Source organism: Terrabacter sp. Ter38 (assembly GCF_024519435.1).
Taxonomy (GTDB): Bacteria; Actinomycetota; Actinomycetes; order Actinomycetales; family Dermatophilaceae; genus Terrabacter.
On the sequence record NZ_JALJRZ010000009.1, the window covers coordinates 170,086 to 219,922 of the forward strand.

Below are 49,837 nucleotides of genomic sequence, written 5' to 3' on the forward strand. Positions count from 1 at the left end.
TGCGTCACCGATGCGGTCGAGCGTGGAGTCGAGGTAGGCGCCCCACTTGCTCGAGCGGCCGGACTCGCGGGCCATGATGCCGTCGACGTTGTCGGAGAAGACGAAGGCGGTGATGACGAGCACGCCGACCCAGATCTCACCGCGGGGGAAGAACGCCAGTGCCCCGGCGCAGACCCCGAGGGTGCCGACGACCGTCACGACGTCGGGACTGATGCCGAGGCGGAGGAACAGGTGGGCGATCGGACCGAGGATCTTGGTCAGCGACGCGCGCAGGAGTCTGTTGAGCATGGTGGTGACAGCGTACTGACCGGTCGGGTGTGCTCGGGCCCGGCGCACGCACCGTGGCGCGTCCGTGACCTGCAGGCCCTGCGCCGGGTGGTCCTCAGTCGGCCGGCCACGCGTCGACGAGGCGCTCACGGGTGTCCTCGAGCAGGACGGGCAGCGCCTTGGTCTGGCCGACGATGGGCAGGAAGTTGGAGTCGCCGCTCCACCGCGGCACGACGTGCTGGTGCAGGTGGGCCGCGACGCCGGCGCCGGCCACGGCTCCCTGGTTCATGCCGAGGTTGTAGCCGTGCGGCTCCGAGGCCGCCTCGAGGGCGCGCACGGCCCGCTTCGTCAGCGCCGTGAACTCGGCCGTCTCGTCGTCGGTGAGGTCGACGTAGAGGGAGACGTGACGGTAGGGGCAGACGAGGACGTGGCCCGGGTTGTACGGGAAGAGGTTCATCACGACGTAGCAGTGCTCGCCGCGGTGGACGATGAGGCCCTCGGCGTCGGTCTTGCCCGGAGCGGCGCAGAACGGGCAGCCGTGCCCGGCCTCCTCGGTGGGCCTGTCACCGAGGATGTAGGCCATCCGGTGCGGGGTCCAGAGCCGCTCGAAGCCGTCCTCGACGCGGGCGAAGTCGGTGGCCGGCTCGAGGGTGGCCTCGACGGTGGGCTCGGAGATGGGCTCGGAGATGGGCTCGGAGATGGAACTTCCACCCGTGGGCGTCGGGCCAGTCCCCTGCGTCGTCATGGTGACTGATCCTAGGACGACGCCCGCGACGGGAGACGACCTGCCGGCCGCGTGTCGATTTCCGCATCGTCCCGACCTTCGGTTCAATGGAGTCGGCCCTGCGGTGTGTGAGACCGCAGGGCCTTCGTCGTCCCGGCCTCGACGGGACCCGCACAGGGAACAGCCCTGCGGGTGTGAGAGCCGCAGGGCCGGCATCCTCTGACGCGCAGGCCTCGACGGACTCATCGGTCGAGGCTGCGCGAAGGAAGGTGAAGGCCCGGGAAGTATGAGTTCCCGGGCCTTCGGTTCCTCCTCGCCGAAGCGATTCGGAAACCGATCCGCCGAAGCGGCTCGGTTCATCATTTGTAACCCCCGCGACGCCGGCGCGCAAGCCCTGGTCGGCACTTTGTTCACCGCGCCCCGGAGGGGGCGGCGTGTCGCCCGGACACGCCGCCCCCTGACCCGTGGGGGCCGTCAGGGGCCTGTCAGCGGAGCGTCAGGGCGTACACCTCGAAGCGGTCGTCGGCGGACAGGGTGACGGACTGGAGCTGCCCGGGCAGCAAGGCGGCGTCGTAGCACGGGAGCGAGGTGCGCATGGAGGTTCCTGCACGGGCGACGACGATGTCCTGCCCGAGGCGTGACGCCCGGCGCGACGGTCAACCCGTGACCGGTGACCTGTCCGATGGACGTGGGACATCGGACCGAAGCAGACGTATGCCGCCGGGCCGGGTCCCGGTGAGGGGCACCCGGCCCGACGGCATACGTCCGCGGCTCCGGTCGAGGACGGCGCTCAGACCTGGGCGCGGCTCTCGATCGCGGCGAGGATCTCGCTGATGGCGTCGTCGACAGGCACGCCGTTCTTCTGCGAGCCGTCGCGGTAGCGGAACGAGACGGCGCCGGCGGCGCGGTCCTCCTCGCCCGCGATGAGCGTGAAGGGCACCTTCGACTTGCTCGCGTTGCGGATCTTCTTCGGGAAGCGGTCGTCGCTCGCGTCGAGCTCGACGCGGACTCCCTTGCGCCTCAGTCGGTCCAGCACCTCACCGAGGTAGTCGGCGTAGTCCTCGGCCACCGGCACGCCGAGCGCCTGGACCGGGGCGAGCCACACCGGGAAGGCACCGGCGTAGTGCTCGACGAGAACACCGAGGAAGCGCTCGATCGAGCCGAACTTGGCCGAGTGGATCATGACCGGCTGCTGGCGAGTGCCATCGGCGGCCTGGTACTCGAGGCCGAAGCGTTCGGGCTGGTTGAAGTCGTACTGGATCGTCGACATCTGCCAGGTGCGGCCGATGGCGTCTCGTGCCTGGACCGAGATCTTGGGGCCGTAGAACGCGGCGCCACCCGGGTCGGGCACGAGCTCGAGACCGGACGCGGTGGCGACCTCCTCGAGGACCTTCGTCGCCGCCTCCCACTGCTCGTCGGAGCCGATGAACTTCGAGGACTTCTCGCCCTCGGTGTCGCGGGTGGACAGCTCGAGGTAGAAGTCGTCGAGACCGAAGTCCTTGAGCAGGCCGAGCACGAAGTCGAGCAGGTGCTTGATCTCGGCGGGGGCCTGCTCGGCGGTGACGTAGCTGTGCGAGTCGTCCTGCGTCATGCCGCGCACGCGCGTCAGGCCGTGGACGACGCCGGACTTCTCGTAGCGGTAGACGCCGCCGAACTCGAAGAGGCGCAGGGGCAGCTCGCGGTAGGAGCGCCCGCGCGACTGGTAGATGAGGTTGTGCATGGGGCAGCTCATCGCCTTGAGCTGGTACTTCGCGCCCTCGAGCTCCATCGGCGGGAACATCGTGTCCGCGTAGTACGGCAGGTGGCCGGAGGTGTGGAAGAGCGCCTCCTTGCTGATGTGGGGAGTCCCGACGTACGAGAAGCCCTCCTCGATGTGACGACGTCGGACGTAGTCCTCCATCTCCCGCTTGATGACACCGCCCTTGGGGTGGAAGACCACGAGGCCCGAGCCCAGCTCGTCCGGGAAGCTGAAGAGGTCCATCTCGGCGCCGATGCGCCGGTGGTCGCGCCGCTCGGCCTCGGCGAGGCGGTCGAGGTAGGCCTTGAGCTCGTCCTTCGTCGGCCATGCGGTGCCGTAGACGCGTTGGAGCTGCGGGTTCTTCTCGGACCCGCGCCAGTAGGCGGCGGCCGAGCGCATCAGCTTGAAGGCATTGCCGATGAGCTTGGTGCTCGGGATGTGCGGGCCTCGGCACAGGTCGCCCCACGCGCGCGTGCCGTCACGGCGGATGTTGTCGTAGATCGTCAGCTCGCCGGCGCCGACCTCCACCCCGGCGCCCTCGGCCGCCTCGTCGGCGTTGCCGCCCTTGAGGCCGACGAGCTCGCACTTGTACGGCTCGTCCTTGAGCTCCTCGAGCGCGTCGGCGTCGGAGACGACCCGCCGCGCGAAGGTCTGCCCCTCGTTGATGATCTTCTGCATGGCCTTCTCGAGGGCCTTGAGGTCATCGGGGTGGAACGGGGTCTCGACGTCGAAGTCGTAGTAGAAGCCGTCACGGATGGGCGGGCCGATGCCGAGCTTGGCGTCGGCGTGGAGCGACTGGACCGCCTGGGCGAGCACGTGGGCCGTCGAGTGGCGCAGCACGGCGAGGCCGTCCTCGCTGTCGACCGTGACGGGCTGGACGACGTCGCCGGCGCCGAGGACGTGGAAGAGGTCGCGCAGCTGACCGTTGACGCGCGCGACGACGACGGCGCGGTCACCCTCGAAGAGCTCACCCGCCGTCGTCTGCTCCGCAACCGATCGCTCGCTTCCGGCGACAGTGACGGTGATCTGTGCAGACACGGTTGGTGCTCCTCGTTCGAACGGGACCCGCCGGCGGGCGGCGGGTCGTGGGGGTGCCGCAGCAGGCGGCTCGCTCAAGGGTATCGAGGGGTCGACGGGCCCGGCGACACGGTTTGGTCGTGGGACCACTCGGCTGGCCCGAACTGGCCTCGCGGAACGGCTCCCGAGCGGATACTGGTGAGCCGGGCGGCCGTCTCGGAGCGCGCCCCGGCACAGGAGGGGACGCCCGTGGAGCAGACGACCGACAGCCCGTCACCACCGGCCGAGCCGGCCGAGCCACCCGCGCCGCCGGTGCCCGGGTGGGAGTCGCTCGGGCTCGACCGGGCGACGGCGCTCGCCCTCGCCGAGACGGCCGAGGCGGAGTTCATGATCGCGCTGCACGACGGCGCACCCACCGAGGCGAAGGCCGCGCTGGGCATGCGGTCGGAACGTCTCGCCGGTGGCGTGGCCGTCGTCATGGCCGGCGACCCCACGGGCGGCTACTGGAACAAGGCCCTCGGCTTCGGCGTCACCGAGCCGGTCACGGACTCCCTCGTGGCGCACCTCGTGGACCTCTACGCGTCCGCCGGCGCCCCGGCCCTCTGCCTCCAGGTCGCTCCTGCCGCCATCCCGGCCGACTGGGACGACATCTGCGTGCGCCACGGCATCATGGGTGGGTCCGTCTGGGCCAAGCTGCTCCGCCCGGCGGCCACGCCGACGACCCCGTCGACGACCGACCTCCGGGTGGACACGATCGGCCCCGAGGACGCCGAGGTGTACGCCCGCGTCTTCGCCGGGGGCTTCGGGATGCCGCCCGAGCCGCACCTGCTCTCGATGTTCGCCGCCGCCGGGGGCGGCGGACCGGGGTTCAGCGCCTACGGCGCCTGGGACGGGGATGTGCTCGTGGCCGCCGCGAACCTGCACGTCGCGGGACCCGCGGCTGCCTTCTGCGGGGCGGCGACCCTTCCCGAGGCGCGCGGCCGTGGTGCCCAGTCGGCCTTCATGCAGCTGCGGGTCGAGGCGGCTCGCGCGGCCGGCTGCACGTGGATGAGCGCGGAGACGTGGCAGGAGCTCGAGGGAACCCACAACCCATCGCTCCACAACATGCTGCGCTCGGGCTTCGTCGAGGTCTACGACCGCCGCAACTGGGTCTGGCGGCCGGGGGCCTAGATGACCACGTCCATCACCGTGACGCTGGCGTCGCCGGCTGCCCACCAGGACGTCATCGAGCTCGTCGGCGCTCGGCTGCAGCACCTGACGAGGGCCGAGGTGGCCTGGCCGTTCGAGTCGCCCGAGGTGTTCACCCATCTCGTCGTGGCCGTCGCGAGGGACGACGACGAACACCTGCTCGGCGTGGGCCTGTCGCTCCGGCCCACGTTCGCACCGCCGGACAGGTCGATGCTCCGGGTCGTCGTCGCCCGTGACCACGAGGGCCACGGTGTGGGAAGCGCCCTGCGCCGGTTCCTGCTTCCCCACGTCCCGGACACGACCCGACGGCTCGGCGGAGGGGTCTACGACGACGAGCCGAGGTCGCTCGAGATCGTCCGCCACTGGGGTTTCGGCGTCGAGGAGCACGCCATCGACTCGGCCCTCGACCTCGTCGAGCACCCGCCCGAGGCCCCCATTGTGCCGGCAGGGGTCGACCTCGAGGAGGTCCCTGACCTCGAGTTCGACGACGAGGGCGCGGTCGAGGCCATGCTCCGGGCGAGCCAGACCAACCCCGAGGCGGCGGTCGGCTTCGTCATGACGCTCGAGAAGTTCCGCACGATGACGACGACCGGCGAGATCCCCATCTGCGTCGTCGCGCGCGTCGACGGCGCCCCTGCCGGGATCTCCTACGGGACGGTCAGCGCAGGCGAGCTCTTCATCGCCTACAGCGGCATCGACCCCACGTTCCGGGGCCGAGGCCTCATGCGTCTCGTCAAGCAGCAGGCGCACGTGGCCGCGACCGGGGCAGGGGCCACGAAGGCCCGGACCAACAACGAGGAGCACAACTCCGGCATCCGCCGGATCAACGCCGAGCTGGGCTACGTCGTGCAGAGCGGGGTGTACCGGCTCGTCCAGGACCTGGCCGCCGAAGACTCACGGTGAGCGGCGCCGTGAGCGGCGCCGTCGCCGGTCACCAGGTGTTCTCGACGACGGCGTGCTCGATCTCGCCCTTCGCGTGCTCGAGGACCGAGAGCGTGCGCGACGCCCCGAACGCCGTGCGCAGTCGCACCGACGACGGCAGCCGCACCGGCTTGCGGAACCAGACGCGGCTCGTGAGCCCGGCCTCCGGCAGTCGCGGTCCGAGTGCTGCGAGCACCCTGGCGTAGGAGTACATCCCGTGGGCGATGGCGCTCGGGAATCCGAGCGGCCTGGCGGTCAGCGCGTGCACGTGGATGGGGTTCCAGTCACCCGACACGGCGGCATACGCCCGTCCGGTGCCCTCGCCGAGGCGCCACAGCGGGCCCGTCCTGACGGCAGCGAGGGGATCGGTCGACGGTGGCTCGGACGGCTCGACATCGGGGTGCTCGGCGCCGCGTGAGAGGTAGGTGCTCACCCCGCGCCACACGACCTCGCCCCGCACCCCGACCTCCGACACGAGGTCGACCTGCCGGCCGCGACGGTGAGGTCGGAGGTCCTGCGCCCAGACCGAGACGTCGAGCGGCTCGTCGAGCTGGACGGGTCGCAGCGCCTCGATGCGGTTCTCGACGTGGACGGCACCGAGCAGCGGGAGGGGGAACCGGTCGCCGCTCATGACCTCCATCTGGAGCGGGAAGGCGACGAGGTGCGGGTAGGTGGGCGGCAACGTGCCGGACACCGGGAACCGGCAGACGCGGGCGTAGGCGACGAGCTCGTCGACGTCGACGCGTATGCCGGCCCGTGACCAGCGGACGTCGGGCAGGGTGTCGCTCGCGTTGCCCCGGCGGAGGGCGGCGGTGGCGTAGATCCGGCGCAGGTCGGGGGCCGCGTCGAGGGTGATCTCCTTGGTCATGGGACGCTCACGCCCCGAGCAGGCTCTGGCCGCAGACGCGGACCACCTGCCCCGTGACGGCCGCAGACCCGGGCTGGGCGAACCAGGCGATGGTCTCGGCGACGTCCTTCGGGTGTCCGCCCTGCTGGAGGGAGTTCATCCGGCGCCCGATCTCCCTCGTGGCGAAGGGGATCCGCGCGGTCATCTCCGTCTCGATGAAGCCGGGAGCCACGGCGTTGACCGTGATCCCGCGGCCAGCGACCTGGCGCGACAGCGCGGTGACGAGCCCGATGACGCCCGCCTTGCTCGCGCCGTAGTTCGTCTGGCCACGGTTCCCGGCGATGCCCGCGATCGAGGCGACGCAGACGATGCGGCCGCCGTCGGCGAGTCCGCCCTCGCCGAGGATCGCGTCGTTCATCCGCAGGACCGAGCGGAGGTTGACCTCCAAGACGCTGCGCCAGCGGTCGTCGTCCATGTTGACGAAGAGCTTGTCGCGGGTGATGCCGGCGTTGTGCACGACGACGTCGAGGCCGCCGTGCCGCGTCGTGGCGTGCTCGACGATGCGGGAGCCCGCGTCGTCCGCCGTGACGTCGAGCTGGAGCGCCGTGCCCCTGACCTCGTTGGCCACCGTGGCCAGTGCGTCACCGGCCGACGGGACGTCGACGGCGACGACCGTCGCGCCGTCGCGGGCCAGCACGCGGGCGATCTCGGCGCCGATGCCTCGTGCGGCGCCGGTCACGACGGCCACCTTGCCGTCGAGCGGGCGCAGCGCGTCGACGTCTCCGCTCGTGGACTCGTCGACCCGGACCACCTGGCCGTCGACGTAGGCCGAGCGCCCGGAGAGGAAGAACTCGACGGCGGATCTGACACCGTCGTGCGCATCTCCCTGCGCGAGCACGAGGTTCGCCGTCGCTCCCGCCCGCAGCTCCTTGCCGATGGAGCGCACGGCGCCCTCGAGGGCGCGCTGGGTCGTCACCGCGGCGACATCCGTCAGCGTCGCTGGGTCCGTGCCGATGACCACGACGCGACCGTTGCGTCTGAGCGCCTTGACCGCGGGGGCGCCGAGCAGGCGCAGCTGGTCGAGCTCGGCCGGGTCGGTGGCCGAGCTGAGGTCGAGGACCACCGCCCCGACCGTGTCGCCCGCATCGGTCAGCGTGGACACCGCGGCCACCCCCTCGCCCCCGAGCCAGGCGGCGATGCCGTCGGCGAAGCGGCCGGCGCCCGCGACGAGTACGGGCCCCTCGCACAGCGGCATACCGGGCTCGTATCGGCGCAGCCGGGTCGGTTGTGGCACGCCGACCTTCCGGGCCACGGGCGAGCTGACGATGGTCGTGAAGAGGTCGGGCATGCTCATGCCTCCAGGATCGCGACGACGCCCTGCCCACCGGCAGCGCAGATGGAGATGAGACCTCGGCCTCCACCGGCCTCCTTGAGCTGCTTGGCGAGCGAGGCCACGATGCGGCCGCCCGTCGCGGCGAAGGGGTGGCCCGCGGCAAGCGAGGAACCGTTGACGTTGAGCCTGCTGCGGTCGATGGAGCCGAGCGGCGCGTCGAGGCCGAGGCGCTCCCGGCAGAAGTCGGGGTCCTCCCAGGCCTTGAGCGTCGTGAGCACCGTCGCGGCGAACGCCTCGTGGATCTCGTAGAAGTCGAAGTCCTGCAGGGACAGCCCGTTGCGGGCGAGCAGGCGCGGGACGGCGTACGCGGGGGCCATGAGCAGGCCCTCGTCGCCGTGGACGTAGTCGACGGCCGCGGTCTCGGCGTCGACGAACCAGGCGAGCGGCGTCAGCCGGTGCTCGGTCGCCCACTCCTCGCTCGCGAGCAGCACTGCAGAGGCGCCGTCGGTCAGGGGTGTCGAGTTGCCGGCGGTCATGGTCGCGCCCTCACCCTTGCCGAAGACGGGCTTGAGCGTCGCCAGCTTCTCGACCGTGGAGTCGGCGCGGAGGTTCGTGTCGCGCGAGACGCCGAGGTAGGGCGTGACGAGGTCGTCGAAGAAGCCCCGGTCGTAGGCGGCGGCGAGGTGCTGGTGGCTGGCGGCGGCGAGCTCGTCCTGGGCTTCACGCGTGATGCCCCACTGCGCGGCGGTCAGGGCCATGTGCTCACCCATCGAGAGCCCGGTGCGAGGCTCGACGTTCTCGGGGATGGCCGGCACGAGGTGACCCGGGCGCAGGCCCGTGAGCGCCTTGGCGCGCTCTCCGGCGGACCGGGCGCGGTTGGCGGCGAGGATCGTCTGGCGCAGACCTTCGCTCACGGCGATCGGTGCGTCGCTGGCGCTGTCGACGCCCCCGGCGATGCCGGCGTCCACCTGCCCGAGGGCGATCTTGTTGGCGACGAGGACGGCCGCCTCGAGCCCGGTGCCGCACGCCTGCTGGATGTCGTAGGCCGGGGTCGCGGGGTCGAGGCGGGTTCCGAGCACGGTCTCACGGGTGAGGTTGAAGTCGCGGCTGTGCTTGAGGACCGCTCCGGCGACCACCTCGCCGAGCCGCTCCCCCGCGAGCCCGAAGCGGGCCACGAGTCCGTCGACGGTCGCCGTCAGCATGTCCTGGTTGGACGCCTTGGCGTAGGGGCCGTTGGACCGGGCGAAGGGGATGCGGTTGCCCCCGAGGACCGCGACTCGACGCGGCGCGCGGGGGGTGGACTGGGAAGCCATGGGTCTCTCCTGCTGTCGGATGTCTGACCTGTCGTTCTCGACCAAGATAACCGAAACCGGAAGTAGTCGATACAGCCAGTACCTGTTACTTTCGAGAAATGGACAACGACGTGGATCGTCCGGGACACGCTCCCCCCGCCCCTCGGGACGGGCGGGACTCACGCTGGGAGCGCCACCGCGAGGAGCGTCGCGCCGCCCTCGTCGACGCGACGATCCGCGCCATCCGCACGCACGGGGCGGGCGTCGGGATGGACGACATCGCGGCCGAGGCCGGCACGTCCAAGACCGTCATCTACCGCCACTTCGATGACAAGGCCGGTCTCTACCGCGCCGTGGCCGCCCGCATCGACGGGCGTGTCGTCGGCAACGTCGGGGCCGCCCTGGGCCGGTCGAGCACACCGCCGGCGGACACCCGCGAGCTCGTCGCGTCGACCGTCGAGGCCTATCTCGCCCTCGTCGAGTCCGACACCGAGGTCTACCGCTTCGTCGTCAACCGGCCGCTCGTCGACCTCCCGCTCGCCGACGACCCCGTCGGAGGCACGGTCGACCAGGTGACGGACCAGCTGACCGGTCTGCTCCTCGAGGCTCTCCGGTCGCCGGCGACCGACCCGTCGCGGGCCCGCACGTGGGCCATCGCGCTCGTCGGCTCCGTGCGTGCGGTCGCCGACGACTGGCTCGCCACCCCCGAGACCGACCGTGCTCCGCGCGCCGCCGTGGTCGACTCCCTGACCGACCTCGCCTGGCACGGGCTCGCCCCTGTCCTCACGGCCCACTCCGCCACGCACCCGACCACCTCCCCGACCACCGCGACCCCCTGAGGTCCAGACCGGAAGGCACCGAGATGTCCACGGCCACAGACTCCCCCATGGACTTCCCCGCCGACTCACGCCGCAGCTCCTCCGTCGGCTCACCTGCCCCCGATGGCTCCGCCGGGCAACAGCACCCCGACCCGGGCCACGGCCCCGCGCCCCGGGCCCGCCCCGCGCTGACCGCGGCGCTCCGCTCCCACCTCGACGGCCCGTTCGGCGAGGTGCGTGACCACTGCCGAGCGCTCGACGCCGCGACGTTCGGACCGCCGTCGGCCCCGCTGCCGATGGACGAGCACCGCTCCCGTGTCACGACCCAGCTCGCAGCCCTGGCGGCCGAGCCGTACGCCGCGCGCGGGTTCCCCGAGCACCAGGGCGGCACCGCCCGCTACGCGGAGGCCGTCGCCGCCTTCGAGATGCTCGGTCACACCGACCTCTCGCTCTTCGTCAAGGCCGGCGTCCAGTGGGGCCTCTTCGGCGGCGCCGTCTCCCTCCTCGGCACGACCCGCCACGACCACCTTCTGCCCCGCATCATCTCCGGCGAGCTGCAGGGCTGCTTCGCGATGACCGAGACGGGCCACGGCAGCGACGTGCAGAGCCTGCAGACGACCGCGACCTTCGACGCGGGGACCGACGAGATCGTCGTCCACTCACCCGTGCCCGCAGCACGCAAGGACTACATCGGCAACGCAGCTCGCGACGGGCAGACCGCCGCGGTCTTCGCGCAGCTCGTCGTCGGCGGCGAGTCCCGCGGCGTGCACTGCGTGCTCGTCCCCATCCGCGACGAGTCCGGCACTCCCGCAAGGGGTGTGACCATCGAGGACTGTGGTCCCAAGCTCGGTCTCGGCGGCGTCGACAACGGACGGCTGCTCTTCGACCACGTCCGGGTGCCGCGCACCAACTTGCTCGGCCGCTACGGCGACATCGGCGACGACGGCACCTACACGAGCCCCATCGACAACCCCGGCCGCCGCTTCTTCACCATGCTGGGCACGCTCGTCCGCGGGCGCATCTCGGTGGCCGGTGGGGCGGGCGCCGCGGCCCGTTCGGCTCTGGCCGTCACGACGGCGTATGCCGCCGGGCGCCGCCAGTTCGCCGCGCCCGGCGCCGAGGTGGAGACGACCGTGCTCGACTACCGGACCTACCAGCGGCGCCTGCTGCCGAGGATCGCGACGGCATACGCCCTCCAGCTCGCCCAGCACGAGCTCGTCTCCGCGATGGACGACGTGCTCGCCGGGCGCGCGAGGTCCGAGGAGGACCAGCGGCGCCTGGAGACCCGGGCCGCGGGGATCAAGGTGCTGACGACCCGGCACGCGACCGACACCATCCAGGAGTGCCGCGAGCTGTGCGGCGGCGCCGGCTACCTCTGGGCCAACCGCCTCGCCGCGCTCAAGGCCGACACCGACATCTTCACGACCTTCGAGGGCGACAACACCGTGCTGCTCCAGCTCGTCGCCAAGTCGCTCCTCGCCGAGTACCAGGCGACGTTCGGCGATCTCGACACGGCCGGCATCGTGCGTTTCGGCGCACGGCTGGTCGGCGGCACCGTCATCGAGCGTTCGTCGGCGCGGGGCATCATCCAGCGACTCGTCGACGCTGCGCCGGGCCGTGAGGAGGACGTCACGTTCGGCATCCGCGGCACCCAGCTGCGTCTGCTGCGCGAACGCGAGGAGCACCTGATCGAGGGCCTGGCCCGACGACTCCGCCGGGCGACCGCTCCCGGGGCCGACGCGTTCGCGATCTTCAACGCGACGCAGGACCACCTCGTCGACGCCGCCATGGCACACGTCGAGCGCACGGTGGCCGAGACGTTCGCCGCCTCGGTCGAGTCCTGCACCGACGACGGGGCCCGCGCCGTGCTCACCCGGGTCTGCGACCTCTACGCCCTGTCGACGATCGAGCGCCACAAGGCGTGGTACCTCGAGCACGACCGGCTGAGCCCCGCGCGCGCCAAGGCGCTCACCGCCCTCGTCAACGAGGTCTGTTCGGAGCTGCGCCCGCACGCCACGACGCTCGTCGACGCCTTCGGCATCCCCGAGGACCTGCTGACGACGGAGATGTCGGGACGGCCTGAGTCGGCGTGAGGTCGTGCGGCTCGTGTCGCCCGAGCGCACACGCCTGGCGATCTCATGCTCGACGTGCCGCAGGGGCGGGCGCGCGGACTGCAGCGTGGCCACCGACACGGAGGTCGTATGCCGTCCGGCGCCTTCAGTCGAGCCTCACTCGTTCGCGCGCTGGTAGCGACCGCGCCGGTGCACGAGCGGGGCGTCCTCGACCCCGACCTCGGCGTGCTCGATCGTCGCCTCGACGAGCACCGACCACCCGACGTCGCGGCGGCTCGCCGGATCGAGGCGCACGCCCATCCACGTCGTGGCATGGCGTGGCCGCGGACCCCAGTCGGTCTGCTCCCAGTCGATGAGCCGGAAGGCCCCGCCGGGCGCGGGCATGACGCCGGCGAAGACGTCGGCGAGGCGCTCGTCGCGCGCGCCCAGGAGCGTGACGACGGCGGTGCCGGTCTCCGCGAGCGCGTCCAGGACGTCGGCGTCGGGATGCAGGAGTCCGACGACCCGGCCGGGGTCCCCGGTGGCGACGAGGTAGGACGACACCGTGAGGCCGACCCGCTCGATGCCTTCGCCTGCCGTCCAGAGCGACACCGTGCCCCCGATGCGCCCGCGCAGTCGCCGGACCGGGTCGCGATCCTCGTCGGGAGTGTCGAACGGGTGCTCCGTGTGGATCGTCATCTCGTGTCCCCGCCCGGGAGCGGTGCAGTCCGGGAACCGGGACGAGTGCTCACTCGGCCTCGGCGACGAGCAGCGCGTCGTCGACCGACACCTCGCCCGGCTCGATGACCCGGGCGTAGACGCCGGCGCACTGCGAGGGCGTCCGGGTCACCTCGAGCCTGCACTCACCGATGCGGACGATGCGGCCCACGAGCTTCTCGAGCACGGACGACTCCATGTCGAGGACGATGTTGGCCTTGGGGTGGGTCGCGACGAAGTCGTCGGCCGAGACGAGGTGCACGGCGTGCTTCTTGGAGCGGTTGCCCTCGGGACCGGTCTCGGTCACCTGGACGGAGGCGAGCTCCTGCCCGGGAGCGTCGGAGTCGGGGTAGATGAACAGGCTCGAGACCGCAGCGATCATGGTCGCCACGCTAGTGCGTGCAGGCCTCCACCGCCGCCGTCACCGTGCCGTGGAAGTGGTCGGCGCCGACGGCCTCCACGAGCCCGACCGAGTCCAGGCGGTCCCTCAGCTCCTGCGCCGCCCGTGCCACGTGGAGCTCGATGTTGCGCTCGCGGAGCCCGTCGAGCACCTCGCGCAGCGCGACCTCAGCGCTGGCGTCGAGGTCGCTGATGAACGAGCCGTCGAGCACCACGTGCCGCACGGGCTTGGGCGCACCGTCCACCGCGGCCCACAGCCGGCGCTTGAAGTAGTGGGCGTTGGCGAAGAACAGCCGGTCCTGGATGCGGTAGACGACGACACCCGCGCTGACGCCCGCGTCGGGCTGGTCCGCGACGTCCACGTAGCGGTCGTCGCGGGCGGACCACCCCAGCACGGCGTCGGCGGGTCGTGCCGCCCGACGCACGATGTCGGCGACGGACAGCAGGACCGCCACGATGATCGCCTGGAGGACCCCGACCGCCACGACGCACACGACCGTGATGGCGGCGATGACGACCTCGACCCTGCTGCTGCGGGCCAGCTCGCGCCACTGCACCGGGTCGATCAGCTTGGCCGCCGCGTACACGATGACCGCACCGAGGACCGCCGAGGGGAGGTACTCGATCGGCGCGGTGAGGAACAGCAGGATGACGGCGATCGTCCCCGCGGCCGCCAGCCCGCTGACCTGGCTCGTGGCCCCCATGTCGTCGTTGACCGCGGTCCGCGACCCGCTCGTCCCGACCGGGATGCTCTGCGTGACGCCGGCCGAGATCTGGGCCACCCCGAACGCGAGGAGCTCCTGGTTGGCGTCGACGATCTCGTGGTGACGGGCGGCGAAGGACCGTGCCGTGAGGATGGAGTCCGAGAAGGCGACGAGGAACACCGCCAGGGCCGCGACCACGAGCGTGCCGAGGTCTGCGCGTGAGACGTCCGGCAGCTCGAGCGACGGAAGTCCCTGTGGCACGGGGCCGGTGACCGACACCCCGTGGGCCACGAGGTCGAGCGCCCAGGACGCGGCGATGCCCAGGACCACGACCGCGAGGGCGCCCGGCAGACGCTTGCTGATCCGGCCGGCGACGACCAGCAGCGCCAACGAGACGAGACCGACGAGGACCGTGGCGCCGTTGGCGGTGCCGAGGTGGCCGACGATGTCGATCGTCTCGGGGATGGCACCCTCTGCGTCACTCGAGATGCCCAGCAGCTTGCCGAGCTGGCCGAGGATCAGCACGACGGCGACGCCGGTGATGTAGCCGACGAGGACCGCCTGCGAGAAGTAGTCGGCGATCCAGCCGAGGCGGGCCAGTCGGGCCGCCAGGAAGACGACCCCCACCATGATCGCGAGCAACGAGGCCAGTGCGGCGTACTGGGCGCTGGCGCCGGCGGCCAGCGGCGCGACGACGGTCGCGATGAGCAGCGACACCGTGCCCTCCGGGCCGACCACGACCCGGGGCGCCGACCCGAGGACCGCGTAGGCCAGCACCGGAAGGAGCAGCGCGTAGAGACCGGCACTGACCGGGACGCCGGCCAGCTCGGCGTAGGCCATCGCCGACGGCAGGGCCAACGCCGCGACCGTGACACCGGCGACGAGGTCCGTGCGCAGCCGCGGCCGCGTGTACGACGCGACCGACCGCGCGAAGGGAAGGTACCGCGTCGTGATCGGCGGTCGAGTCGCGGACGCGAACGCACCGCGACCCTCGTAGGCCCTGTCGAACGGCTGCACGGCTCCAGCCAAGCGCTCTGCGCGACGACCCGCATCGCCCGCAGAGGACCACGTGCGTCGACCGGTCGGTGACCAACCATGAGCGCGAACGGTCACTCGGCGGTTCGCCCAGGTTTGAGGAAGGCTCGACCGCTGCGGCGGCGTCGGAGGTAACCTACGAGGGCGCCGTGGCGAGACCCTGGACCGGACGACGCCCAGACGCGACGACGCAGCGCCGGAGGCCAGCGATGAGCAAGAAGAAGGCCAGGGAGTCGAACCCCAGCGAGGTGTTGCGCGCCCGAGCCGCGGGTGACCGCGACGCGTCCCCGGCTGGGGCGAAACTGGGTCGGAAGGCCTACGAGGCGGAGCTGGCGTTGCTGCAGGCGGAGCTCGTGTCCATGCAGGAGTGGGTGAAGGCGTCCGGTGCCAAGGTGTGTGTCGTGTTCGAGGGGCGGGACACGGCCGGCAAGGGCGGCACGATCAAGCGCATCGTCGAGCGCGTGAGCCCGCGGGTCTTCCGCGTGGTCGCGTTGCCGTCGCCGACCGACCGGGAGAGGTCACAGATGTACATCCAGCGGTACATCACGCACTTCCCGGCGGCCGGTGAGGTCGTGATCTTCGACCGCAGCTGGTACAACCGAGCGGGGGTCGAGCGGGTGATGGGCTTCTGCACGCCCGCCCAGACCGACCGCTTTCTCGAGCAGGTCCCTGCCGTCGAGAAGGCCATCGTCGACTCGGGCATCATCCTGCTCAAGTACTGGCTCGAGGTCGGTTCCGACGAGCAGACCCGCCGGATCGAGAACAGGATCCATGACCCGCGCAAGGTGTGGAAGCTCTCCGACATGGATCTGGAGTCCTACAGCCGCTGGTACGACTACTCCCGGGCTCGCGATGCGATGTTCGCTGCTTCCGACACCCCGTGGGCCCCGTGGAACGTCGCCTACACGGACAGCAAGAGACGCGGCCGGCTGAACGTCATCAGTCATCTGCTGAGCCAGGTGCCCTACGAGCCGCTGAAGGCGAAGGACGTCGAGCTGCCGGAGCGTCAGGCACCGGGCGACTACCACGCCCCGGCCCTGCCGCCTCGCTTCATCCCCACTCCGTTCTGAGCGCCCCCCTTGTCCAGTCCGAAGCTGCTGTGGGATGCCCGGGTCCGCGGTCGGCCGACCGAGCCGACCTGCAGACGGAGCAGGTGGCAGAGTCCCGAGGTCCGGCATCACGATGAAGGGCGATTCGCGTGGGAAGCGTCGCTCGAGGACCTGGCCCGGCGACGAATGGTCCCGGAGCGCCGGGAGCTTCGGTCATCGGTGGCGCAGCCGGGAGGCCAAGGTCGAGGACGCGCGTCCGAGTCCGGCACCGACGGAAGCACCGACCAGGACGTCGCCGGGGTAGTGCACCCCGGTGTACACGCGCGAGAACGCCACGACTGCCGCAGACACTCGTAGGGGCCATCGCAGCTCCGGCACCACCGCGCTGGTAGCGACGCAGAATGCCGCCGCGGACGCGGAGTGCCCCGAAGGGAAGGAGGCCGATGACGGCATGCCCACCCATCGGGACTCAGGCACGCCCAGCTCGGTGCGCCGCGGGCGACGACGGGCTGCCAGCTTCATCGGCTGGTTGACCAGGAGGGAGGTCACTCCGATCGCGGCTACCCCGGTGAGGGCGGCACGGCGCCCCCTCGCCCCACCGAATGCGGCCATTCCCCCCGCCACGAGGAGCCAGGGTTTGGAGAAGTTGGCGAAGGCAGACGCCCGGCGTAGAGGCTCGTCGAGCCACGGTGTGTTCAGCTCTGCAACGGCGCGATAGGCGCCGCGGTCGGCCGTGTCCAATCTCCGCAGCAGCCGCACGACCCCGGTCAGGCGAGGCGAGCCGCGACCCGCGAGGCCCTTGGCGAGCAGCGCTTCGACAGGCTCGGGCGGGGTCGGACCGCTCATCCGGCCCCCGCTTCCCGCCCGGTCGCGACCTGCCAGAGCGCAGCGAGTGTCGACCTGGCAGTGATGCGTGCGGGGCGGGCAGCACGCGCCCGTCGAAGGGCCGCGCGCGGAAGTCGGACCGTGACCGCGCCGGGGCGGATGGTGAAGCGCAACGGGGGGTCGAGGACCAGGGCCTCCCCGTCGACGCCGACCTCCACGCGCCCCGCAGAGCGCACGTCGAACTCGGACGCCGTCCACTCATCCCACCCGGAGAAGCGCTGGACCTGACCGGTCATCTCCAGGGCGGCGAGCTTCTCTGCGTCCGCCGCCGAGCCGACTCGCAGCGAGACCACCCCGAGCGCGCCGCTGTCGAGCCGCTCTCGCGTGCCCCCGCCGCGGAGGTGAGCGAGATCGTAAGGGTTGTTCGACACCAGCAGCAGCTGACCCGGAACGGCCTCCTCACCGGAGGGCAGCGTGTAGTGCAGGTCGAGAGCGTTGGCCCCGGGTCCGAGCATGTCGGGCAGCAGGGCCGAGGCGGTCTGCACCTTCGCGTCCCGGTAGTCCGCCGACTGCACGACCTTGGCGTAGACGCCCATCGACGCGTTGTTGACGAAGACGCGCCCGTTGATCTCAGCGAGGTCGACCCTCGTGTCGACGCCGTCGTCGAAGGCATCCAGCGCCCCGGGCACGTCTTCGCGGTCGATGCCCAGGTCGAGCGCGAAGTGGTTGCGTGTCCCTGCGGGCACGACGACGAAGGGGAGACCGTGCCGACTCGCGATCGAGGCGACGAGCGCAAGTGAGCCGTCCCCTCCGGCCATCCCCAGCAGATCCGCGCCGCGGGCGACCGCGTCCTCGGCCACCGCTCGCAGGTCGTCGCCGGGGTTGAGGACATAGGGCTCGACACCCCGCTGCCTGCAGAGGTCGACGAGGCCGAACCGCTCGACCTTGCCCCCGCCGGAACGCGGGTTCATGATGAGGACCGCCTGCCTCGCCCTGGGCGCGGACTCGGCGTCGTCGGCCTGCGCTGTCGGGGCCAGTGCGTAGCCGGCTGCCGCTGTGGAGATCGCCGCGAGTGCGAGCCCGACTACCAGCACCCGACCGCTCTGGCTCGCGAGGATCACCACGACGAAGACGAGCAGGGCGATGACCCCGAGCGCAGCGGCAGCTGCCCGGACGGCGCCCCGGCGGGACACGACGTACCACGCGGCCACCACCGCCACCCCGAGCGAGACCACACTGGCCATCAGGACGTCCCAGCGCCGGATGGAGACGACCACGAGGAACAGCAAGGCGGCCGCGAACGCTGTCAGGGCGAGTGCTGCCGAGGCTCTGCGAACGGCGCTGCTGCTGGCGCCGGGGTCGGACGTCGTCATGCCGGCTCCTTCGGGGAGCGCCAGCTCGCACCGGTCTGGCGCCTGAACTCCGCGACGGCCTCGTCGACGGTGGGGAGGAAGTGCTCAGGGGCGATGGTGCGGGTCAGCTCGTACCGCTCGATCTTCGCACGCACCGGATCCTTCATCTCCGCGAAGACGAGGGACACCCCACGCTCGTTCAGCCACGTGTCCAGCTCCTCCAGCATGTCCGAGGCCGTGGTATCCACGTCCGTGATCGGCTCAGCGGCGACGACGATCCAGCGCAGCGCGGGGTCGTCGTCGGCCATCGCGCGCACGGTCTCGCCGAAGGTCCGGGCATTGGCGAAGATGAGCGGCGCGTCGAACCGGTAGACGACCAGCCCGGGCATCCGCTCGGCATCCGGGTAGCTGTCGGTGTCGTGCAGTCCATCAACCCCCTCGACGCGCCCGAGCTCGGCCTGGTGCGGCCACCAGGTGCGGCGGAAGACGTTGAGAATGGACAGACCTACCGCGATGAGGATGCCGGGCAGCACCCCGAGGAGGGCCACACCGAGCAGGGCGATGAGGGACAGGAGGAACTCCGTCCGGCGCTGCAGCCAGAGGCGACGAGTGCCCGCGACGTCGGTCAGCGACACGGCCGCCGCGATGACGATGGCCCCGAGCGTCGGTTGGGGCACGTACTGCATGAGGGCGTTGGCGAAGAGCAGGACGGCGGCGATCACCGCGGCGCCGACCACCCCGGTGACCTGGGACCGGGAGCCGGCCTGTTCCGCCACCGCGGTCCGCGACCCGCTGGTGCTGACCGGAAAGCCCTGGAAGGCTCCAGCGGCGACGTTGGCGGCCCCGATGCCGATCATCTCCTGGTTCCCCTGGACGCGTTCGCCCTTGCGGGCCGCGAAGGCCGAGGCCGTGGACATCGTGTCGGCGAGAGCGACGACGGCGATGGCCAGCGCCCCGAGGAGGAGGGGCGGGACGTCGCCCCAGCCCACCTGCGGGATGGTGAAGGTCGGGAGGCCTTGTGGGAGGACACCGACCGTGTCGACCCCGTGGGCCTGCAAGTCGAACACCTTGACCACGACAGCGGTCAGCACCACGATCACCAGCACGCTCGGGACCTTGGGGATGAACCTGTTCAGGAGCAGGATGCCGGCCAGGGCACTGACCCCGATGACGGCCGCCGTACGGTTGGCCGAGCCCGTGAACAGCCCGGACAGGAAGGCGTTGGCCTCGGCCACGAGACCGCTCGCGTCGGTGGAGAAGCCGAAGAGCTTTGGTAGCTGGCCGACGATGATCGTGAGCGCCAGCCCGTTCATGTAGCCGATCTGGGTCGGCTTCGACAGCAGGTCAGCGACGAAGCCGAACCGCGCCAGTCCCGCGACGACCATGACGACGCCGACGATGATCGCCAGCATCGAGGCGAGCGCGACGGCTCGGGCGGGGTCTCCCCCGGCGAGCAGGAGGGGAAGGATCGTCGCCGCGATCATGGGCCCCAGCGACGAGTCCGGTCCCAGCACGAGGACCCGCGAGGGCCCGAAGACCGCATAGCCGATCAGGCACAAGATGGAGGTGTACAACCCCGTGACGGGCGGCAGCCCGGCGAGCTGCGCATAGGCCATTCCCTGCGGCACCAACAACGCGGACAGGACCAGGCCGGCGACGACGTCCTTCGGCAGCCAGGACCGCTCGTAGGAGCGCACCAGTCGTAGACCGGGGACGTGTTCCTTCCACGTGCGCTCTCCGACATCAGGTCGGTCGGTGGGCACGGCCACGGTCAGCCGAGGTTCTGGGTGCGCACGCCGGTGCCGGGTCGGCCTGCGCCCGAGCGGTCTCGTTCCGCGTGAAGAGCGTTCACAGGTGGAGCCTACAGGCGGGACGAGTGCCCGTCCCCGTGCTTCATCCGGTTCGTCGGAGCCGTCGTTCCGTGAAGGGCTCGCCCGACCTTCGTCGGTCGGTGGACGTGAAGGGACTCGAACCCCTGACCTCTCGCGTGTGAAGCGAGCGCTCTAACCAGCTGAGCTACACGTCCGGGCACCCCTGTGCCGACATGAGGTCCGGCTGGCGTCGGGGTGACGGAGCCAAACAATAGCCGGTGCTGGCACGGTCGCGGTAATCGCCCCTCGCCGGGTCGCGTCTCAGTCGATGCCGGGCACCTGCGTCAGCAGCTGCTCGGCCCACTGGGGCACGAACGGCGGGATGCCCGCCCACGCGAGATAGCCCCAGATGACGCCCCAGACGATGAGCAGGGTGCCGAGGGCGACGAGACCGCGCACCCAGATCGCCTGGTCCATGATCCAGTCGTTCCAGCGGCTGACGTGGCGCCGGGCGAAGTCGAGCCAGCGCTGGGCGAACTCGAACTCGCTCGCGAGGATGAGCAGGCCGAAGAAGACGACGAGCCATCCGGGCCCAGGCGCCGGGACCATGATGAGGCCACCGATCGTCACGATGCCGCCGACGACGCCGACGGCCGTGCGCCAGACGAGGTGGGTGACGCGGTTGCGGCGCAGGCGCGCCCGCCAGGCCCAGCGGTCCTCTCCCGCGTCGAGGGTGACGTTCGCGTCGGAGTAGTCGACGGGAGGTCGGGTCTCGTCGCGGGTGCGATCCTCGCCGGTCACGGGTCGCCGTTCCGCTCGGCGTTGGTGCGAAAGACCCGCTGCAGCTCGGTCGTGACGGGGCCGTTGGCGGACAGCTCCCGGTCGTCGACGGCGTGGACGGGCAGGACGTCCTTCGTCGAGCTCGTGATGAAGACCTCGTCGGCGGTGTGGAGCACGTCGAGCGGTAGCGTCTCCTCGCGGATGTCGAGGCCGGCGGCGCGGCCCCACTCGATGGTGAGCTCGCGGGTGATGCCGAGGAGCGGGCCCGACTCGGCCGGTGGTGTCAGCACGACGCCGTCGACGACGACGAAGACATTGCTGCCGGTGCACTCGCACAGCTCGCCGCGGGTGTTGCCGAAGACCGCCTCGACGGCGCCGACCTGCTTGGCGCGTGCGAGCGCGACGACGTTCTCGGCGTAGGACGTCGTCTTGAGCCCGACGACGGCCGAGCGCTCGTTGCGCGTCCACGGGACGACGGTGAGCTTCCCGCTCGCGGGCGGGAGCGCCTGCGGAGCCGCGACCACGATGTAGGTCAGCGACGCGTCGCCGCGGTCGGACCCGAGGGGTCCGACGCCCCCGGTGACGCTGTAGCGCAGCCGGCCGAAGTCGATCGCGGGCCCGTCGAGCACCGCAGCCACACCCTTGTCGACGATGGCCAGGTCCAGAGGGGGCAGACCGAGCCCTGCTGCGGATCGCTCGAGTCGTCGGTGGTGGCGGGTCAGCGCGAAGGGCTGCCCGGCGGCGATCTTGGCGGTCTCGAAGACACCGTCGCCGACCGTGACCGAGTGGTCGAGGGCGGAGACGGACGGGCCGGTCGGGTCGACGAGATCGCCGTTGACCCAGACGCGCGTGGTCGTGCTCATGGTCCCTTCCTGGGGGCGCGGCGGCCGCCCGGAAGGCGCCCGACGGGAGCCATCATGGTGTCACAGTGCCCGCCGCCAACCCGATGAGCCGCGCGGCCTTGAGCTCCGTCTCGGCCCACTCCCCCTCCGGGTCGGAGTGCCAGGTGATGCCGGCGCCCGTGCCGAACCGCAACCAGCGCCGGCCCGCGGCGTCTCGCTCTGCCCAGAAGGTGCGGATGCCGACGGCGAGGTCGGCCGCCCGGGCGTCGGCGTCGACCCATCCGACGGCACCGCAGTACGGGCCGCGGGGCACCGTCTCCAGGTCCAGGATCGCCGTGAGCGCGCTCGACTTCGGGGCTCCGGAGACCGACCCCGGAGGGTAGGCCGCCGCGAAGACGTCGCTCCAGCCGACGCCGTCACGCAGGTGCCCGCTGACCGTGGAGACGAGGTGGACGAGGCCCGGGTGCGCCTCGATCGTGCAGAGCTCGTCGACGGAGACGGTCCCGGGCTCGCAGACACCGGACAGGTCGTTGCGCATGAGGTCGACGATCATGACGTTCTCGGCGTGGTCCTTGGGCAGCATCTGCTCGGCGGTCGTGGCGGTGCCCTTGATCGGGCGGGTCACGAGGTGCCGACCACGACGCCCGAGGAAGAGCTCCGGCGAGGCGCTGACGACGTCGAGGCCGGCGGCATCGCACCGGATGCGTGCCGCGTGCGGCGCCGGGTTGCCTTGTCGCAGAAGAGCATCGAGGCCGTCGAGGTCGGCTTCCGGGGGTAGCGCGTGGCTGAGCACGCGGCAGACGTTGACCTGGTAGACGGTCCCAGCCGCGATGCGCTCGCGCACCTCGCGCACGGCGCCCACGTATGCCGTCCGATCGAGCGAGGTGCGCCAGTGGCGGTCGAGCGGCTGCCACGCCACGGCGGGCACCCGGGCGGCCGCGGCGGCCTGCCCGGCGGCATACGCCCTCGGGGTGACCTCGGCGAAGCGCACGGCGGTCACGGCACCCTCGAAGGTGGCCACGACGGCCCAGAAGCCCTCGCGCGTCATCGCGTCGAGGGCTTCCTGGCCGTGGCGGACGTCGACGACTCCGTGTGCGTCCCGGTCGGCGAAGCGGGCGTGGTCCACCCGCAGATCGTAGGCCTAGGCGGAGAGGGCCTTCTCGATGTCACCGGCGAGGTCCGCGGGCTCGGTCGTCGGCGCGTAGCGGCCGATGACGGTGCCGTCGCGGGCGACGAGGAACTTCGTGAAGTTCCACTTGATCTTCTTGCCGAGCAGGCCGCCCTTCTCGGACTTGAGCCACGTGTAGACGGGGTGCTCGTCCGCGCCGTTGACGTCGACCTTGGAGAACATCGGGAAGCTGACGCCGTAGTTCTTCTGGCAGAAGGCGCCGATCTCCTCGTCGCTGCCCGGGTCCTGACCGCCGAACTGGTTGCACGGGAAGCCGAGGACGGTCAGGCCCTGGGCGCGGTAGGTCTCGTAGAGCTGCTCGAGGCCGCCGAGCTGCGGGGTGTAGCCGCACTCGCTGGCGGTGTTGACGACGAGGACGACGTCACCGGCGTACTCGCCCAGCGACACCTCCCCGCCGTCGATCGAGGTGGCCTTGAAGTCGTGCAGGACGGTCACGGTGTCTCCTCTGGTGGTCATGCGTCACCCCGATCCTCACCCGTGGAGCCCCCGGACCGCGAATCGGCGGTCGCGCGGGCGTGCGGACGTGCGGACGTGCGGACGTGCGGACGTGCGGCGGCAGGGTGCAGCGTCGTCGCGGTGCGTCGTGACGGTGGTTCGGCGTCGTGGACCACGCGGATGGGTCAGGCCCCCGCGTCGTCGGGCTCGGGGGGCACGTCGTTGCCGTCTCGCTCGTCGCGGTCGGCCCACTCGAGCAGCGTGCTGAAGTCGAAGACGGCGTCGTCGATGCCGGCATGCAGGTCACCGAGGCGGGCGAAGCGCTCGGGCATGGTCGCGATGGTGAAGTCCTGTGGTTCGGCGTCGGCGATCTCGTCCCACGCCAGTGGGGCCGAGACGGTGCCGCGCGGGTTGCCCCGGACGCTGTAGGCCGCGGCGATGGTGTGGTCGCGCGCGTTCTGGTTGTAGTCGACGAAGAGGTCCTTCGGCGAGCGGTCCTTGCGCCACCACGTCGTCGTCACGTCGTCGGGCAGCCGCCGCTCGACCTCGCGGGCGAAGGCCAGCGCGCCGCGGCGCACGTCCTTGAAGCCCCAGTCAGGAGCGATCCGGACGTAGACGTGCAGGCCGGAGCCGCCCGAGGTCTTGGGCCAGCCGACGGCGCCGAGCTCGTCGAGGATCTCGTGGGTCGTGGCCGCGGCCCGCCGCACCTTCTCGAAGCCGCACTCGGGCATCGGGTCGAGGTCGATGCGCCACTCGTCGGGGCTCTCGGTGTCGGCGCGACGGCTGTTCCAGGGGTGGAACTCGACCGTCGACATCTGCACCGCCCAGATGACGTCGGCGAGACGGGTCACGCAGAGCTCGTCGGCGTGCAGGCCGTAGCGCGGGAAGTGCAGACGCACGGTCTCGACCCACGGCGGGGCACCCGCGGGAAGCCGCTTCTGGTGGACCTTGGGCCCGTCGACGCCCTTGGGGAAGCGGTGCAGCATGCACGGCCGCTCACGCAGGGCGTTGACGATCCCGGGACCGACGGACAGGTAGTAGTCGACGAGGTGGCGCTTGGTCTCACCGCGCTCGGAGAAGTAGACGCGGTCCGGGCTCGAGAGGCGCACGATGTGGTCGCCGACCTCGATCTCGACCGCCGGTGCCTTGCTCGCCGCAGCCATGGCCGACAGCCTACGGACCGGACGGGCGCCGGCGCGTGAACCGGCCCGACGGACGCGCACCCGCACGTGCAGAAGGGCCCGCCGACGTGAGTCGACGGGCCCTTCCAGCGGAGCGGACGACCGGGCTCGAACCGGCGACCTCAACCTTGGCAAGGTTGCGCTCTACCAACTGAGCTACGTCCGCCTGCCAGGCCCTCGGAGCCGAGGCTCCGTGGGTGCGAGGTAGACCATAGCGGACGGTCGCCCGGTTGGCGAAATACGCCGAAATCCGCTGTCGGAGTGGCCGTTCGGTTACTCGCCGACCGCCATCTCGCCGAGCTCGGACCACTGGGTCCCGTCGACCGTCGCGTTGACGATCTTCGGGGTGGCCGAGAGGTAGCCCGGCAGGCTCGAGGTGGCCTCGCGGAAGTGCTCGCTCTGCACGTGGGCGCCTCCGGCTGCGTCGTCACGGAAGGCCTCGACGAGGACGTACTCGGTCGGGTCGTCCAGGCTGCGCGACCAGTCGAACCACAGGCAGCCGTCCTCGGCGCGGGTGGCTTCCGTGAAGGCCCGCGAGATCTCGGGCCACTCGTCGGCGTGCTCGGGCTTCACAGGGAACTTCGCGGTGATGAAGATCAAGGGTCTCTCCTGGGACTCGGTTGAGGTCGTGCACCGCCCCGGGCGGTCCACCGACCGATACGTACCCGCCCGATCGACACCCCACGACGCCGGCGGCACGTCCATCCTCCTCCGTCGGGGCCTTCCGCTTCATCCCCCGGGAGTGATGTCGGCCGTGGGGGCCGCGCGTTCCATGGAGGTATGTGCCGCTGGATGGTGTACTCGGGTGACCCGATCCTCGCCGAGGACCTCCTCTTCAAACCCGAGCACTCTCTCATCGAGCAGAGCCTGCACTCCCGGATGGGCGCCACGACGACGAACGGCGACGGGTTCGGGATCGGCTGGTACGGCGAGGGCCCCAGACCGGCGGTCTTCAAGAGCGTCGACCCCGCGTGGAACGACGAGAACCTCCGTGAGCTCACCGCCCAGGTGCGCACGCGCCTCATGTTCGCGCACGTCCGGGCCTCCACCGGGACCCCGGTGCAACGGAGCAACTGCCACCCGTTCCGCCACGACTCCTGGCTCTGGATGCACAACGGCGCCGTCTTCGGCTTCCACGAGCTCAAGCGTGACCTGATGTTCGCCATCGACCCCTCGCTCTACCTCGACGTGGAGGGATCGACGGACTCCGAGGCGCTCTTCTTCCTCGCCCTGACCTTCGGCCTGCAGGACGACCCGGTCGGCGCCGTCGCGCGAGCCGTCGGGCTCGTCGAGGACCTCGCCGAGCGCCGCGGCATGAGCAACCCCGTCCAGGCCACCCTGGCGACCAGCGACGGCGAACGTGTGTGGGCCTTCCGCTACTCGTCGCAGCACCAGAGCCGCACGCTGTTCCACTCGACCGACGTGACCCAGCTGAGGGAGCTCCACCCGGAGCTGGAGATGCTCCGGAACCTCGGTGACGAGACACGGCTCGTCGTGTCCGAGCCGCTCCGGGACCTGCCGGGCGCCTGGCGCGAGGTCCCGGAGTCGTCCTGCGGCATCATCCAGCCGGGCGACGACGAGATCCGCCCCTTCGAGCCGATCCGCCCCATCCACGTCGTCTGACGGCGTGGTCGTGCCCGTGCTCTCCCTTGGAGTGCACGGGCACGACCACGCGAAGGGTGGCTCGGTCAGAGGCCGAGGATCCGCGACTTCTGCGTCTGGAACTCCTGCTCGGTCAGCACACCGGAGGCGCGCAGCTCACCGAGCTGCTGCAGACGGGCCAGGTCGGCGTCGGGGTCAGGGGCATCGGGTGGAGGCGGCGCGTACTGCTGTTGCGGCGGCGCCGCATACTGCTGCGGCGGCGCCTGCTGCTGCACCTGCTGCTCCTCCTGGGCTGCCCACCTACCGGCCTGCCGGCGTGACACGCGGTTGGACACGGCTGTCGCGGTCCCGGCGACGACGGCCGTGCGGGCCACGCCACGTAGTAGTCCCATGTGTTCTCCTCCTTCTCGACTGCGGTTCGTCCTCGGTGCCCACCCGCCGGGTCGGCCGGCGGGGGCTCTGTTGCGTCCGACTAGTCGGCGTCCCCGGAGGCGGCCTCGAGCGCCTCGAGACGCGCGATGACCGCATCCGCGGGGAGCCGCACGCTGGCGACGACCTCGGCACCGGCACGTCGCATCGCGGACACGAACGGCCCGGCCCACGTGTTCTCGTACACGAGGACGGCCACGGCGTTCCCGGGCTGCACCAGGTCGGCGGCCGCCGCGAGGTCCTCCTCGTCGAGCAGGTCGGACTCGACTCCCTCGAAGATCGCGAGGTCGAGCGTGCCGTCCCCGTCGAGGTCGGTGATGGCGACCGCGGTCACCGTCCCGTCGGCATCGCGGACGAGCCCTCGCATGTCGAGAACGCGGATGACGCCGGCGTCGACCAGCCGGACCAGTTCGGCCATCCCCTCCCCCGTGAGCCTGGCGCCGGGAAATTCCAGCGCAAGGTAGTCGATCGGTCCGACATCGACGTTGACACTCATGTCTGCCTCCTTGGCGACTCTCGACTGACACGACGACACTCGTCCCGGCACTGTCCCCGTGCATCGCTCCACGAGGATGAGTTGCCCCACCCCTCGACGACGACGGTCAGTTCGCGGGGTCGTTGGGGGCGCCGGGGGCGCCGACCTGGTGCACCGCGGTCACGCCGATCCCGAGCGTCTCCAGCAGGGCCAGGACGCGCCGCAGGGCGTCGGGGTCGGCCTTGGGGAGGCTGAGGACCGTCGCGCCCGCGACGTCTCGACTCGGGATGGGGCCGAGCGCGTCGGCCAGGTCCGCCGACAGCTGTCCGTCGACGACGATCTCGTACACCTGCATGGTGAGCCTCACCTCCCGGACGCGGCGACATCTTTCGCCACGGTCGCTCAGATGACTACGCTGTCCCGTGTCAGGTCATCCCCACATCCCTCAACGGGGGTGACCTCTTGGAGACAGGGGCTCAGATGGTCGGACCACGGCACGCCCGCATGTCCCTGCCTCCCCCTACCCCAGGCGCCATCGACCGCCCGCGGCTGACGCTGCTGATCGAGCAGCGCCCGGTCACCGTGCTCGCGGGCATGGCGGGATTCGGCAAGTCGACGCTGCTCGCCACGACCGTCGGACGGCAGCGGGTCCGCGGCGCGGGTCTCTGGCTGACGGTGGACGACTCCGACCGGGACCCCGTGCGTCTGGTGTCGGACCTGCTGGCTGCGGCCAGCCTCGCCGGCGTGGCGCAGCTCACCGCCGCGCTGGCCCCGCTCCGGGCGTCGTCACTGCGCGCCGAGCCCCTCACCCTCGTCGACGCGCTGCTCGAGGCGCTCTACGACACCGCCGAGCCCCTCGTCGTGGCCCTCGACGACGCACAGCACCTCACGGGGTCGAAGGCATCGGCTGCGGTGGTCAACCACCTGCTCAGATGGGCCCCGGACAACATGCGCGTCCTCATCGGCGCGCGGGTGATGCCGCCGTTTCGACTGCAGCGACTGCGGCTCGACGACCACCTCACCTACCTCGCCCACAACGAGCTCGCCTTCAGCGCGGACGAGACGGCCGAGGCGGTCAAGGCCTCCGGTCTCGAGCTCGACGCCGAGACGGTCGCCACGATCCACGATGCCACCGGCGGGTGGCCCGCGGGCGTACGCATGGCCATCCTCGCGGCCAGCCACATCGACCGACCCGACCGGCCGCGCAACGTGCCGACCGAGCTACGCCGCGACCGAGCCCTGGCCGACTACCTGGCGACGGAAGTCCTCGCGGCCTTGAGCGGCGAGCTGCGGGACTTCGTCCTCGACAGCTGCCTCGACGAACGGGTGTGCCCGTCCCTCATCGACAGCATGCGCGGCACGACCACGGCCGAGATGCTCCTCGAACAGTGCCTCGCCGACGGGATCTTCCTCTCGCGCGGCGCAGCCGCCACGGACGAGCCCTGGTACGAGTGGCACCCGCTGTTCGCCAGCCACATCCGACGTCGGCTGTCGACAGACCAGCCCGAGCGCGCCGTCGAGCTGCACTCCGCGGCGGCGGCGTGGTGGGTCTCCGTCGACGCACCGACGGCGATCAGGCACGCGGTCGCTGCAGGTGACGGTGACACGGCGGCCCGGATCTTCTCGGAGCACTGGTTGGAGCTGTTCCTCGAAGGCCGGGTGGATGCCGTCATGGACGCGGTGCAGCACCTCCCGCACGCCGTCGCCGACGGCGGCGACGCACATCTGGCCCAGGCACTGGTGCTCGTGCGCCGCGGCCGGCTCGACGCCGCCCGGGGCGAGATCGACGCCGCCCGACGTGCCGTGGAACGGCTGCCCGAGCAGGACCAGGACGGGCTCAGGGAGCGCACCACGATCGTCGAGCTGTTCCTCACCGGCTACGACCAGGGTCTGGGCGCCGCTGTCGAGTCCGGCGAGGCGATGCTGGAACGGCTCTCGCGGGGCGGGCGTGTGCCGGACCCGGCGCTCCAGGCCTCCGTCCAGGTGTTCGTCGGGATGGGCGAGGCACGACTCCAGACCGATGAAGCTCTGCCGCTCGGGATGCTCCGGGCCTCCGCTGCGACCGCGCACGACACCGGTCTGCTCGCTCTCGAGCTGACCGCCCTGGCCGAGTCCTGCATCCCCGCGATCGCCGAGGGCCGGCTCACGGAGGTGCACGACCTCGCCGTCGACGTGCTGGCCCGAGCGGCCGAGCGCGGCTGGGTCGGGCTCGTGACGCTCGCTCCCGCTGTCGCCTACCTCGGTTGGCTGGACTACTGGCGAGGAAACCTGACGCAGGCGAGGGCCCAGCTCGAACGAAGTCTGTCGATGGTGTTTCCCTTCGACACGCAGATGCACGGGCTCATGCTGAACTTCCACGCCAAGACCTGTCTGGCGCTCGGTGACGTCAAGGCGGCTCGGGCCAGCATCGCCGCCATCGCGATGGAGTTCGGGTCCGGGACCGTCCCGCCCTGGGGTCCTTCGATGCTCGACGGCCTCGAAGGACTCGCCCTCATCGCCGAGGGCAGGCCGCGTGAGGCAGCCGCGCTGGCGTCGTCCGCCCCGGCGGAACCCGAGTACAGGCTCGCCGCCGCCCACCGGGCCCGGGTCCTGCTCATGGCGGGGGATCCCGCCGGTGCGCTCGCGGAGCTCGACCGAGTGCCCGTCGACAACGCCTTCGTGCACATCACGTGTCTCTCGCGCTGCATCGAGGCGGAGGCCCGGTCGATGCTGGGCCGAGCCGACGCACACCTCTCGCTCGAACGGGCGTTGGCCGCCGCCGAGCCCGACCAGCTCTACGGACCCTTCATCGCCGGCGGCAAGAGGATGGTCGACCTGCTCAAGGCCCATCTGCGCCACGGGACCAGCCACCCCGCCGCACTCACCCAGGTGCTCGCACGCCTGGCGAGAGAGCACGAGCACCACGTGCCCGGGTGGAGCGAGCGCCTCACCGACCGCGAGCGCGTCATCCTCCAGTACCTGGCGACGAACCTCACCAACGCCGAGATCGCCGAGGCCGAGTTCATCTCGCTGCACACGACGAAGACGCACATCGCGCACATCTACCAGAAGCTCGGCGTGGGCAGTCGGCGGGCCGCCATCCGTCGGGCCGCCGAGCTGGATCTCTACTAGGACGGACCGCGAGCGCGGACCGAGCGGTCGTCGCCGACCATCCTGCGCTCATCTCCCCCTCAGCGGATGACGCGCCCCAGTCGACGCGTGCGACATCCTGCGACAGAGACGAGCGAGATGCCCGTCGCGAGAGGGGTCGAGCATGCGAGCGATCGTGGTCGTGGCCGGTGACGTCGACGAGCGCGACGTGTGGCCGTATGCCGTCTGGGCCGACAGCGACGGCACGAGCACGACGTTGAACGTCCACGTGCACGACAGCCAGGAGCTCGTCGGTGTCCTCGCCGCGCTGACCGCTTTGGGCCTCGAGGTCACCTCGACCCGGGTCGTCGACGATCCGGGGGGAAGCGGACCCTCCTCAATGCTCCGGTGAGCTCCGATCTCGCTCTGGGAGAGCGATGCCGCGGTGCCCCCGGCGGATGAGTGTGGGGCTCGACAGTTGGTCAATCCACTCGAACGCTGCCGGACACGGTGGCACTGAAAGGTCGGTCCTCACCATGGACTTCTGGAGCTTCTTCTGGCTGCTCGTCTGGTCCTTCTTCTTCGTCGCCTACCTGATGATGCTCTTCCAGATCTTCGGGGATCTCTTCCGTGACGAGTCCCTGGGCGGCGTCGCCAAGGCCCTGTGGGTCGTCGTGCTCATCTTCTTCCCGCTCATCTCGGCCCTGGTCTACGTCATCGTCCGCGGCAGGGGCATGGCCGAGCGGACCATGAAGCGCAACTCGGAGCAGATGGCGGCGCAGGAGGACTACATCCGCACCGTCGCCGCGCCCAAGACGTCCTCCATCGAGGAGCTGACGCAGGCCAAGGCCCTGCTCGACGCCGGCGCCATCTCGCCCGAGGAGTTCGCGCAGATCAAGAGCCGGGCCCTGGCGTGACCTCCGTGGCCAGGGGCGGACCACGGCCGACGGATTCCGTCGACCGTGACCGCCTGCTGGCCACGTTCCTCGGGCTCGTCGCCGTGGACAGTCCGACAGGCCACGAGGAGTCGATCGGCACGATCCTCGAGGCCCGCTTCCGTGAGCTGGGCTGCTCGACCACGAAGGACGACATCGGCAACATCATCGCCGTCTACCCCGGCACACGGCCCGGGACGATCCTCGTGTCGACGCACATGGACACGGCCGGCACCGACCGGGGGATCGTCCCCATCATCGGCGACGACGGCGTCATCCGGACGGACGGGTCGACGATCCTCGGGGCGGATGACAAGTCTGGTATCGCTGGCTGCCTCGAGCTGCTGAGGCTGCTGCAGGCCAACCGCCACTGGTCCTTCCCGACGATCGAGTTCGTGTCGACCGTCGGCGAGGAGCGAGGTCTGGTCGGCTCACGTCACCTCGACGTGAGCCGACTCGAGGCCACGCACGGCTTCGTGCTCGACACCGCCGGGGTCATGGGGTCGATCACGTACTGGTCCCCCACCTCGGTCTACCTCACCATCACCGTCCACGGCCGCAAGGCCCACGCGGGCGTCGAGCCCGAGAAGGGCATCAGCGCGGTGCGGGTGGCCGCACAGGCCATCGCCGCGATGCCTCTCGGACGCATCGACGAGGAGACGGTCGCCAACATCGGCACGATCCGGGGCGGCGAGGCCCGCAACGTCATCCCCGGCACGGTCGAGCTGGAGGGGATGGCGCGCAGCCACGACCAGGACAAGCTCGACGAGCAGCTCGAGGCGATGCGGAGCGCGTTCGAGCGCGCGGCCCGCGAGGCCGGTGCGACGGTGGACTTCGCGGCGGAGGAGGTCTACAGGACGTACAAGATCGCCGAGGACGCCCTCCCCTACCGAGAGGCAGCCGCTGCGACCCGGTCCCTCGGGCTCGAGGTCACGCCACGGAAGTCAGGTGGCGGCACCGACGGAAACTACTTCAACGCCAAGGGGATCCCGTGCGTGGCGTTGCCGACCGGCATGGTCGACGAGCACGCCACCAGTGAGCACATCGCCCTCGACGACATGGTGCTGGCCTGCCAGAACCTCGTCGCGATCGTCACCCAACCAGCGCAGGAGTGAGCGCATGAGACGCCGGACACTGCGTCGAACGGCAGCAACCGTGGCCGTATCGGCGACCCTCGTCCTCGGAGGCTGTGCCACCGCTCCGGCGACGCAGGACCTGTGCAGCAACGCCAAGAATCTCACCACGGCGGTCGAGGAGATGCGCGCCCTCAAACCGGACGGTGCGAAGGTCGACGCGCTCACGGCCAAGGTCGATGCCGCCCTCGCCAAGCTCGACCAGTTCCAGGCCGTGACCGAGGGACGGTTCGACTCCGCCGTCTCCACGCTGCGCGCGAACCTCGACGCCTTCCGCCAGAGCCTGGCCGCCGCCAGCAACGAGGCGTTCACCGCCGCCGCACCGCAGCTCACGTCGTCGCTCAAGGACGTGAGCTCAGCGTACGCGGCCCTGAACGAGTCGCTCGCCACCCAGTGCCCCGCCGGTTGACCGACCGGGCATCTCGCGAGGAAGGAACGACATGAGCGTCAGCTTCGTGCTCGAGGCACTCGTGGTGCTCGGGGCGATCGTCATGGGAACCCGCGCCGGCGGCGTCGGCGTCGGCCTCTGGGGCGGCCTCGGCACCTTCGTGCTCGTCTTCGTCTTCCGCGAGCCGCCCGGCGAGCCACCCGCAGCAGCCCTCGCGATCATCCTCGCCGTCGTCACCTCCGCAGCGATGATGCAGGCAGCCGGCGGGATCGACTGGATGGTCTACGTCGCAGCAGGGGTCATCGAGAAGCGACCCAAGCAGATCACGCTCATCGCACCCCTCACGGCGTTCCTCTTCTCGATCGGCGCCGGGACGAGCAACATCATCTACCCCCTGCTCCCGGTCATCTACGACGTGTCGTACAAGAACCACATCCGCCCCGCGCGGCCGCTCACGGTGACTGTCGTCCAGTCGGGCATGGCCCTGGCCGCCTCACCTGTCTCTGCCGCCATGGCCGCGATGCTGACGCTCACCGAGGTCGCGCCCTACAACCTCGGGCTGACGCAGATCCTCGCCATCACCATCCCGTCGTGCGTCATCGGCATCGTCGTCACCTCGCTCGTCGTGAACCGGATGTGGAAGAACCTCGACGACGACCCCGAGGTGCAGGCCAGGATCGCCTCCGGCGAGCTCGCCGCGCCCCAGCAGGCCATCGAGGGTGAGTCGGCCTCCTCGAGGCTGACCTATACCAAGGAGGGGCGCAACTCCGCGCTCGCGTTCCTCGCCGGCGTCATCCTCATCGTCGTCTTCGGCCTCTTTCCCCAGCTGCGACCGGCGTTCGCTGCCGAGGGCGAGGCCGCCGTGCCCATCGACATGACGACGACAATCGTCATGGTGATGTTCGTCGTCGGCGTCGCGATCCTCTTCCTCGGGCGCCCCGAGGTGAAGACCGTTCCCGACCAGTCCGTCTTCAAGGCCGGCATGATCTCGGCGATCGCGCTCTTCGGGATCGCCTGGCTCACCGCCACCTTCATCTCGGCCCACGAGGACTACATCGTCAGCACCATCGGCGGATGGGTCACGAGCTGGCAGTTCATCTTCGCCCTGGCCGTCTTCCTCGTCGCCGCACTGACGACGAGCCAGTCGACGGCGACGCGGACCATCGTCCCCATCGGCCTCGCCGCGGGCCTCCCGGTCGGAGTCGTCACGGGCATGTGGGCCGGGGCCCTGAGCGGCGTCTACACCCTGCCCGCTAACGGCACGCAGATCGCCGCAGCCAACTTCGACCTCACGGGCACGACCAAGCTCGGCACGAAGCTGCTCGACCACAGCTTCTTCGTCCCGATGCTCGTCATGTCCGTGGTCACCATCGCCGTCGGCGCGCTGATCGGCGGGATCTTCTTCTGACCCGCCTGACCGTGCCACCTGACCGCGCCACCTGACCACCCCGAAGGAGAGACCATGCAGGCCGACGAGATTGCCGACAAGGCCCGGGCCCTGATGCCCGGGGTCATCGAGGACCTCGAGAAGCTGGTGGCGATCCCGTCGATCGCCTTCCCCGGGTATCCCTCGGAGCCCATGGAGCAGATGGGGGCCACGACCTTGCAGATGTTCCGTGACGTCGGCTTCACCAACGCCGAGCTCATGGAGGTGCCCTCGGGCTACCCGCCGATCTATGCCGAGATCGAGGGGCCTGAGGGCTCGCCGGTCGTGGTGCTCTACGCCCACTACGACGTCCAGCCGGCACCCCCACAGCAGGGGTGGACAAGTGACCCGTGGACGGCGACCCACAAGGACGACGGCCGCATCTACGGCCGCGGTGCCGCCGATGACATCAGCGGGCTCGTCAGCCACCTCGGCACGCTGCGGGTCTTCGACGGAAAGCCGCCCTGCACGGTCAAGCTGATCCTCGAGGGCATGGAGGAGACGGAGAGCAACCTCGAGGCCTTCGTCGAGGCCCATCCCGAGCTCTTCGCCTGCGACCTCTTCGTCATCTGCGACATGGGCAACCTCCGTGTCGGCGAGCCGGCGCTGACGACGGCGCTGCGTGGAGACGTCGCCTGTGTCGTCACCGTGCGCACCCTCGAACACCCGCTTCACTCGGGCGTCTTCGGCGGTCCGGCGCCCGACGCCATGATGGCCCTCGCTCGACTGCTCTCGACCCTGCACGACGACGAGGGCAACGTGTCGATCGCCGGTGCGTCCACCAGCGTGTGGGACGGGGCGGACCTCACCGAGGACGACCTCCGGTCGAGCGCCGACGTGCTCGACGGGGTCGAGCTGACCGGCACCGGTCGCATCGGTGACCTGCTGTGGGCCCGCCCGTCCGTCAACGCGATCGGCATCGACATGACGAACATCGCGACCTCCTCGAACGTGCTCATCCCCGAGGCCAGGGCCAAGATCTCGATGCGGATCGTCCCGGGGTCCGAGCCGGAGGCAGAGCTCGACGCCCTGGTGACACACCTCGAGACGCACGCTCCCTGGGGCGCCAAGGTCGAGGTGCAGCGCACCAAGGCGGCCCCTCCGTTCCTCTGCAAGACGGACGGGCTGGGGTACGCGGCTGCGCGCGACGCGTTGGCGGAGGCCTTCGGCCGCCCGGCCGGAGAAGCGGGGTGCGGCGGGTCGATCCCGCTGCTGCGCACGCTCGAGACGGCCGCTCCCGGCGCTGAGTTCGTGCTGTGGGGACCGGAGGACGTCGCGGCCGCGCGGATCCACGCGTCGGACGAGAGCGTCGACCCCAGCGAGATCGAGAAGATGATCGTGGCCCAGGCCCTCCTGCTCCAGCGGCTCGCCGACGGCGCCGGATCCGGGTCCGGCTAGGCCGCGGCGGCCGGCACATGACGTGGGTCGTCGCGGTCTTCGCGCTGCTGGTCATCGTCTTCGTGACCCAGTCGGCCCGCGTCGGCCGGGCGCACCTGACCGGCCCCATCGTCTTCGTCGCGGCCGGCATCGTGCTCGGCCTCGCCCTGACGAGCGGGGCCGACACGAGGACGAGCCGCACCATCGCCGAGGTGACGCTGGCGCTGACGCTCTTCCACGACGCGGCACAGCTGCAGCCACGCGAGGTGCGCGGTGACTCGGTGTTCACCGGCCGCCTGCTCCTCATCGGGCTCCCCCTGACGATCGGTGCCGGTTACCTGCTGGCCCGCGGGATCTTCCCTGCGTCCAGCGTCTGGCTGGCACTTCTCCTCGCTGCCACCTTGGCTCCCACCGACGCCGGACTCGGCGCGGCCACGGTCCTCAACCCGGCTGTACCGGTCCGGGTGAGGCGCATCCTCAACGTCGAGAGCGGACTCAACGACGGGATGGCAACTCCCGTGGTGCTGTTCGCCGTCGCTGCTGCTGCCGGAGTCACACCCGAGGATGCCCTCGTCGACGCCCTGCGAGAGCTCGCGATCGGAGCGCTGGTCGGGATCGTGGCGGGATATGCCTCCGGCCGGCTGATCGAGCGGTCGCGCAGAGCCGGGTGGGCGGAGTCTGCGCTGCTGCCGGTCGCGACGCTCTCGGTGCCCGTGCTCGCCTACTACGGCGGTGTCGAGATCGGCGGAAACGGGTTCGTCGCCGCCTTCGTGGCGGGGACGGCATACGCTGCCGCCCAGAGGGACTCGAGGCACACGCACGCCGGGCTGGAGATGACCGACCGGCTCGCGGCGCTGCTCGGGTTCGCCGTGTGGCTGCTCTTCGGGATCACCGTCGCCCACCACCTCGACTGGATGGTGCGGTGGGAGAGCATGCTCTTCGCGGCACTCTCCCTCACCGCTCTTCGGATGCTGCCGGTCGCACTCTGTCTGGTCGGGACCGGACTGCGAAGGGAGACGGTGCTCTTCGTGGGCTGGTTCGGGCCGCGCGGGCTCGCCTCGGTCGTCTTCGCGCTCATCACCTACGAGACCCTCGGCGCGGCGGACCCCGCCGTCCAGACCGTCATCGGCGCGGTTGCCACGACCGTGCTCCTCAGCGTCGTCCTCCACGGGTTCACCGCGGGACCCTGGGCGCAGCGCTACGGCGACTGGGCGCGGCGAACCGGTCCGGCCGTCGAGACCCGCCGCGCGGCGGAGCCGCTGGCGGTGCGACGGTCGGTGGGCGGGCACACCACGATCGGGCCCGGGGACGAAGCCGGCACGCCGTCGCCCTGAGCCCTCGGTCGGCAGCCGAGATCTAGATCCCGCGCCAGGTCGACGTGGCGCGACCGATGCGCTCGGACAGCCCGGAACCGACGACCACCCCGACGGCGATGGCCACGATGGACAGCAGCGCGTTGACGAAGTCGCCGAGGCCCCCTGCCTGGTCTGCGCCGACGATACGAGCCACGCCCTGCAGGCCGAGCGCCCCCGGCACGAGCAGCCAGAAGGTCGGCAGGAAGGTCACCGGCACCGGAGGGCCGCTGCGCCGGCTCTGGATCGCGTAGCACACGGGCAGAACGACGGCCGCGGCCAGGAAGCTCCCGCCGAGCGTTCCCAGAGCACGTCCGGACAGCGCCTGGACGCCGTACGCGACGTACAGCACGACGAGCAGCCATCCCAGGGTGCGGCGCGGTGCGGACGAGGCGACGAACTGCCCGATACCGAAGACGAGCACGCCCAGCCAGGGCGCCCATGCTCCCAGAGCCTCCGGCGCGTGACGCACGGCCGGCGGCAGGCCGGCGACCTCGGCCCCCATCGCGATGCCGAAGGTGAGCACGAGCAGGCGCTCCAGCCCGTAGACGAGCCGGGCCGACCCGGCCAGCATGTCGCCGGTCGACAGCTCGACGGTCGCCATGGTGAGCGCCGCACCCGGCAGGAAGGTTACGAGCGCGGGGATGACGATCTCCAGCGGCGGCGAGTCGAGCGCCGGGCCCACCCACTGGAAGACGACGGCCGTGACGACCGTGGCCGTGACGACGGGGAGCACGAGCGCGAGCATGGGCTCACGGTCAGCCCACCATCGCAGGCCGCCGACGAGGAAGCCGATGATCAGGAACGCCGGCAGGGCACTGGCGGTGGGGTTGAGCATGAGGCCGAGGCCGACGGTGAGGACGCCGCTGGCGAGGACGGAGACCCCTCCGCCGAAACGTGGTCGCGCAGCCACCAGCGCGTCGAGTCGCTCGGATGCGACGGCGGCCTCCACCGTCCCGTGGCGGATGTCGTCGATGAGGCGATAGAGGGCGTCCACCTGGTCGAGCCGCAAGGGCACACTGCTTCCGGCCTGGAAGTCCATGCGGCTGGAGTCTCCCGTGCCGATTCGCACGAACACCCCGGTGGGCACGACGAAGAAGGTGACACCGGTGGCCGCGTACACGGCGGCCACCTCCTCGAGGATCTCGGTCACGCGCTCCGTCGCGTCCCCGGCCCGCGACATGACGACGCCGAGGTGGCGGAGGAGCTCGAGGACGGCTTCGGCAGGTGGTGCGTCGAAGTCGTCGGGCTCGGGATCTACTGCTGGGCCGAGGGGTGCCAGCTGCCGCTGGGCGATCTCGGCGACTCGGGACCACACGCGGCGAGTCACCGCTCGCACTCGCCCACCGGGGGAGACGAGCCTGCTGGAGGCCGGGTCCGCATCGCTGGACACGTCATTCAGGGTGGCAGGTGCCGCACCCGTCAGAGTCATCCTCCACGGGTGACTCTGACGGGCTGCGGGCGTCCTAGATTCGAGGAGCGCGGCAGGCGCGTGTGCTTGGCGGAGGGAGCGCAACCATGACCGAAGCGAGTTCGTCAGCCGCGTCGGGGAGTTCCGGACAGGCGACAACGCAGACTGCGGCCGGCGCGGGCGGGGTGCTGGCCGCCACCTGCCTGTCGACGTTCGTCGTCAACGCCAACACCTCGGCGGTCAGCATCCTCCTGCCCGCCATCAGCGCCGACACGGGCATGGACGTCACGACCCTGCAGTGGGCGGTCACCGGCTACTCGCTCGTCGGCGCCGCCGTCATCGTGACCTCCGGCTCGCTCGGTGACGTCTTCGGCCGGAAGCGGATCTTCCAGCTCGGCCTCATGCTCTTCGTCGTGTCCTGCATCTTCATCGCCCTCTCGTCGTCCGGAGGCGCCGTCATCGCCGGCCGCGTCATCCAGGGCGCGGCCGGCGCCACGATCCTCGCGTGCGGCCTGAGCCTCCTGTCCGTGGCGAACGACGGGGAGGCACAGCTGCGTGCCGTGTCGCTCTGGGGCGCCGCGGCTGCCGTCGGTGCCGCGGCCGGCCCGCTCATGGGTGGGGTGTTGGTCTCGGTGATGGGCTGGCAGGGGCTCTTCTGGGTCGACGCCGTCATCGCGGTCGTCTGCATCGTCATCACGGCCCGGCAGGTGTCGGAGTCGAGGGACACGACCCGGTCACGCTCGATCGACTACGCCGGCTCGCTGCTCATCGCGTTGACGCTGGCGCCACTCATCCTCGCCCTGAGCAAGGGCGGGGACTGGGGGTGGGCATCGGTCGCGACGCTGGCCTGCCTCGCCATCGGCGTGGCCGCGGGATTCGGCTTCGTGGCCGTCGAGCGACGGGTGGCCGTCCCGATGCTCGACCTCGGCCTCCTGCGCAACCGCGTCCTCGTCGGGTCGACGGTCGCCATCCTCATCGGCGCGGGCACGATCAACGCCTTGATGTACCTGCTCAGCCTCTACTTCCAGGACCCGAACGCGCTCGGCTTCACCACCCTCCAAGCGGGCCTCGCGACCCTCCCGGCCACGGTCGGCCTCGTCGCCATCGCCGCTGCCGTGCCTCGGCTCACCGCTCGCCTGGGAGGCCGCCAGGTGGTCGCCATCGGCTTCGTCCTGACCGCCGTCGGCTTCGCGGCCCTCGGGTTCGCCGACGCCGACTGGGCCTACCGCGCGTTCCTGCTGCCCCTGCTCGCCGTCGCCGTGGGAATGGGCCTGTCGAACGGGCCAGCATCGTCCGCCTCCACCGCGTGCGTGCCGGAGAAGCAGGTCGGGTCCGCATCCGGGGTGTCGAACATGGCGCGCTACGTCGGAGCCGCGGTCGCCACGGCGCTGGCCGCCACGATCTACGGCGCCGTCATCGCCGACCGCACGGCGGAAGGCCACACGGCTGGGGAGGCCTTGGCCTCTGGCCTCGCGACCGCCTCCTGGGTGATGGCCGGCTTCAGCATGGCCGGCGTGCTCATGGCCGTCCTGATGGGACGTCACCAGCCCGCCAAGGGCACCATCCACGACGCGGCGGCCGCCGCGGCGTCCACGGCCATGACCCTGCGCACCACCGCCACGGGAAGCGCGGTCGCAAAGGTCTGACGCGGCGCCACCCCCGTGCGGAGAAACGGGGTGTCATCGCCGATCCGGCACCATCCGTTCACCCGACCGCGTTACGTTCGGCACAGAGGTTGACGCCGATCGGGCGTCGGCCCCGACGAGGAGCGCGCATGGTGGACCCCCTGCTGGCCGGTGACCGCGCCGCCGCTCCGAGGACGCTCGTCGACGTGCTCGCCGCCGTCACCTCGCGTCACCCCGAGGCGCCGGCGCTCGACGACACCGTCACCGTCCTGACGTATGCCGAGCTGACCGAGCAGGCGAGACGGATGGCCGCCGAGCTCGTGGCCGCGGGTGTATGCCGTGGCGACCGGGTGGGCGTGCGCGCGCCGTCCGGGACGACCGACCTCTACGTCGCCGTGCTCGGCGTCCTCCACGCCGGGGCGGCCTACGTGCCCGTCGACGTCGACGACCCGCAGGAACGCGCCGACCTCGTCTTCTCCGAGGCCGGCGTGGCAGCGGTCGTCGGGGCCCGTCGCCAGATCACGGTGCCGTCGTCCGGTTCGCCCGCGCGCTCCGCGCGGCGTCCTGCGCCACGCTCCCTCCGCGACGGTCGCCAGCGGCCGGCCGTGCTCCCGGATGTCCGGGTGACCGACGACGCCTGGGTGATCTTCACCTCGGGGTCCACCGGCGTGCCCAAGGGTGTGGCGGTCTCCCACCGTTCGGCGGCGGCCTTCGTCGATGCTGAGGCCCGGATCTTCCTGCAGGACAGCCCGATCGGGCCGGGTGACCGCGTGCTCGCCGGCCTGTCGGTCGCGTTCGACGCCTCGTGCGAGGAGATGTGGCTCGCGTGGGGACACGGGGCCTGCCTCGTCCCGGCTCCGCGGAGCCTGGTGCGCACCGGCATGGACCTCGGACCGTGGCTCGTGGCCCAGGACGTCACGGTCGTCTCCACGGTCCCGACGCTGGCCGCGCTCTGGCCGGCCGAGGCCCTCGAGCCGGTGCGGCTGCTCGTCTTCGGGGGCGAGGCGTGTCCGCCCGAGCTCGCCGAGCGGCTCGTCGCCCCGGACCGCGAGGTCTGGAACACCTACGGCCCCACCGAGGCCACCGTCGTCGCCTGCGGAGCGCGACTCGACGGGACCACCCCGATCCGCATCGGTCTGCCCCTCGACGGCTGGGACCTCGCCGTCGTGGGGCCGGACGACCAGCCCGTCGCCCAGGGCGAGACGGGCCAGCTCATCATCGGCGGCGTCGGGCTCGCCCGCTACCTCGACCCCGCCAAGGACGCCGAGAAGTACGCCCCCATGCCGACCCTCGGATGGGATCGCGCCTACCGGTCCGGCGACCTCGTCGTCAACGACCCGGAGGGCCTGGTGTTCGTCGGCCGCGCTGACGAGCAGGTGAAGCTCGGCGGTCGCAGGATCGAGCTCGGGGAGGTCGACGCGGCGCTGCAGTCCCTGCCGGGTGTCTCAGGGGCTGCCGCAGCGGTCAAGACGACGGCGGCCGGGAGCCAGGTCCTCGTCGGCTACGTCGTGCCCGAGTCCCGCAGCCGCACCGACCTGACTGCATCGCCTCCCGACTTCGACCGGACGTCCGCGCTCGCGCGCCTCCACGACGAGCTGCCGGCCGCCCTCGTGCCGGTGCTCGCCGTCGTCGAGTCCCTGCCGACGCGCACGTCGGGCAAGGTCGACCGGGCGGCGCTGCCGTGGCCGCTGCCGGGCGCCGCCGACGACGGCGAGCCCAGCGATCTCTCCGGCACGGCGGCCTGGCTCGCGGGTCACTGGACCGCAGTGCTCGGCACCGAGGTGCGTTCGGCGGAGGCCGACTTCTTCGACCACGGGGGCGGGAGCCTGTCGTCGGCCCGGCTCGTGTCGCTGCTCCGCGAGCGCTACCCGACGGTGACCGTGGCCGACGTCCACGCGCACCCGCGCCTCGGAGCCCAGGCGGAGCTGCTCGAGACCATGGACACGGCCGACGGGTCCCGGACCGAGCGCACGGTACGCCGCATCCCGCGCAGCACCCAGCTCGTGCAGACGGCGGTGTCGCTCGTCCTGCTCACGGTCAAGGGACTGCAGTGGCTCGTGGGTCTCGCCACCCTCACCGAGCTCCTGCGCCTCGCCGACCTCGCCGACTGGTCGCAACCGGTGTCCTGGTGGGCCCTCGGCGTCGGCTGGCTCCTCTTCATCACCCCGCTCGGTCGGATGGGCCTGTCCGCGTTGGCCGCCCGGGTCCTGCTCGCCGGCGTCACGCCTGGCAGCTACCCCCGCGGCGGGAGCGTCCAGATGCGGCTCTGGGCCGCCGAGCGCTTCGCCGACGCTATGGGTGCCATCACGATGGCGGGCGCGCCGTGGATCATCTACTACGCGAGGATGCTCGGTGCCTCGGTCGGACCCGGTGTCGACCTCCACTCCGTGCCTCCGGTCACCGGCATGCTGACGATCGGGTCCGGTGCCAGTGTCGAGCCCGAGGTCGACCTCTCCGGCTACTGGATCGACGGAGACGTCGTGCACGTCGGCCTCGTCCACATCGGCCGCGAAGCGGTGATCGGTGCCCGCAGCACCATCGGTCCGGACGTGCACATCGGCCGTGGCGTCGTCGTGGAGGCCGGCTCGACCGTCCTCCGGTCCGTGCGACCCGGACGGGTCGTCGCCGGGTCCCCGGCCCGGCGGGTCGACGACCCGAGCCAGTCGAAGTGGCCCGCTGAGCGTCCCCCGAACGCACCGGCCTGGCTCGTCGTCTACGGGCTGTCCGGCGTCCTCCTGTCGGTCCTGCCCTTCCTCGCCCTCCTTCCCGGCGTGCTCGTCGTCGGCGGCGCGGTCGCCCGGGCCACGGCGTCACGCGAGGCGGTCGTGACGGCATACGCGGCGGTGCCGGTCGTGACCGTCCTCGGCCTCGCCTCGCTCGCCGCCATCACGATCGTGCTGGTGCGGCTGCTCGCGATCGGCCTGCGCGAGGGCTACCACCCGGTGCGCGGCAGGGTCGGGTGGCAGGTGTGGGCGACCGAACGTCTCCTCGACCAGGCGCGGACGTTGCTCTTCCCCGTCTACGCCAGTCTCATCACCCCGATGTGGCTGCGCGCCCTCGGCGCCCGCGTCGGCCGTGACGTCGAGGCCTCGACGGTCCTGCTGCTGCCCTCGATGACGTCGGTCGCCGACGGCGCCTTCCTCGCCGACGACACGATGGTCGCCGGCTACGAGCTCGCCCACGGGTGGGTGCACATCGCGCCGGCCAAGATCGGCAAGCGCGCCTTCCTCGGCAACAGCGGGATGACGGCGCCGGGGCGCCGGGTGCCCAAGCACGGCCTCGTCGCAGTGCTGTCCGCCGCGCCCCAGAAGTCCAAGGCCGGGTCCAGCTGGCTCGGCAGCCCGCCGGTGCGGCTGCGGCGCCCCCCGCAGGGATCCGACGACGAGAGGACCTTCGCTCCACCGCTGCGACTCAAGGTGGTCCGTGGCCTCGTCGAGCTGTGCCGGATCGTGCCCGTCATGGTGACCGTGGCCATCGGTGTCACCGTCCTCGTGGCGCTCCAGGGGCTCGTCGACCGCGTCGGCCTGGTCGGCGCGGCGGTCCTGGGCGGTGTCGTCCTCGCCGCCGCCGGGGCCGTCGCCGCCGGCGTGACGACCGTCGCCAAATGGGTCGTCGTCGGCCACATCGGTGCCGTCGAGCACCCCCTGTGGAGCTCGTTCGTCTGGCGCAACGAGGTGGTCGACACGTTCGTCGAGATGGTCGCCGGACCGTGGTTCGCGTGGACGGCGACGGGCACGCCGGCCATCAACGTCTGGCTGCGAAGCCTCGGGGCCCGGATCGGGCATGGGGTGTGGTGTGAGACCTACTGGCTGCCCGAGGCGGACCTCGTGACCCTGGGTGACGGCGTGACCGTCAACCGGGGCTGCGTGCTCCAGACCCATCTCTTCCATGATCGAATCATGAGCATGGACACGGTCACGCTCGAGGACGGAGCCACGCTCGGCCCCAACGGGGTGATCCTGCCCGCCGCGAGCATCGGAGCGGCCGCGACGGTGGGTCCGGGTTCGCTCGTCCTCCGCGGCGAGGCCGTGCCGCGCGGGACTCGCTGGACCGGCAACCCGATCGCACCGTGGAGCGGAGCCGACCCGGTGGCCGACGCGTCCGGACCGGCGCCGGGCGCATCGTCCGGCGCGTCTTCTGGCGCGTCTTCTGGCGCTTCTTCGGGCGACGTCGCGAGCGGCGTGCGATGACGGGCGGCCTCGTCCAGCAGGTGCCCGCCCTGACCGACGCGTACACGCCCGACCGTGGCGACCCCGCCTACGAGGTCACCCACTACGACCTCGACCTCGACTACAAGGTCTCGACCAACCGCCTCGCCGGTCGCGCCGTCCTCGAGATCACCGTCCTCGAGGACGTGCGGCGGCTCGTCGTCGACCTCGTGGGCCTGCGGGTCCTCAAGGTGTCGGTCGGTGGCCGGGCCGCCAGGTGGGTCCACCGCGGGCCCCGTGTCGTCGTCACCCCGTCGGTCCCGCTGGCGCGCGGCCAGCGCGCGCAGGTCGCGATCACGTATGCCGGCACGCCCGGGCCGGTGGCGACGCGCTGGGGCGACGTCGGCTGGGAGGAGCTCACCGACGGTGCGCTCGTGGCCGCGCAGCCCAACGGAGCGGCGACGTGGTTCCCGTGCAACGACCATCCCCGGACGAAGGCGACGTACCGCCTGGCGTTCGAGTGCGACTCCCCCTACGACGTCGTCGCGACGGGCACACTCGTGGCCGCCCGCGCACGAGGCAGCCGGACGCGACGGGTCTTCGAGCAGGGGGTCCCGATGGCGACCTACCTCGCCACCGTCCACGTCGGCCGCTACGTGCGTCGCGCCCTCGCGCCGGCGGACGTGCCGATCGTCGTCGTGCTGCCGGCGACCCGCGAGCGCGACGTCATGCACGACCTCGAGCGGCTCCCCGCCATGACGAGCCTCTACGAGGCCCTCTTCGGTCCCTACCCCTTCGACGACTACACCGTCGTGGTCACCGCCGACGACCTCGAGATCCCGCTCGAGGCGCACGCCATGGCGACGTTCGGGCCGAACTGGCTCGACGGGCGTCGCCGCCACGAGCGGCTCGTCGCGCACGAGCTCGCCCACCAGTGGTTCGGCAACAGCCTGACCCCGGCGACGTGGTCCGACATCTGGCTCAACGAGGGTTTCGCCTGCTATGCCGAGTGGCTCTGGGCGGAGCACGCCGACGGCGTCCCGGTGCGCGTCAACGCGGCGACCCACTGGTCCCGGCTCTCCCGGCTGGCACAGGACGTCGTGCTCGCCGACCCCGGGCCCGACCTCATGTTCGACGACCGCGTCTACAAGCGCGGGGCGCTGACGCTGCACGCCCTGCGGGTGGAGCTCGGTGACGTCGCGTTCTTCGACCTCGTGCGCGACTGGGTCGCGGCCCACCGGCACGGGTCCGTGACCACCGACGAGTTCGTCAGCCACGTCGAGACGTTCCTGCGGGAGACGACGCCCACGGACAGGGACGGTGACGCCGCCGCCCGGAGGGCACGCGACCTCCTCGAGCGGTGGCTCTGGGCCACTCCCCTGCCCCGGTTCGCCCAGCGCGCCTGACGCCTCAGTGGGCGCGTACCGCCAGCGCTCCTCGGCCGGACTCGAGAGCGACGGCGGCGGCATACGCCCTCGGCACGTCGAGGTCGACGACCGTCACCGACGGCATACCGGCGACGATGTCGGTCGGGATGCCCGGCGCGGGCGTCACGAAGGTCGTCGGATCGACGCGGAGGCCCAGCCCCAGCGCCTTGAGGGCGGCCTCCTTGCGCACCCACGTCGTGACGTCGGTGAGTTCCCCTGTGCCGTGGGCTCGTTCGTCGGAGTGCAGTGCCACGTCGCCGTAGCCACCGAACGCCACGGCGTCGACGACCTCGACGTCGACGCCCACCGGTCCCGACCGGCTCAGGGCGAGCGCGACGACGTCGCGGGTGCGACTCAGCGACAGGTGCAGCCCGGGGTCGTCGAGCAGGCGGGGGGCGCCGTGCTGCCGACCGCAGTCGGGGCACGTGCGGTCGAAGCGCAGCGACTCCGGTGGTCGACCCACGATCCGACCGATCTCCCGACGAGCCAGGGCGTGGAGCAGAAGGTATGCCGCTGCGTCGCGTCGGTCGGTCAGACGCACCCACCGCTCGCGCTCGTGCACGTCGAGCACGGCAGCGGAGGCGGCTGCAGCCTCCGGGACGCCGGCCGCCGCCGTCGTCTCACGCACCCAGACGTCGACCGTCGCGTCGGTCGGCCTTCGCGAGCCCTCGGTGCCGTCCACGCGCCAAGGATCGATGCTGTGACCTCGGTCCGCAAGCCACCCTCCGGCGGGAGATAGCCCTGTCGAGGTGATGCGCGCCCTCGCCGCTGGTGCGAGCGTCGAGGGGACCGCACCACGCGCGGCCTCACGAGGCGTGACCCCTGAGGAGAGACTGTGAGCAACGAGAGCCGGTCAACGACCACGTCCGGGGCGCGAGCGGCGACGGCGCCCCGCAAGGTGGCCCACCTGACTCCGGACCAGCGCGTGGCCCGGGGCAAGGCCGCCCGCAACGAGACGCCGAGGCGGAGCCACGGGTCGTGGGAGCAGGCGACGAACCGTCCCGACCCCGTCGCGCTGCTCGAGGAGCAGGCGACGAGCCGGGTCCCCGAGCTCGTCCCGCTGCGCTACGGACGGATGCTCGTCTCTCCGTTCACGTTCTACCGCGGGGCGGCGCTCATCATGGCGAGCGACCTGGCCCCGACCCCGCGCTCGGGGTTCATCACCCAGATCTGCGGCGACGCACACCTGTCGAACTTCGGGGTCTTCGCCTCGCCCGAGCGCCGGCTGCTCTTCGACATCAACGACTTCGACGAGACGCTCCCGGGCCCGTGGGAGTGGGACGTCAAGCGGCTCGCAGCGAGCTTCGAGATCGCCGGTCGCGACCGGGGCTTCTCGGCCGCGGACCGCCGGGACGTCGTCAGGTCCTGCGTCGCCGAGTACCGCGCGCGGGTGCAGCTGTTCGCGGCCGCGCGCAACCTCGACGTCTGGTACGCCCACATCGAGGTCGACAAGCTGTTGGAGATCCTCGAGAGCAGCGTCACGAAGAAGCAGCGGGCCAAGGCCCAGGCCAACGTCGCCAAGGCCCGCACCCGGGACAGCATGCAAGCGTTCACCAAGCTGACCCACGAGGTCGACGGGCAGCGCCGCATCGTCTCGGCGCCCCCTCTGATCGTGCCGATCGAGGACCTCGTGCCCGAGGGATCGGGACGCGACGACGTGGAAGCTGAGCTGCGCGGCCTCATCCGGTCGTACCGGCGCACCCTCGAGACGGACCGGCGGGAGCTCCTCGAGTCCTTCGACTACGTCCACACCGCACGAAAGGTCGTCGGGGTCGGCAGCGTCGGCACCCGCGCCTGGATCCTGCTCCTGCTCGGCCGGGACGGGCAGGACCCTCTCTTCCTCCAGGCCAAGGAGGCACAGGAGTCCGTCCTCGAGAGGTTCGTCGGAGCGAGCCGGTATGCCAACCACGGCCAGCGAGTCGTCGCCGGCCAGAGGCTCATGCAGGCGGCCAGCGACATCTTCCTCGGCTGGCAGCGCGTCAACGGGTTCGACGGTGAGGTGCGTGACTACTACCTGCGCCAGCTGCGCGACTGGAAGGGCTCGGCCGACGTCGACACCATGAGCGCCGGCGTCATGTCCGCGTACGCCCGTGTCTGCGGCGCGACACTGGCCCGCGCGCACGCCCGCTCGGGTGACCGCATCGCGATCGCCTCCTACCTCGGCACGAGCGACGCGTTCGACCGTGCGATCGCCGACTTCGCGTCGGCCTACGCCGATCAGAACGAACGCGACTACGAGGCCCTCGTGGCCGCTGTCCGGTCCGGGCGCCTGGAGGCCGAGAGCGGCATGTAGGGGCCGTGCAGCCGTGTCATGGTCCACGCAAGACCAGCAGGGAGGCCCGCGATGACCAGCCTGTCGATGCATGAGCAGCTTCCGTTCGACGAGGAAGCGGTCAGATCGTCGATCTCGACCGGAGAGCTGCCAGAACCGGACGAGGTCATCGCCGCTGTCACCGAGGCGTACGAGCGGTATCGGGGCAAGCGGGACGGTGCCGTCGCCGACTACATCCCGGTCCTGGCCGAGGCGTCGCCGGACTGGTTCGGCATCTCCGTGGTGGGAGCTCGGGGACGGTCGTTCGAGATCGGGGACGTCGAACGGACGTTCTCGATCCAGAGCGTGTCCAAACCGTTCGTCTTCGCGCTGGTCTGCGAGGCCCTCGGGGACGTCGACGCCCGACGACTCCTCGGGGTCAACAGCACCGGCTCCCCTTCGACTCCCTGGTCGCGGTCGAGCTCAACCTGGAGCGGACCATGAACCCGCTGGTGAACGCGGGCGCGATGGCGGCCACGAGTCTCGTCCCCGGGAGCACGGCCGAGGAGAAGTGGGAGCGGGTCCGGGAGGGCCTCTCGCGCTTCGCCGGTCGTGAGCTGAGCCTCAACGAGAGGGTCTACGCCTCGGAGTCCGCCACCAACCTGCGCAACCAAGGCATCGCCCACCTGCTGCAAAGCTACGGCCGCCTCTACTTCGACCCGGACGAGGCCACCGACGTCTACACACGCCAGTGCTCCCTCGACGTGACCGTCCACGACCTTGCGGTCATGGCGTCCACGCTCGCCAACGGTGGGGTGAACCCGGTGACCGGAGAGGCGGTGGTCGGGCGCGGTGTCTGTCGGCGCGTCCTCGCGGTGATGGCCACCGCGGGCCTCTACGAACTGTCCGGCGACTGGCTCTACGAGGTCGGGGTCCCCGGCAAGAGCGGGGTCAGCGGCGGCATCGTCACCGTCGCACCCGGCAAGGGCGGCCTGGCCACGTTCTCCCCTCCCCTGGACGTCGCGGGCAACAGCGTGCGCGGGCAGCTGGTCACCAAGTACCTCGCGGAACGACTCGGGCTCAACCTCTTCGCCTCGGCGACGGTCTCGTCGGAGTGACGACGGCCTCTGACCGGTCCGCAGCTGCGGTCCTCGACCCTGTGTCGATGAGTGGCCGGGGCCTGAGGCCGAGGCACGACGCCGCGCACGCGCGGGACGTCAGGCGGCCCAGACCTGGGGGTCGATGAGGCTGACGAGCTCCTCAGGTGGCTTGCACGCACGCGAGCACAGGACCACCGGCACCTCGTCGAACCAGAGGACCTTCCATCCTGTTCCGTCTTCGTCCAGCTCCCGCGCTGCATGGAGTTCTCCCCCGCACCCCTCGGTCGGGCACGGGATCCGGATCGTGTCCACGTCCACCTTCGAACACCCTCCTGGCATCTGGGCCATCGCTCTGCTGATGGGGGGTCCGGCACGGCGCTGGCCGACCGCAGTCACCCTCCGCTGATCCATACCCATCTGGGGGCGCGCACGGGCGTCCTTCGAGGTCGCCAGTTCTCAGGGCTGGTGTGTCGCCATCAGGGAATAGCTCTCGTGCGTTGGGGTACGGGGACAGCTGACACCGGCACGCCCGAACCACCTCTCCTCAAGGAGCCGACATGAGTGGTCAGATCCCCCCGGTCCCGATCCAGACGGACGCCAGCACACCGTGCGACTGTGACAACTGTCCCGACGGCTGCACCTGCGACAGCTGCCGCTGCGAGGACTGCACGTGTTCCCAGTGCTCGCACGCCGCGTGAGCGGGTGTGCCGCTCGGACGGACGAAGAGGCCGGATCGAAGGAACCATGAGCATCACACCATCTCCGCAGCACCGAAGCAGCATCGGCGCTGCGCCGCCAGCTGTGAAGCAGCCCTCCAGCGAGCTCCGTGAGGAAATGGCTGCCCTGTCCGTGCGCGAGCTCCTGGCCGAGCTCGCGAGGCTGCAGGACCGCGCCAACTCGGAGCTCATCGGCCAGGGAGGACGGATGCTTCCCGGGCAGGTCCATCGACGAGCCGAGCTCGAGCGGCGGGAGCGCTACATCACCGCAGAGCTCGCGAGACGCCGCACCGCAGGTCCGGAGTCCGTCGACGTGGGTCAAGTCCGTATCGGTGGTGTACGACGGTGATCCGTCGGGGTCGTTCGGTTAGGCGGTGATCGCCGCGGCGATCAGGTCGTTGGTCACCTCCTCACGATCGTCGTCGGTGGTGCGGTCGGTCAGGACGGCTCGGGCGTTC

42 protein-coding genes, 2 tRNA genes and 1 pseudogene (1 of these 45 cut by a window edge) are annotated in these 49,837 nt (G+C 71.2%); 20 read left to right on the forward strand and 25 right to left on the reverse strand.

All coding sequences use genetic code 11. From position 1 onward, the window contains the following. The 3 genes from pgsA to thrS all read right to left on the reverse strand — a co-directional run. On the reverse strand, nt 1-288 hold the 5' end (the start) of the coding sequence (pgsA, locus tag NR112_RS17745) for a phosphatidylinositol phosphate synthase (RefSeq protein WP_256795614.1). Its footprint begins 336 nt before the window's first position; 288 of the gene's 624 nt are visible here — the first part of the coding sequence; its start codon is at nt 286-288; the stop codon falls past the left edge of the window. Between the two features lie 94 nt (nt 289-382). After that, nucleotides 383-1,012, reverse strand: a complete 630-nt coding sequence (locus NR112_RS17750) for an HIT domain-containing protein (protein ID WP_256795615.1) — start codon at nt 1,010-1,012, stop codon at nt 383-385. A gap of 769 nt (nt 1,013-1,781) precedes the next feature. Next, a complete protein-coding gene (gene thrS / locus NR112_RS17755; protein WP_256795616.1) occupies nt 1,782-3,767 on the reverse strand; it encodes a threonine--tRNA ligase in 1,986 nt (661 codons plus the stop codon). A gap of 228 nt (nt 3,768-3,995) precedes the next feature. On the opposite strand from thrS, the gene NR112_RS17760 reads away from it, so the two are divergent. Together NR112_RS17760 and NR112_RS17765 are read left to right on the forward strand one after the other, a co-directional pair. Beyond that, on the forward strand, nt 3,996-4,916 hold the full coding sequence (locus NR112_RS17760) for a GNAT family N-acetyltransferase (RefSeq protein ID WP_256795617.1): 921 nt from the start codon (nt 3,996-3,998) through the stop codon (nt 4,914-4,916). Further along, complete coding sequence (locus NR112_RS17765) at nt 4,917-5,837, forward strand: hypothetical protein (RefSeq protein WP_256795618.1); 921 nt, start codon at nt 4,917-4,919, stop codon at nt 5,835-5,837. Between the two features lie 28 nt (nt 5,838-5,865). Here NR112_RS17765 and NR112_RS17770 read toward each other — a convergent pair whose 3' ends face one another. From NR112_RS17770 to NR112_RS17780, 3 genes are read right to left on the reverse strand one after another with little or no spacing between them, the layout of a single operon-like run. Next, complete coding sequence (locus NR112_RS17770; protein ID WP_256795619.1) at nt 5,866-6,723, reverse strand: MaoC/PaaZ C-terminal domain-containing protein; 858 nt, start codon at nt 6,721-6,723, stop codon at nt 5,866-5,868. A 7-nt stretch (nt 6,724-6,730) separates the two neighbouring features. Then, nucleotides 6,731-8,050: a 3-oxoacyl-ACP reductase gene (locus NR112_RS17775; protein ID WP_256795663.1), complete on the reverse strand. Its 1,320-nt coding sequence runs from the start codon at nt 8,048-8,050 to the stop codon at nt 6,731-6,733. A gap of 2 nt (nt 8,051-8,052) precedes the next feature. After that, entirely contained in the window at nt 8,053-9,348 is a 1,296-nt protein-coding gene (locus NR112_RS17780; protein ID WP_256795620.1) for an acetyl-CoA C-acetyltransferase, read from the reverse strand. Between the two features lie 98 nt (nt 9,349-9,446). On the opposite strand from NR112_RS17780, the gene NR112_RS17785 reads away from it, so the two are divergent. Together NR112_RS17785 and NR112_RS17790 are read left to right on the forward strand one after the other, a co-directional pair. Next, the gene (locus tag NR112_RS17785) at nt 9,447-10,166 is read left to right on the forward strand and encodes a TetR/AcrR family transcriptional regulator (protein ID WP_256795621.1); all 720 of its coding nucleotides are present in this window, start codon (nt 9,447-9,449) and stop codon (nt 10,164-10,166) included. Between the two features lie 23 nt (nt 10,167-10,189). Continuing rightward, nucleotides 10,190-12,238 (forward strand): acyl-CoA dehydrogenase, encoded by a 2,049-nt coding sequence (locus tag NR112_RS17790; protein WP_256795622.1) that lies wholly within the window; start codon nt 10,190-10,192, stop codon nt 12,236-12,238. Between the two features lie 135 nt (nt 12,239-12,373). On the opposite strand, the gene NR112_RS17795 is transcribed toward NR112_RS17790, so the two are convergent. From NR112_RS17795 to NR112_RS17805, 3 genes are read right to left on the reverse strand one after another with little or no spacing between them, the layout of a single operon-like run. Further along, nucleotides 12,374-12,895 (reverse strand): flavin reductase family protein, encoded by a 522-nt coding sequence (locus NR112_RS17795; protein ID WP_256795623.1) that lies wholly within the window; start codon nt 12,893-12,895, stop codon nt 12,374-12,376. A gap of 49 nt (nt 12,896-12,944) precedes the next feature. Further along, nucleotides 12,945-13,295: a hypothetical protein gene (locus tag NR112_RS17800; protein ID WP_256795624.1), complete on the reverse strand. Its 351-nt coding sequence runs from the start codon at nt 13,293-13,295 to the stop codon at nt 12,945-12,947. A gap of 10 nt (nt 13,296-13,305) precedes the next feature. Further along, nucleotides 13,306-15,033, reverse strand: coding sequence for a SulP family inorganic anion transporter (locus NR112_RS17805; RefSeq protein WP_256795625.1), 1,728 nt, complete (start codon nt 15,031-15,033; stop codon nt 13,306-13,308). Nucleotides 15,034-15,260: 227 nt separating this feature from the next. Here NR112_RS17805 and ppk2 point away from each other — a divergent pair, with 227 nt between their 5' ends. Continuing rightward, nucleotides 15,261-16,121, forward strand: coding sequence for a polyphosphate kinase 2 (gene ppk2 / locus NR112_RS17810; protein WP_256795626.1), 861 nt, complete (start codon nt 15,261-15,263; stop codon nt 16,119-16,121). 192 nt (nt 16,122-16,313) lie between these two features. Here the strand turns inward: ppk2 and NR112_RS23210 are convergent, their stop codons facing one another. The 11 genes from NR112_RS23210 to NR112_RS17860 form a co-directional block, all read right to left on the reverse strand. Then, nucleotides 16,314-16,946, reverse strand: a complete 633-nt coding sequence (locus NR112_RS23210; RefSeq protein WP_374512928.1) for a phosphatase PAP2 family protein — start codon at nt 16,944-16,946, stop codon at nt 16,314-16,316. Further along, entirely contained in the window at nt 16,943-18,298 is a 1,356-nt protein-coding gene (locus NR112_RS17815) for a diacylglycerol kinase family protein (protein ID WP_256795627.1), read from the reverse strand. Before NR112_RS17815 ends, NR112_RS23210 begins: the two co-directional genes overlap by 4 nt. Further along, nucleotides 18,295-20,040 carry a sulfate permease gene (locus tag NR112_RS17820; RefSeq protein WP_256795628.1) on the reverse strand — a complete coding sequence of 582 codons (1,746 nt, stop codon included), beginning with the start codon at nt 20,038-20,040 and terminating at the stop codon, nt 18,295-18,297. Before NR112_RS17820 ends, NR112_RS17815 begins: the two co-directional genes overlap by 4 nt. Nucleotides 20,041-20,229: 189 nt before the next feature. Then, nucleotides 20,230-20,303 (reverse strand) — tRNA-Val (locus NR112_RS17825). Between the two features lie 106 nt (nt 20,304-20,409). Then, nucleotides 20,410-20,889 (reverse strand): TIGR02611 family protein, encoded by a 480-nt coding sequence (locus NR112_RS17830; protein ID WP_256795629.1) that lies wholly within the window; start codon nt 20,887-20,889, stop codon nt 20,410-20,412. Then, entirely contained in the window at nt 20,886-21,731 is an 846-nt protein-coding gene (locus tag NR112_RS17835; protein ID WP_256795630.1) for an aminotransferase class IV, read from the reverse strand. Before NR112_RS17835 ends, NR112_RS17830 begins: the two co-directional genes overlap by 4 nt. Nucleotides 21,732-21,783: 52 nt before the next feature. After that, complete coding sequence (locus NR112_RS17840) at nt 21,784-22,836, reverse strand: chorismate-binding protein (protein ID WP_256795631.1); 1,053 nt, start codon at nt 22,834-22,836, stop codon at nt 21,784-21,786. A 15-nt stretch (nt 22,837-22,851) separates the two neighbouring features. Next, on the reverse strand, nt 22,852-23,334 hold the full coding sequence (locus NR112_RS17845) for a glutathione peroxidase (protein ID WP_308337407.1): 483 nt from the start codon (nt 23,332-23,334) through the stop codon (nt 22,852-22,854). A gap of 185 nt (nt 23,335-23,519) precedes the next feature. Beyond that, on the reverse strand, nt 23,520-24,497 hold the full coding sequence (gene ligD, locus NR112_RS17850; RefSeq protein ID WP_256795633.1) for a non-homologous end-joining DNA ligase: 978 nt from the start codon (nt 24,495-24,497) through the stop codon (nt 23,520-23,522). A gap of 111 nt (nt 24,498-24,608) precedes the next feature. Continuing rightward, a tRNA-Gly gene (locus NR112_RS17855) sits at nt 24,609-24,681 on the reverse strand. Between the two features lie 107 nt (nt 24,682-24,788). Next, the gene (locus NR112_RS17860; protein ID WP_256795634.1) at nt 24,789-25,115 is read right to left on the reverse strand and encodes a putative quinol monooxygenase; all 327 of its coding nucleotides are present in this window, start codon (nt 25,113-25,115) and stop codon (nt 24,789-24,791) included. 192 nt (nt 25,116-25,307) lie between these two features. On the opposite strand from NR112_RS17860, the gene NR112_RS17865 reads away from it, so the two are divergent. After that, a complete protein-coding gene (locus NR112_RS17865) occupies nt 25,308-26,138 on the forward strand; it encodes a class II glutamine amidotransferase (protein WP_256795635.1) in 831 nt (276 codons plus the stop codon). Nucleotides 26,139-26,203: 65 nt separating this feature from the next. Here NR112_RS17865 and NR112_RS17870 read toward each other — a convergent pair whose 3' ends face one another. From NR112_RS17870 to NR112_RS17880, 3 genes are all read right to left on the reverse strand, one after another. Beyond that, on the reverse strand, nt 26,204-26,509 hold the full coding sequence (locus tag NR112_RS17870) for an SHOCT domain-containing protein (protein WP_256795636.1): 306 nt from the start codon (nt 26,507-26,509) through the stop codon (nt 26,204-26,206). A gap of 80 nt (nt 26,510-26,589) precedes the next feature. Next, on the reverse strand, nt 26,590-27,042 hold the full coding sequence (locus NR112_RS17875; protein ID WP_256795637.1) for a DUF6325 family protein: 453 nt from the start codon (nt 27,040-27,042) through the stop codon (nt 26,590-26,592). A gap of 106 nt (nt 27,043-27,148) precedes the next feature. After that, nucleotides 27,149-27,376: a hypothetical protein gene (locus NR112_RS17880; RefSeq protein ID WP_256795638.1), complete on the reverse strand. Its 228-nt coding sequence runs from the start codon at nt 27,374-27,376 to the stop codon at nt 27,149-27,151. 149 nt (nt 27,377-27,525) lie between these two features. On the opposite strand from NR112_RS17880, the gene NR112_RS17885 reads away from it, so the two are divergent. The 8 genes from NR112_RS17885 to NR112_RS17920 all read left to right on the forward strand — a co-directional run bounded on the left by NR112_RS17885 (nt 27,526) and on the right by NR112_RS17920 (nt 36,683). Next, nucleotides 27,526-30,132, forward strand: a complete 2,607-nt coding sequence (locus NR112_RS17885; RefSeq protein ID WP_256795639.1) for a LuxR C-terminal-related transcriptional regulator — start codon at nt 27,526-27,528, stop codon at nt 30,130-30,132. A 142-nt stretch (nt 30,133-30,274) separates the two neighbouring features. After that, nucleotides 30,275-30,502, forward strand: coding sequence for a hypothetical protein (locus NR112_RS17890; protein ID WP_256795640.1), 228 nt, complete (start codon nt 30,275-30,277; stop codon nt 30,500-30,502). 124 nt (nt 30,503-30,626) lie between these two features. Beyond that, nucleotides 30,627-31,007 (forward strand): SHOCT domain-containing protein, encoded by a 381-nt coding sequence (locus NR112_RS17895; RefSeq protein WP_256795641.1) that lies wholly within the window; start codon nt 30,627-30,629, stop codon nt 31,005-31,007. Between the two features lie 5 nt (nt 31,008-31,012). Beyond that, entirely contained in the window at nt 31,013-32,140 is a 1,128-nt protein-coding gene (locus tag NR112_RS17900; RefSeq protein ID WP_256795642.1) for a M20/M25/M40 family metallo-hydrolase, read from the forward strand. A 4-nt stretch (nt 32,141-32,144) separates the two neighbouring features. Further along, nucleotides 32,145-32,567 (forward strand): hypothetical protein, encoded by a 423-nt coding sequence (locus NR112_RS17905; RefSeq protein WP_256795643.1) that lies wholly within the window; start codon nt 32,145-32,147, stop codon nt 32,565-32,567. Between the two features lie 31 nt (nt 32,568-32,598). After that, nucleotides 32,599-33,954, forward strand: a complete 1,356-nt coding sequence (locus NR112_RS17910; protein WP_256795644.1) for an anaerobic C4-dicarboxylate transporter family protein — start codon at nt 32,599-32,601, stop codon at nt 33,952-33,954. Between the two features lie 54 nt (nt 33,955-34,008). Then, on the forward strand, nt 34,009-35,370 hold the full coding sequence (locus NR112_RS17915) for a M20/M25/M40 family metallo-hydrolase (protein ID WP_256795645.1): 1,362 nt from the start codon (nt 34,009-34,011) through the stop codon (nt 35,368-35,370). Between the two features lie 17 nt (nt 35,371-35,387). Continuing rightward, nucleotides 35,388-36,683 carry a sodium:proton antiporter gene (locus NR112_RS17920; RefSeq protein ID WP_256795646.1) on the forward strand — a complete coding sequence of 432 codons (1,296 nt, stop codon included), beginning with the start codon at nt 35,388-35,390 and terminating at the stop codon, nt 36,681-36,683. Between the two features lie 22 nt (nt 36,684-36,705). Here NR112_RS17920 and NR112_RS17925 read toward each other — a convergent pair whose 3' ends face one another. Continuing rightward, on the reverse strand, nt 36,706-38,094 hold the full coding sequence (locus NR112_RS17925; RefSeq protein ID WP_256795647.1) for a threonine/serine exporter ThrE family protein: 1,389 nt from the start codon (nt 38,092-38,094) through the stop codon (nt 36,706-36,708). Nucleotides 38,095-38,219: 125 nt separating this feature from the next. Here NR112_RS17925 and NR112_RS17930 point away from each other — a divergent pair, with 125 nt between their 5' ends. The 3 genes from NR112_RS17930 to NR112_RS17940 all read left to right on the forward strand — a co-directional run bounded on the left by NR112_RS17930 (nt 38,220) and on the right by NR112_RS17940 (nt 45,291). Beyond that, nucleotides 38,220-39,758, forward strand: coding sequence for an MFS transporter (locus tag NR112_RS17930; RefSeq protein WP_256795648.1), 1,539 nt, complete (start codon nt 38,220-38,222; stop codon nt 39,756-39,758). A 128-nt stretch (nt 39,759-39,886) separates the two neighbouring features. Next, complete coding sequence (locus NR112_RS17935; protein WP_256795649.1) at nt 39,887-43,927, forward strand: Pls/PosA family non-ribosomal peptide synthetase; 4,041 nt, start codon at nt 39,887-39,889, stop codon at nt 43,925-43,927. Then, complete coding sequence (locus NR112_RS17940) at nt 43,924-45,291, forward strand: M1 family metallopeptidase (protein ID WP_256795650.1); 1,368 nt, start codon at nt 43,924-43,926, stop codon at nt 45,289-45,291. Before NR112_RS17935 ends, NR112_RS17940 begins: the two co-directional genes overlap by 4 nt. Nucleotides 45,292-45,295: 4 nt before the next feature. Here NR112_RS17940 and NR112_RS17945 read toward each other — a convergent pair whose 3' ends face one another. Continuing rightward, the gene (locus NR112_RS17945) at nt 45,296-45,994 is read right to left on the reverse strand and encodes a 4'-phosphopantetheinyl transferase superfamily protein (protein ID WP_256795651.1); all 699 of its coding nucleotides are present in this window, start codon (nt 45,992-45,994) and stop codon (nt 45,296-45,298) included. Between the two features lie 153 nt (nt 45,995-46,147). Between NR112_RS17945 and NR112_RS17950 the strand changes: the two genes are divergently transcribed. The 3 genes and pseudogenes from NR112_RS17950 to NR112_RS17960 all read left to right on the forward strand — a co-directional run bounded on the left by NR112_RS17950 (nt 46,148) and on the right by NR112_RS17960 (nt 49,728). Next, complete coding sequence (locus NR112_RS17950) at nt 46,148-47,605, forward strand: DUF2252 domain-containing protein (protein ID WP_256795652.1); 1,458 nt, start codon at nt 46,148-46,150, stop codon at nt 47,603-47,605. Nucleotides 47,606-47,671: 66 nt separating this feature from the next. Next, a pseudogene (gene glsA, locus NR112_RS17955) lies at nt 47,672-48,681 on the forward strand (glutaminase A). A gap of 816 nt (nt 48,682-49,497) precedes the next feature. Then, the gene (locus NR112_RS17960; protein ID WP_256795653.1) at nt 49,498-49,728 is read left to right on the forward strand and encodes a hypothetical protein; all 231 of its coding nucleotides are present in this window, start codon (nt 49,498-49,500) and stop codon (nt 49,726-49,728) included. Nucleotides 49,729-49,837: the final 109 nt, after the last annotated feature.

Coding starts and splice junctions, on each gene's coding strand:
- NR112_RS17750 (WP_256795615.1), bottom strand. CDS start 1,012: ATGACGACGCAGGGGACTGGCCCGACGCCCACGGGTGGAAGTTCCATC.
- NR112_RS17765 (WP_256795618.1), top strand. CDS start 4,917: ATGACCACGTCCATCACCGTGACGCTGGCGTCGCCGGCTGCCCACCAG.
- NR112_RS17770 (WP_256795619.1), bottom strand. CDS start 6,723: ATGACCAAGGAGATCACCCTCGACGCGGCCCCCGACCTGCGCCGGATC.
- NR112_RS17775 (WP_256795663.1), bottom strand. CDS start 8,050: ATGCCCGACCTCTTCACGACCATCGTCAGCTCGCCCGTGGCCCGGAAG.
- NR112_RS17780 (WP_256795620.1), bottom strand. CDS start 9,348: ATGGCTTCCCAGTCCACCCCCCGCGCGCCGCGTCGAGTCGCGGTCCTC.
- NR112_RS17785 (WP_256795621.1), top strand. CDS start 9,447: ATGGACAACGACGTGGATCGTCCGGGACACGCTCCCCCCGCCCCTCGG.
- NR112_RS17790 (WP_256795622.1), top strand. CDS start 10,190: ATGTCCACGGCCACAGACTCCCCCATGGACTTCCCCGCCGACTCACGC.
- NR112_RS17795 (WP_256795623.1), bottom strand. CDS start 12,895: ATGACGATCCACACGGAGCACCCGTTCGACACTCCCGACGAGGATCGC.
- NR112_RS17800 (WP_256795624.1), bottom strand. CDS start 13,295: ATGATCGCTGCGGTCTCGAGCCTGTTCATCTACCCCGACTCCGACGCT.
- ppk2 (WP_256795626.1), top strand. CDS start 15,261: ATGAGCAAGAAGAAGGCCAGGGAGTCGAACCCCAGCGAGGTGTTGCGC.
- NR112_RS23210 (WP_374512928.1), bottom strand. CDS start 16,946: ATGAGCGGTCCGACCCCGCCCGAGCCTGTCGAAGCGCTGCTCGCCAAG.
- NR112_RS17815 (WP_256795627.1), bottom strand. CDS start 18,298: ATGACGACGTCCGACCCCGGCGCCAGCAGCAGCGCCGTTCGCAGAGCC.
- NR112_RS17835 (WP_256795630.1), bottom strand. CDS start 21,731: ATGAGCACGACCACGCGCGTCTGGGTCAACGGCGATCTCGTCGACCCG.
- ligD (WP_256795633.1), bottom strand. CDS start 24,497: ATGGCTGCGGCGAGCAAGGCACCGGCGGTCGAGATCGAGGTCGGCGAC.
- NR112_RS17865 (WP_256795635.1), top strand. CDS start 25,308: ATGGTGTACTCGGGTGACCCGATCCTCGCCGAGGACCTCCTCTTCAAA.
- NR112_RS17870 (WP_256795636.1), bottom strand. CDS start 26,509: ATGGGACTACTACGTGGCGTGGCCCGCACGGCCGTCGTCGCCGGGACC.
- NR112_RS17875 (WP_256795637.1), bottom strand. CDS start 27,042: ATGAGTGTCAACGTCGATGTCGGACCGATCGACTACCTTGCGCTGGAA.
- NR112_RS17880 (WP_256795638.1), bottom strand. CDS start 27,376: ATGCAGGTGTACGAGATCGTCGTCGACGGACAGCTGTCGGCGGACCTG.
- NR112_RS17885 (WP_256795639.1), top strand. CDS start 27,526: ATGTCCCTGCCTCCCCCTACCCCAGGCGCCATCGACCGCCCGCGGCTG.
- NR112_RS17890 (WP_256795640.1), top strand. CDS start 30,275: ATGCGAGCGATCGTGGTCGTGGCCGGTGACGTCGACGAGCGCGACGTG.
- NR112_RS17895 (WP_256795641.1), top strand. CDS start 30,627: ATGGACTTCTGGAGCTTCTTCTGGCTGCTCGTCTGGTCCTTCTTCTTC.
- NR112_RS17905 (WP_256795643.1), top strand. CDS start 32,145: ATGAGACGCCGGACACTGCGTCGAACGGCAGCAACCGTGGCCGTATCG.
- NR112_RS17910 (WP_256795644.1), top strand. CDS start 32,599: ATGAGCGTCAGCTTCGTGCTCGAGGCACTCGTGGTGCTCGGGGCGATC.
- NR112_RS17915 (WP_256795645.1), top strand. CDS start 34,009: ATGCAGGCCGACGAGATTGCCGACAAGGCCCGGGCCCTGATGCCCGGG.
- NR112_RS17920 (WP_256795646.1), top strand. CDS start 35,388: ATGACGTGGGTCGTCGCGGTCTTCGCGCTGCTGGTCATCGTCTTCGTG.
- NR112_RS17930 (WP_256795648.1), top strand. CDS start 38,220: ATGACCGAAGCGAGTTCGTCAGCCGCGTCGGGGAGTTCCGGACAGGCG.
- NR112_RS17935 (WP_256795649.1), top strand. CDS start 39,887: ATGGTGGACCCCCTGCTGGCCGGTGACCGCGCCGCCGCTCCGAGGACG.
- NR112_RS17940 (WP_256795650.1), top strand. CDS start 43,924: ATGACGGGCGGCCTCGTCCAGCAGGTGCCCGCCCTGACCGACGCGTAC.
- NR112_RS17960 (WP_256795653.1), top strand. CDS start 49,498: ATGGCTGCCCTGTCCGTGCGCGAGCTCCTGGCCGAGCTCGCGAGGCTG.